Source organism: Maricaulis sp. (assembly GCF_048268525.1).
Taxonomy (GTDB): Bacteria; Pseudomonadota; Alphaproteobacteria; order Caulobacterales; family Maricaulaceae; genus Maricaulis.
Genome location: NZ_JBLWVH010000005.1, coordinates 1 through 54,773, shown reverse-complemented (window position 1 = coordinate 54,773; position 54,773 = coordinate 1). Strand labels below are relative to the sequence as shown.

51 protein-coding genes (1 of these 51 running past the window's edge) are annotated in these 54,773 nt (G+C 63.7%); 24 read left to right on the top strand and 27 right to left on the bottom strand.

Annotated features, from left to right (window positions below; all coding sequences use genetic code 11):
* A protein-coding gene (locus tag ACN0X9_RS04165; RefSeq protein WP_417486376.1) for a dihydroorotase crosses the window boundary here: on the bottom strand, window positions 1–1,023 show its 5' portion. The gene continues 255 nt to the left of window position 1, outside the view; only the first 1,023 of its 1,278 coding nucleotides appear in the window; the start codon lies at window positions 1,021–1,023; its stop codon lies beyond the left edge, outside the window.
* The gene (locus ACN0X9_RS04160; protein WP_417486375.1) at window positions 1,020–1,982 is read right to left on the bottom strand and encodes an aspartate carbamoyltransferase catalytic subunit; all 963 of its coding nucleotides are present in this window, start codon (window positions 1,980–1,982) and stop codon (window positions 1,020–1,022) included. Before ACN0X9_RS04160 ends, ACN0X9_RS04165 begins: the two co-directional genes overlap by 4 nt.
* 142 nt (window positions 1,983–2,124) lie before the next feature.
* On the opposite strand from ACN0X9_RS04160, the gene ACN0X9_RS04155 reads away from it, so the two are divergent.
* The 4 genes from ACN0X9_RS04155 to ACN0X9_RS04140 are packed head-to-tail and all read left to right on the top strand — an operon-like array spanning window position 2,125 to window position 4,720.
* Window positions 2,125–2,637, top strand: a complete 513-nt coding sequence (locus ACN0X9_RS04155) for a GNAT family N-acetyltransferase (RefSeq protein ID WP_417486374.1) — start codon at window positions 2,125–2,127, stop codon at window positions 2,635–2,637.
* Entirely contained in the window at window positions 2,637–3,080 is a 444-nt protein-coding gene (locus ACN0X9_RS04150; RefSeq protein WP_417486373.1) for a hypothetical protein, read from the top strand. The genes ACN0X9_RS04155 and ACN0X9_RS04150 overlap by 1 nt, the downstream gene beginning before the upstream one ends.
* A 39-nt stretch (window positions 3,081–3,119) precedes the next feature.
* Window positions 3,120–4,085, top strand: a complete 966-nt coding sequence (locus tag ACN0X9_RS04145) for an MBL fold metallo-hydrolase (protein ID WP_417486372.1) — start codon at window positions 3,120–3,122, stop codon at window positions 4,083–4,085.
* A gap of 14 nt (window positions 4,086–4,099) precedes the next feature.
* Complete coding sequence (locus ACN0X9_RS04140; RefSeq protein WP_417486456.1) at window positions 4,100–4,720, top strand: YdeI/OmpD-associated family protein; 621 nt, start codon at window positions 4,100–4,102, stop codon at window positions 4,718–4,720.
* 231 nt (window positions 4,721–4,951) lie between these two features.
* On the opposite strand, the gene ACN0X9_RS04135 is transcribed toward ACN0X9_RS04140, so the two are convergent.
* The 3 genes from ACN0X9_RS04135 to ruvX form a co-directional block, all read right to left on the bottom strand.
* A complete protein-coding gene (locus ACN0X9_RS04135) occupies window positions 4,952–5,458 on the bottom strand; it encodes a hypothetical protein (RefSeq protein ID WP_417486371.1) in 507 nt (168 codons plus the stop codon).
* Between the two features lie 117 nt (window positions 5,459–5,575).
* Window positions 5,576–6,490, bottom strand: coding sequence for an AEC family transporter (locus ACN0X9_RS04130; RefSeq protein WP_417486370.1), 915 nt, complete (start codon window positions 6,488–6,490; stop codon window positions 5,576–5,578).
* On the bottom strand, window positions 6,487–6,942 hold the full coding sequence (gene ruvX, locus ACN0X9_RS04125) for a Holliday junction resolvase RuvX (protein ID WP_417486369.1): 456 nt from the start codon (window positions 6,940–6,942) through the stop codon (window positions 6,487–6,489). Before ruvX ends, ACN0X9_RS04130 begins: the two co-directional genes overlap by 4 nt.
* Window positions 6,943–7,042: 100 nt before the next feature.
* Here ruvX and gatC point away from each other — a divergent pair, with 100 nt between their 5' ends.
* From gatC to ACN0X9_RS04095, 6 genes are read left to right on the top strand one after another with little or no spacing between them, the layout of a single operon-like run.
* A complete protein-coding gene (gatC, locus tag ACN0X9_RS04120) occupies window positions 7,043–7,330 on the top strand; it encodes an Asp-tRNA(Asn)/Glu-tRNA(Gln) amidotransferase subunit GatC (RefSeq protein WP_417486368.1) in 288 nt (95 codons plus the stop codon).
* Between the two features lie 3 nt (window positions 7,331–7,333).
* Window positions 7,334–8,809: an Asp-tRNA(Asn)/Glu-tRNA(Gln) amidotransferase subunit GatA gene (gatA, locus tag ACN0X9_RS04115; protein ID WP_417486367.1), complete on the top strand. Its 1,476-nt coding sequence runs from the start codon at window positions 7,334–7,336 to the stop codon at window positions 8,807–8,809.
* Complete coding sequence (locus ACN0X9_RS04110) at window positions 8,809–9,093, top strand: hypothetical protein (protein WP_417486366.1); 285 nt, start codon at window positions 8,809–8,811, stop codon at window positions 9,091–9,093. The genes gatA and ACN0X9_RS04110 overlap by 1 nt, the downstream gene beginning before the upstream one ends.
* Window positions 9,080–9,358, top strand: a complete 279-nt coding sequence (locus ACN0X9_RS04105; RefSeq protein ID WP_417486365.1) for a hypothetical protein — start codon at window positions 9,080–9,082, stop codon at window positions 9,356–9,358. Before ACN0X9_RS04110 ends, ACN0X9_RS04105 begins: the two co-directional genes overlap by 14 nt.
* Window positions 9,351–10,844, top strand: coding sequence for an Asp-tRNA(Asn)/Glu-tRNA(Gln) amidotransferase subunit GatB (gene gatB / locus ACN0X9_RS04100; RefSeq protein ID WP_417486364.1), 1,494 nt, complete (start codon window positions 9,351–9,353; stop codon window positions 10,842–10,844). Before ACN0X9_RS04105 ends, gatB begins: the two co-directional genes overlap by 8 nt.
* A 5-nt stretch (window positions 10,845–10,849) precedes the next feature.
* The gene (locus tag ACN0X9_RS04095; RefSeq protein ID WP_417486363.1) at window positions 10,850–11,302 is read left to right on the top strand and encodes a hypothetical protein; all 453 of its coding nucleotides are present in this window, start codon (window positions 10,850–10,852) and stop codon (window positions 11,300–11,302) included.
* A gap of 113 nt (window positions 11,303–11,415) precedes the next feature.
* On the opposite strand, the gene ACN0X9_RS04090 is transcribed toward ACN0X9_RS04095, so the two are convergent.
* On the bottom strand, window positions 11,416–12,048 hold the full coding sequence (locus tag ACN0X9_RS04090) for a hypothetical protein (protein ID WP_417486362.1): 633 nt from the start codon (window positions 12,046–12,048) through the stop codon (window positions 11,416–11,418).
* A 113-nt stretch (window positions 12,049–12,161) separates the two neighbouring features.
* Here ACN0X9_RS04090 and ACN0X9_RS04085 point away from each other — a divergent pair, with 113 nt between their 5' ends.
* Complete coding sequence (locus ACN0X9_RS04085; protein WP_417486361.1) at window positions 12,162–13,532, top strand: mechanosensitive ion channel family protein; 1,371 nt, start codon at window positions 12,162–12,164, stop codon at window positions 13,530–13,532.
* A 230-nt stretch (window positions 13,533–13,762) separates the two neighbouring features.
* On the opposite strand, the gene ACN0X9_RS04080 is transcribed toward ACN0X9_RS04085, so the two are convergent.
* A complete protein-coding gene (locus tag ACN0X9_RS04080; protein WP_417486360.1) occupies window positions 13,763–14,716 on the bottom strand; it encodes an isopenicillin N synthase family dioxygenase in 954 nt (317 codons plus the stop codon).
* A gap of 188 nt (window positions 14,717–14,904) precedes the next feature.
* Between ACN0X9_RS04080 and ACN0X9_RS04075 the strand changes: the two genes are divergently transcribed.
* Together ACN0X9_RS04075 and ACN0X9_RS04070 are read left to right on the top strand one after the other, a co-directional pair.
* Entirely contained in the window at window positions 14,905–16,476 is a 1,572-nt protein-coding gene (locus ACN0X9_RS04075; protein ID WP_417486359.1) for a hypothetical protein, read from the top strand.
* Window positions 16,477–16,640: 164 nt separating this feature from the next.
* The gene (locus tag ACN0X9_RS04070; protein WP_011643635.1) at window positions 16,641–16,913 is read left to right on the top strand and encodes a sel1 repeat family protein; all 273 of its coding nucleotides are present in this window, start codon (window positions 16,641–16,643) and stop codon (window positions 16,911–16,913) included.
* Between the two features lie 118 nt (window positions 16,914–17,031).
* On the opposite strand, the gene ACN0X9_RS04065 is transcribed toward ACN0X9_RS04070, so the two are convergent.
* Window positions 17,032–17,766 carry a polysaccharide biosynthesis/export family protein gene (locus ACN0X9_RS04065; protein ID WP_417486358.1) on the bottom strand — a complete coding sequence of 245 codons (735 nt, stop codon included), beginning with the start codon at window positions 17,764–17,766 and terminating at the stop codon, window positions 17,032–17,034.
* 169 nt (window positions 17,767–17,935) lie between these two features.
* On the opposite strand from ACN0X9_RS04065, the gene ACN0X9_RS04060 reads away from it, so the two are divergent.
* The 3 genes from ACN0X9_RS04060 to ACN0X9_RS04050 all read left to right on the top strand — a co-directional run bounded on the left by ACN0X9_RS04060 (window position 17,936) and on the right by ACN0X9_RS04050 (window position 21,355).
* Window positions 17,936–19,393: a GumC family protein gene (locus ACN0X9_RS04060; RefSeq protein WP_417486357.1), complete on the top strand. Its 1,458-nt coding sequence runs from the start codon at window positions 17,936–17,938 to the stop codon at window positions 19,391–19,393.
* Between the two features lie 67 nt (window positions 19,394–19,460).
* The gene (locus ACN0X9_RS04055) at window positions 19,461–20,096 is read left to right on the top strand and encodes a hypothetical protein (protein ID WP_417486356.1); all 636 of its coding nucleotides are present in this window, start codon (window positions 19,461–19,463) and stop codon (window positions 20,094–20,096) included.
* Window positions 20,093–21,355: an O-antigen ligase family protein gene (locus ACN0X9_RS04050; protein ID WP_417486355.1), complete on the top strand. Its 1,263-nt coding sequence runs from the start codon at window positions 20,093–20,095 to the stop codon at window positions 21,353–21,355. Before ACN0X9_RS04055 ends, ACN0X9_RS04050 begins: the two co-directional genes overlap by 4 nt.
* Window positions 21,356–21,378: 23 nt before the next feature.
* On the opposite strand, the gene ACN0X9_RS04045 is transcribed toward ACN0X9_RS04050, so the two are convergent.
* From ACN0X9_RS04045 to ACN0X9_RS04030, 4 genes are read right to left on the bottom strand one after another with little or no spacing between them, the layout of a single operon-like run.
* Window positions 21,379–22,299 carry a glycosyltransferase family 2 protein gene (locus ACN0X9_RS04045; protein ID WP_417486354.1) on the bottom strand — a complete coding sequence of 307 codons (921 nt, stop codon included), beginning with the start codon at window positions 22,297–22,299 and terminating at the stop codon, window positions 21,379–21,381.
* A complete protein-coding gene (locus ACN0X9_RS04040) occupies window positions 22,296–23,063 on the bottom strand; it encodes a polysaccharide deacetylase family protein (protein WP_417486353.1) in 768 nt (255 codons plus the stop codon). Before ACN0X9_RS04040 ends, ACN0X9_RS04045 begins: the two co-directional genes overlap by 4 nt.
* Window positions 23,063–24,010 (bottom strand): glycosyltransferase family 2 protein, encoded by a 948-nt coding sequence (locus tag ACN0X9_RS04035; protein ID WP_417486352.1) that lies wholly within the window; start codon window positions 24,008–24,010, stop codon window positions 23,063–23,065. Before ACN0X9_RS04035 ends, ACN0X9_RS04040 begins: the two co-directional genes overlap by 1 nt.
* A gap of 2 nt (window positions 24,011–24,012) precedes the next feature.
* Entirely contained in the window at window positions 24,013–25,464 is a 1,452-nt protein-coding gene (locus tag ACN0X9_RS04030; protein WP_417486351.1) for a polysaccharide biosynthesis C-terminal domain-containing protein, read from the bottom strand.
* Window positions 25,465–25,597: 133 nt separating this feature from the next.
* On the opposite strand from ACN0X9_RS04030, the gene ACN0X9_RS04025 reads away from it, so the two are divergent.
* Both ACN0X9_RS04025 and ACN0X9_RS04020 read left to right on the top strand, forming a co-directional pair.
* Complete coding sequence (locus ACN0X9_RS04025) at window positions 25,598–26,677, top strand: GNAT family N-acetyltransferase (protein WP_417486350.1); 1,080 nt, start codon at window positions 25,598–25,600, stop codon at window positions 26,675–26,677.
* Entirely contained in the window at window positions 26,674–27,873 is a 1,200-nt protein-coding gene (locus ACN0X9_RS04020) for a glycoside hydrolase family 5 protein (RefSeq protein ID WP_417486349.1), read from the top strand. Before ACN0X9_RS04025 ends, ACN0X9_RS04020 begins: the two co-directional genes overlap by 4 nt.
* Window positions 27,874–27,879: 6 nt before the next feature.
* Here the strand turns inward: ACN0X9_RS04020 and ACN0X9_RS04015 are convergent, their stop codons facing one another.
* Window positions 27,880–29,442, bottom strand: a complete 1,563-nt coding sequence (locus ACN0X9_RS04015; protein WP_417486348.1) for an exopolysaccharide biosynthesis polyprenyl glycosylphosphotransferase — start codon at window positions 29,440–29,442, stop codon at window positions 27,880–27,882.
* Between the two features lie 237 nt (window positions 29,443–29,679).
* On the opposite strand from ACN0X9_RS04015, the gene ACN0X9_RS04010 reads away from it, so the two are divergent.
* Complete coding sequence (locus tag ACN0X9_RS04010) at window positions 29,680–32,868, top strand: amidohydrolase family protein (protein ID WP_417486347.1); 3,189 nt, start codon at window positions 29,680–29,682, stop codon at window positions 32,866–32,868.
* A gap of 185 nt (window positions 32,869–33,053) precedes the next feature.
* On the opposite strand, the gene ACN0X9_RS04005 is transcribed toward ACN0X9_RS04010, so the two are convergent.
* The 6 genes from ACN0X9_RS04005 to ACN0X9_RS03980 all read right to left on the bottom strand — a co-directional run bounded on the left by ACN0X9_RS04005 (window position 33,054) and on the right by ACN0X9_RS03980 (window position 40,319).
* A complete protein-coding gene (locus ACN0X9_RS04005) occupies window positions 33,054–35,282 on the bottom strand; it encodes a TonB-dependent receptor (protein ID WP_417486346.1) in 2,229 nt (742 codons plus the stop codon).
* 193 nt (window positions 35,283–35,475) lie between these two features.
* The gene (locus ACN0X9_RS04000; RefSeq protein ID WP_417486345.1) at window positions 35,476–36,096 is read right to left on the bottom strand and encodes a glutathione S-transferase; all 621 of its coding nucleotides are present in this window, start codon (window positions 36,094–36,096) and stop codon (window positions 35,476–35,478) included.
* On the bottom strand, window positions 36,093–37,028 hold the full coding sequence (locus tag ACN0X9_RS03995; protein ID WP_417486344.1) for a rhodanese-related sulfurtransferase: 936 nt from the start codon (window positions 37,026–37,028) through the stop codon (window positions 36,093–36,095). Before ACN0X9_RS03995 ends, ACN0X9_RS04000 begins: the two co-directional genes overlap by 4 nt.
* Window positions 37,029–37,123: 95 nt before the next feature.
* Complete coding sequence (locus ACN0X9_RS03990) at window positions 37,124–38,827, bottom strand: sensor histidine kinase (protein ID WP_417486343.1); 1,704 nt, start codon at window positions 38,825–38,827, stop codon at window positions 37,124–37,126.
* Between the two features lie 2 nt (window positions 38,828–38,829).
* Window positions 38,830–39,225 carry a hypothetical protein gene (locus ACN0X9_RS03985; RefSeq protein WP_417486342.1) on the bottom strand — a complete coding sequence of 132 codons (396 nt, stop codon included), beginning with the start codon at window positions 39,223–39,225 and terminating at the stop codon, window positions 38,830–38,832.
* 239 nt (window positions 39,226–39,464) lie between these two features.
* Window positions 39,465–40,319: a hypothetical protein gene (locus ACN0X9_RS03980; RefSeq protein ID WP_417486341.1), complete on the bottom strand. Its 855-nt coding sequence runs from the start codon at window positions 40,317–40,319 to the stop codon at window positions 39,465–39,467.
* 93 nt (window positions 40,320–40,412) lie between these two features.
* Here ACN0X9_RS03980 and ACN0X9_RS03975 point away from each other — a divergent pair, with 93 nt between their 5' ends.
* Window positions 40,413–41,072, top strand: a complete 660-nt coding sequence (locus ACN0X9_RS03975) for a Fe2+-dependent dioxygenase (RefSeq protein WP_417486340.1) — start codon at window positions 40,413–40,415, stop codon at window positions 41,070–41,072.
* Window positions 41,073–41,102: 30 nt separating this feature from the next.
* On the opposite strand, the gene ACN0X9_RS03970 is transcribed toward ACN0X9_RS03975, so the two are convergent.
* Entirely contained in the window at window positions 41,103–41,912 is an 810-nt protein-coding gene (locus ACN0X9_RS03970) for a crotonase/enoyl-CoA hydratase family protein (protein WP_417486339.1), read from the bottom strand.
* Window positions 41,913–41,958: 46 nt separating this feature from the next.
* Window positions 41,959–42,849, bottom strand: coding sequence for an alpha/beta fold hydrolase (locus ACN0X9_RS03965; protein WP_417486338.1), 891 nt, complete (start codon window positions 42,847–42,849; stop codon window positions 41,959–41,961).
* A gap of 200 nt (window positions 42,850–43,049) precedes the next feature.
* Between ACN0X9_RS03965 and ACN0X9_RS03960 the strand changes: the two genes are divergently transcribed.
* Complete coding sequence (locus tag ACN0X9_RS03960; protein WP_417486337.1) at window positions 43,050–43,490, top strand: D-Ala-D-Ala carboxypeptidase family metallohydrolase; 441 nt, start codon at window positions 43,050–43,052, stop codon at window positions 43,488–43,490.
* Here ACN0X9_RS03960 and ACN0X9_RS03955 read toward each other — a convergent pair.
* Both ACN0X9_RS03955 and ACN0X9_RS03950 read right to left on the bottom strand, forming a co-directional pair.
* Window positions 43,487–44,560, bottom strand: a complete 1,074-nt coding sequence (locus ACN0X9_RS03955; protein ID WP_417486336.1) for an SMP-30/gluconolactonase/LRE family protein — start codon at window positions 44,558–44,560, stop codon at window positions 43,487–43,489. The genes ACN0X9_RS03960 and ACN0X9_RS03955 overlap by 4 nt on opposite strands.
* A 77-nt stretch (window positions 44,561–44,637) precedes the next feature.
* The gene (locus ACN0X9_RS03950; RefSeq protein ID WP_417486335.1) at window positions 44,638–46,008 is read right to left on the bottom strand and encodes a cytochrome P450; all 1,371 of its coding nucleotides are present in this window, start codon (window positions 46,006–46,008) and stop codon (window positions 44,638–44,640) included.
* Between the two features lie 224 nt (window positions 46,009–46,232).
* On the opposite strand from ACN0X9_RS03950, the gene ACN0X9_RS03945 reads away from it, so the two are divergent.
* Window positions 46,233–47,210, top strand: coding sequence for an oxidoreductase (locus ACN0X9_RS03945; protein WP_417486334.1), 978 nt, complete (start codon window positions 46,233–46,235; stop codon window positions 47,208–47,210).
* Between the two features lie 12 nt (window positions 47,211–47,222).
* Here ACN0X9_RS03945 and ACN0X9_RS03940 read toward each other — a convergent pair whose 3' ends face one another.
* Window positions 47,223–47,489 carry a hypothetical protein gene (locus ACN0X9_RS03940; RefSeq protein ID WP_417486333.1) on the bottom strand — a complete coding sequence of 89 codons (267 nt, stop codon included), beginning with the start codon at window positions 47,487–47,489 and terminating at the stop codon, window positions 47,223–47,225.
* A 207-nt stretch (window positions 47,490–47,696) separates the two neighbouring features.
* Here ACN0X9_RS03940 and ppk2 point away from each other — a divergent pair, with 207 nt between their 5' ends.
* Window positions 47,697–48,452 carry a polyphosphate kinase 2 gene (gene ppk2 / locus ACN0X9_RS03935; RefSeq protein ID WP_417486332.1) on the top strand — a complete coding sequence of 252 codons (756 nt, stop codon included), beginning with the start codon at window positions 47,697–47,699 and terminating at the stop codon, window positions 48,450–48,452.
* A 33-nt stretch (window positions 48,453–48,485) separates the two neighbouring features.
* Here the strand turns inward: ppk2 and ACN0X9_RS03930 are convergent, their stop codons facing one another.
* Together ACN0X9_RS03930 and ACN0X9_RS03925 are read right to left on the bottom strand one after the other, a co-directional pair.
* The gene (locus tag ACN0X9_RS03930) at window positions 48,486–49,553 is read right to left on the bottom strand and encodes an NAD-dependent epimerase/dehydratase family protein (RefSeq protein ID WP_417486331.1); all 1,068 of its coding nucleotides are present in this window, start codon (window positions 49,551–49,553) and stop codon (window positions 48,486–48,488) included.
* A 171-nt stretch (window positions 49,554–49,724) separates the two neighbouring features.
* Complete coding sequence (locus tag ACN0X9_RS03925; RefSeq protein ID WP_417486330.1) at window positions 49,725–52,997, bottom strand: VPS10 domain-containing protein; 3,273 nt, start codon at window positions 52,995–52,997, stop codon at window positions 49,725–49,727.
* Between the two features lie 143 nt (window positions 52,998–53,140).
* Here ACN0X9_RS03925 and ACN0X9_RS03920 point away from each other — a divergent pair, with 143 nt between their 5' ends.
* The gene (locus ACN0X9_RS03920) at window positions 53,141–53,692 is read left to right on the top strand and encodes a PepSY domain-containing protein (protein WP_417486329.1); all 552 of its coding nucleotides are present in this window, start codon (window positions 53,141–53,143) and stop codon (window positions 53,690–53,692) included.
* Window positions 53,693–53,889: 197 nt separating this feature from the next.
* Here ACN0X9_RS03920 and ACN0X9_RS03915 read toward each other — a convergent pair whose 3' ends face one another.
* Window positions 53,890–54,351, bottom strand: coding sequence for a pseudoazurin (locus ACN0X9_RS03915; RefSeq protein WP_417486328.1), 462 nt, complete (start codon window positions 54,349–54,351; stop codon window positions 53,890–53,892).
* Window positions 54,352–54,773: the final 422 nt, after the last annotated feature.

The following is a 54,773-nucleotide window of genomic DNA, read 5'->3' as shown; positions in this document are numbered from 1 at the left end:
AACCAGGCCCAGCATCGCGCCCAGCATGGTCTCTAGGCTCAACGTGCCAGCCATGGCAAGGGCGAACGGGTCGGCCTTGTCGTCGAACGGGGTGGGACGGTGATCGGAGACAACCGCATCGATCTCGCCCGCTACCACAGCGTCGACCAGCGCCAGGCGGTCCGCTTCGCCGCGCAGTGGCGGGTCCATGCGGAAAGCGCTGTCGAGGGCGCCGGCGTCGACCTCGTTGAGGGTCAGATGGGCGACCGCGACCGTCGCCGCGATTTCGAGGTCGCGGCTGCGCACATGGCGCAGGGCGTCGAGACCGGCGGCGGTCGACAGGCGGTCGATCATCAACTTGCCGCCGGACAGTTCCGCCAGCGCGGCGTCGCGCTCGATGGCGATCCGTTCGGACACGGCCGGCTCGGACGGCAGACCCATGCGGGCCGACCAGTCGCTTTCCATCACTACGCTGCCGCTGGACAGGTCCGGGTCCGCCGGACGGCAGGCCAGCCAGATATCAAACTGGCTGGTATAGGAGAGGAGGCGGCGCATCAGGCGGGTGTCGGCAATCGGTCGGTCGCCCTGGCCGGCATAGACAGCCCCGCCGCGCACCATCAGGCCGATCTCGGCCATTTGCTCGCCGGCCAGGCCCTGGGTCGCGCCGCAAGCCGAGAGGATGCGGACGCTGCGTTGGTCCAGCCCCCGCGACATGCCGGCAAAGCCGTCTGCCTTGTCCAGTGGCGAGCGGGCATTGGGCGCCAGCACGATGGTGCCGAAGCCGCCGCTCATGGCGGCCGCACACAGCGTGTCGATTGTTTCCCCATCGGGGGTGAGCGCCGGTTCCTTGGCGCAGCGCAGGTCGATCAGGGCCGGGGCGAGGATGCGGCCCTTGGCATCGATGACCTCGTCAGCGGCATCAAGGTCCAGCTCATTGCCCATCTGGGCGATCACGCCATCCTCGATCAGCACGCCGCCGGGGCCGTCATGACCGGAGGCCGGGTCGACGAGGCGGGCATTGGTGATGGCCAGGCTCGTACTCATGCCAAGGCCTCCTTGCGGATATTGGCGCCGATCAGTTCCAGGATCGCCATGCGCACGGCGACACCGCTTTCCACCTGTTGCAGGATCACGCTGCGCTCGGGGTCATCGGCCAGCTTGGTATGGATTTCGACGCCGCGATTCATTGGTCCGGGGTGCATGACCAGCACGTCCGGCGAGGCCGCTTCAAGGCGCTCATGGGTGAGGCCGAACAAGTGGAAGAATTCGCGCTCCGACGGCACAAAGCCGCCGGACATGCGCTCGCGCTGCTGGCGCAATGCCATCACCGCGTCACAGCCCTTCAGGGCTTCGTCGAGATCATGGAAGACATCACAGCCCCACTGGTCGACATCGGAGGGCAGCAGGGTCGGCGGCGCACACAGGCGGATCTCGGCTCCGAGAATGTTCAGCAGGCCGATATTCGAGCGGGCCACGCGCGAGTGCAGTATGTCGCCGACAATCAGGATGCGGCGGCCACCGACCGAGCCCCAGTGTTGCGACAGGGTGAAGCTGTCGAGTAGGGCCTGGGTCGGGTGTTCATGCATGCCGTCGCCGGCATTGACCACAGCCAGGCCGGTGTGATCGGCGAGGAATTGCGGCGCGCCGGTTGCCGAGTGACGCACGACCATGATGTCGGGCTTCATGGCCGCGAGGGTCCGCGCCGTGTCCGACAGGCTCTCGCCCTTGGAGGCGGAAGAATGGGCCACGGCAAAGTTGACCACATCAGCGCCCAGTCGCTTGCCCGCCATCTCGAATGAGCCTTGCGTTCGCGTCGAGGCCTCGAAGAAGAGATTGAGCACGGTCATGCCGCGCAGCACGTCAGAGCGCTTGTCCGGCGTCCGGTTGGTCGCCTGATGATGCGCGGCGCGCTCGAAAATGATCTGGATATCAACGGGGTTGAGATCGGCCACCGAAACAAGGTGGCGGTGGGGGAAGTCGTAGGAAAATTCCGCGCGGCTCATCCCGTCTCCTGGGTCGCCAAGGGCACACAGATACGTTGTGCGGCGGTATAGGGGGAGTTGGAAGCGGGAGCAAGGGAGGGTGTTGACCTGTGGAGGGGCTTGCGGCCTGCTGGGCGAAACCCCGCTCGCAATCGGAGCCAGCATGACCACCCTGCGCACAATGACACCCGCCGACGCGCCTGACGTCCTCGCCATTTATGCCGAGGGCATTGCCACCGGTCATGCGACCTTCGAGAGCGCGGCGCCGGACTGGGTCCATTTCGACGATGGCAAGCTTGCCGCACCGCGTCTTGTCGCGGTGGATGGGGATGGCGTGGTCACCGGCTGGGCGGCGCTCAGCCCGGTGTCTTCGCGCTGTGTCTATGGCGGGGTGGGTGAGGTCTCGGTCTATGTCGCGGAAGCCGCGCGTGGCCAGGGGCTCGGGCGGACGCTGCTGGAGGCCTTGATCGAGGCCTCCGAGGCCGAAGGCCTGTGGACACTCACCGCCGGCATCTTTGCCGAAAACACCGCCTCCATTCGCTTGCACGGGCAATGCGGCTTCGGGCGCCTCGGTGTCCGGCGCGGGCTTGGCAAGATGGGCCATGGTCCCATGGCCGGGCAATGGCGCGATGTGGTGCAGATGGAACGGCGCAGCACGGTGGTGGGGGTGGATTGATGGCCGGGTTGAGGTTCTGCTCCAAGCGCTTCGGTTTCTCGTTCGAGCTCTATCAGGACGTGGCGTTGGTGTGTCTGGGAGAGATTCAGGAGACGTGGTCTACCCGCGATCTCGCGAGTAGTGGGAACCCCCAGATCATCTCGGACGCAAAGTTTGAGGCGCTTGTGTTTGGAAGGCGAGTGGTACTCGCCACCAGCGAAGCCATTTGGGTGGTCCATGGTGATTTTCCCATTTGGGGCGCGGCGAGTGCCAATGGGAGCATCCTGGTCGTCGAGGAGTTGGGGTTACGTACATTCTCCTATGAGGGTGCCGAATTGGCGTCGGCGATGCCGGGTGACATTCCAAATAATTGGTCGGTAACGCCTGAAGGCTTGAGGTATGAGGATTTTGACGGAAACACGTCGCTGTGGTCCTTGCCCGATCTGAAGTTATTGAAACGATGAATGCTTGACGTGTGCGCCCAGCTCTCGTTTCGTTTGGTCATGAAAACATGCAGCTTGGCGCTCGGCGCCCTGATTCTCGCCGCGGCCCCAGCCGCTGCCCAATCCGTTTCTGAAACCGAAGCCTGCACGCTCGAACTCATTGTCCTCGGTGTCGGCCAGGATGGCGGTGCACCGCAGCTGGGCAACAGCATGGACCCTGCCTGGACCGATCCGTCCCTGCGACGGTTGGCGACATCGATCGCGGTGGTCGATCATCAGCTGGACGAGCGCTACCTGTTCGAGGCAACGCCGGACATTCGCGAACAGCTCTACCGCCTCGACCAGATTGCGCCGACCGGGCGGCGTCCCGGGCTGGACGGTATCTTCCTCACCCATGGCCATATGGGCCATTACACCGGACTGATGTTCCTCGGGCATGAGAGCATGGGGGCACAAGGCGTGCCGGTCTTCGCCATGCCGCGAATGGCCGACTATCTGACGAGCAACGGGCCCTGGAGCCAGCTGGTCCGCTATGGGAATATTGCGCTTCAACCCATGCGCGATGGTGTTGCGGTCGAGGCTGGACGCCTGTCTGTGACACCGATCGCCGTTCCGCACCGGCAGGAATTCACCGAGGTTGTCGGCTATCGCATCGACACGCCGGGCCGGAGCGCCTTTTTCCTGCCCGACATCGACAGCTGGGAGGAATGGGAGGCTTGGGAGGACGGCACCGCCATGCGCATCGAGGACGTCATCGCCAGTGTCGATGTCGCCTATCTTGATGCCACCTTCTTCGCCAATGGCGAGATCCCCGGCCGTGACATGTCCGGCTTCCCGCATCCCTTCATCACTCATTCCATGGAACGTTTCGCCGATCTGCCCGCCAGCGAGCGGGCCAAGGTCCGCTTTATCCATTTCAATCACACCAATCCGGTGCGCTATCCCGATGCGCCGGAGCGGGATGTGGTGATCGAGGCCGGTTTCAACCTGGCTGACGAGGGCGAGCGGGTCTGTCTCGATGGATAGGGGGGGCGCGGATGATGATCACCGATATCGAGGATTATTTCACCAAGGGCTGTGGTCGGTGCGCCCGCTTTGCGATGCCGGATTGCTCGATCCAGCCGTGGAAGGATGGGCTGGTGCAGCTGCGCCGTATCTGTCGCGATATGGGCCTGACCGAGACCGTGAAATGGGGGCATCCCTGTTACATGCATGGCAGCCGCAATATTGCCGGCCTGGGCGCCTTCCGGGGCAAGTTCCTCATCTGGTTCTTTAATCCGGCGCTGATGACCGATCCGGAACAAGTGCTCGAACGCCAAGGCCCCAATACGCGCCATCCCGACATGATAGGGTTCACCGACACGGGACGGGTCGCCACGCTGGAACCGGTCATCCGGGCCTATCTGGCCGAGGCCATCGGCTATGCCGAGGCGGGCATCAAGCCGGTCGTCGAGCCTCGCGAGGTGGAATGGCCGGAAGAGTTGGTCGAGGCGCTGGAGGCTGACCCCGAGCTTGGTGAGGCCTTCCACGCCCTCACGCCCGGTCGCCAGAAGAGCTATGCCTTCAATCTCAACGCGGCGAAGAAGCCGGAAACGCGTATCGCCCGTATTGCCAAATTTCGGGACAAGATATTGGCTGGCAAGGGCGCGCTGGATCGATAGGGAGGCGGGGGCGTCGCCCGCATTCGCGCCTGACCCGTCAATATTGTCTTGACGGCCAGCCGACTGAGGCTTGGTCCCGGCATGACATCAAAGGACAGGTTTGCGCCAGCGCGCGGTCGATGCACCGGCGCTACCCCCGCAACGACGGCCAATCCGGATTAGCCTGACAGCACCGAGTGATGCCGAGGATGGCGGTGAAGTTGAGTCCGGCGCCGACGGCTAGCAGGCGGCTTAGTTGGGGGGCCGCCTGGTCCGGTTCAGGGTTGGATCCGGGAGTTCGGCTTTGACCGGGCCGTCCGGCTGAGTCGGGCGCTGGGCTGCCGGTCCGCGTCCTCGACCGGCCGGGTCTGCCGTTGCCCCGCTGTCGGTGTCGGTATAGCCGGATGCGCCCGTGCCGGCGCTCGCGCCCCGGCCACGTCCTGCCGGATCTGCCGTTGCACCACTGTCCTGGTCGGAAAAGCCCTGTGCGCCGGTGCCGCCTGATCCACGGCCATTCCCGGCCGGATCTGCAGCGCTGCCGCTGTCACTATCGGTCAAGCCGGAGCTGCCTGCGCGCGCGCCGCCGCTGCGTCCATACCCGGCCCGGTCCGCATAGACCCCGCCATCCGAGTCCGATACGCCGGTATAGGTTTGTGCGGTCGCGCCACCGCAGACCAGTGCGCCGGCACCCGCCGCCAAAGCGGTACCGGTCACCTGCAACAGAAACGAGCGGCGAGAGCGTGCGCCCTTGTAAGCCATGATAGTCCCCCCGGACGACAAGATACGGCTCGCCGGGGCCAGCCTGGTCCTTATTCGTAATTCGATCGGGCGAGACCGGCAAGCGGCGTCGATCCGGTCGCCTGGCGAAGTGCCTGCCTAGCCCAGCAACCACAGCCAGAACGGGATGGTCACGAAGCAGAACAGCGCGCTTGCCGTGATGTCGCCGGCGGAATAGGGCGCGTCACCGCCCAATTGCTGGGCCAGCACATAGGCCGACGCTGCGCCGGGCGAGGCACCGGTGAGCAGAAGGACGGTCAGGGGGATGCCGTCAATGCCGAAGGCGCGGCCGATGCCGTAGAAGACCAGCGGTCCGATCATCAGCTTGACGAAAACCGACAGGCCGAGCAGGCGTGGCCGGGCCCGCATGGCGGTGAAGTTCAGCCCGGCGCCAACTGCCAGCAGGATCAAAGGCAGGGCCGCCTGTCCGGTCAGCGCGATGGTGTCGGCCAGGATTGTCGGTATCGGAATGTTGGCCAGGTTGACCACACCGCCGGCAGCCGAGCCGAGGATCAGCGGATTGGTCAGAATGCGGTAGACGATGGAGCGCCACTGCGGTGCCGCGCCAGTGCCCCAGACCGACAGGACGGCGACGCATTCCATATTCACCAGCGGGATCGAGGCGACCATCACCAGGGCCACCAGAACCTCGCCCTCGGCCCCGAACAGGGCGATAGCGATGGCGAGGATCAGCAGGCCATTCCAGCGACTGGTCGCCTGGAACAGCGAGGTGAAGGTCGGGTCGGGAACGCGCAGCACCGGCTTCAATGCCAGCGTCAGCGCCGCCATGGCGACAAACCCCAGCATCGCCGCGGCGATGAAACCGCCGAGCTCTATCTCGGACAGGTCGGCAAAGGCGATCGAGGAAAACAGGAGGGCCGGGGACAGTCCGAGATAGGCCAGCCGCGAAATCGGCCCCCAGCTCGTTTCCGGCAACAGGTTGGAGCGTCGCAATACCCATCCGAGAAAGATCACGCCGAAGACGGGGACGAGGGCGGTGATGATGGGGGTCATGGGCGCAGCATCTCCAGCCGGTCGAGGGCGCTTTGCAATATATTGGCGGCGGCATGCGCGTCGATAATGTCCTTGCGCTTGTCTCGGCGGACACCGACGGCGATCAGCTTTTCCTCGGCCTCGAAGGTCGAGAGGCGTTCATCCTGGAAGACGATCGGCAGATCGCGCAGCCGCATCAGATTGCGGGCCATGGCGCGCACCGACTGCACGCGCGGGCCTTCCGACCCGTCCATATTGACCGGTAGGCCCATCACGATGGCGACGGCCTGGCGCTCGTCAAGTAGGGCGAAAACCCGTTCGGCATCGAGTGTGAACTTGGTCCGCTTGATGGTTTCCACCGGTGTCGAGAGACCACGCGAGGCACCGCAGGCGGCCACCCCGATGGTCTTGCTCCCCGGATCAAGAGCGATCAGGGGGCCATCGGGCAGGTCTTCCAGGGTCACAATCGGCATGATGGCGGGATGCGCTTTGCACGCGCCACCGTCAAGCTTTCTTGCACCTGCGAAAGGCGATTGCTACTCAAGCGGCGTCGACTATCCGGAGTGAAATTCCATGTCCGTCACCGCTGATGATGTGCGCCGCATCGCGCGCCTCGCCCGTATCGCCGAACCGACCGACCGCGTTGATACGCTGGTCGGCGAGCTCAATGGCATTCTGAGCTGGATCGAACAGCTCAATGAAGTGGATGTGGAGGGCGTCGAGCCGATGACCACCCCGGTGAAATTCCCGCTGCCGCAACGCGCCGACGAAGTCACCGACGGCAATTGCCGCGACAAGGTCCTGGCCAACGCGCCCAAGTCCGACGAAGGCTTCTTCGTCGTCCCGAAATCGGTGGAGTAGGTCATGAGCGAGCTTTTCAAACTCACCCTGTCCGACATCACCGCCAAGCTGAAGGCGCGTGAGGTCTCTGCGGTTGAACTGGCGACCGAGGGCCTGGCCCTGTGCGAGGCCGCGCAGCCCAAGCTGAACGCCTTCACGGCCTTTGACGCTGACAAGACGCTGGGGATGGCCAAGGCCTCCGATGAGAAACTCGCCAAGGGCGAGGGTGGTCTCATCGAGGGCGCTCCGCTGGCGATCAAGGATTTGTTCGCAGTCGAAGGCGTCGAGACGGCGGCCTCCTCGAACATCCTCAAGGGCTTCAAGCCGACCTATGAAAGCTCCGTCACCGCCAAGCTGTGGGAAAATGGCGGCGTATTCCTGTGCAAGACCTCGATGGACGAGTTCGCCATGGGCTCTTCGAACGAGACGGCGAATACCGGCCCGGTCAATAATCCCTGGAAGGGCCCCAACGGCGAAATGCTGACACCGGGCGGCTCGTCCGGTGGTTCCGCTGCAGCCGTGGCGGCTGATCTGTGTTTCGGCTCGACCGGCACCGATACCGGCGGATCGATCCGCCAGCCGGCGGCCTTTACCGGCACGGTCGGCGTGAAGGCGACTTATGGCCGGACCTCGCGCTGGGGCGCGGTGGCCTTTGCTTCCTCGCTCGACCATCCGGGTCCCTTCGCCAAGACGGTGAAGGATTCGGCGCTGATGCTGCAGGCCATGTCCGGGCACGACCCCAAGGATTCGACCTCGCTGCCGAACGAGGTCCCGGACTTCGTCGCCGCCGTCGGTCAGTCGGTGAAGGGTTTGCGCATCGGCGTTCCCAAGGAATACCGGGTCGACGGCATGCCGGCCGAGATCGATGAGGCTTGGCAAAAGGGCATTGACTGGCTCAAGGCGGCCGGCTGCGAGATCGTCGACATCTCCCTGCCGCACACCAAATACGCCCTGCCGGCCTATTATATCGTCGCGCCGGCGGAAGCCTCCTCCAATCTCGCCCGCTATGACGGCATGCGCTATGGCAATCGCGTCGAGGGGACAAATCTCAACGCGACCTATGAAAACACGCGCGGGGCCGGGTTCGGCCATGAGGTCCAGCGCCGTATCATGATCGGCACCTATGTGCTCTCGGCCGGCTATTACGACGCATATTACCTGCGCGCCCAGAAGGTGCGCACGCGTATCCTTCAGGACTTCGAACAGGCGTTCGAAAAGGTCGACGCCGTACTGACGCCGTCCGCGCCGTCGGCGGCTTTCGAGCTGGGTTCCAAGTCGGACGATCCGATTGCCATGTATCTCAATGACGTCTTCACCGTCACCGCCAACCTGGCCGGCCTGCCGGCCATGTCGGTCCCGGCCGGTGTCGACAAGGACGGCCTGCCGCTGGGGTTGCAGATCATCACCCCGGCGCTGGACGAGGAGACCATGTTCAAGGTCGGCGCGGCGATTGAGGATTCGGCGGGCTTTGTCGCCAAGCCGGAAAATTGGTGGAGCTGATGAGCACACCTGAAACACCGCAGCCCGGCGCGCAGCCGCCGGAGGGCCCCAAAAAGCCACAGCGCGGCTTCATGATCATGCTGGCCATGCTCGGCCTCGCCTTCGGTCTGCCGACGGTCTATTCCGGCGGTGTGATGGTGGGAGGCGCTTTTGGAGCCGGTGAATTCCCGGCCCTTGGTTTCATCGTTCAGCTGGCGTTCGGTCTGGTGCTGACCGGTTTCGGGCTTGCGGCGCTCTGGGCCGTGATCCTGACCTTCACGGAGCGCGGTGATGGCCAAGGCTGAACCGGCCCATCCGGCCATGAAGCTGGCGCGACCGAGCTTTCTGCTCGGTGCACTCTTCGTGCTGGCGGCGGTTGTGGTGTTTCGCGGCATTGTTGAACTGGAGCCGCGCAATCTGTGGGCCGTAATCCTGGTGACCCCGGGGATTGGTTTTTTGTTTTTCGGCCTGACCGTCGCCATGGCGGGGCGGGTCCTGGTTGCGGCGATGAACACGCCGGAAGACGAGCGTCCCGGTTGGGATGACGACGAGGAAGATCGAGATGAGTGATCACAGCTACATCCTGCCGGGCGCGACCGGTGACTGGGAAGTCGTCATGGGTCTGGAGATCCATGCCCAGGTAGTGTCGAACGCCAAGCTCTTCTCCGGCGCGGCGACGGCCTTTGGCGCGGCGCCCAACACCCAGGTCTCCTTGGTCGATGCGGCCATGCCGGGCATGCTGCCGGTGATCAATGAGCGCGTGGTCGAGCAGGCCGTGCGCACGGGTCTGGGTCTCAATGCCCAGATCAATCTCTGGTCCCGCTTTGACCGCAAGAATTACTTCTACCCGGATCTGCCGCAGGGCTATCAGATCAGCCAGTTCCAGTACCCGATCGTGGGTGAGGGCGAGATCGAGTGCGAACGCGATGACGGCTCGCGCTTTACCGTCGGTATCGAACGCCTGCACCTGGAACAGGACGCCGGCAAGTCGATCCACGATCTTGATCCCAATTCGACCTATGTCGATCTCAACCGCTCCGGCGTGGCGCTGATGGAGATCGTCTCGCGCCCGCATATCCGCTCGCCCGAGGAAGCCTCGGCCTATGTCGCCAAGCTGCGCACCATCGTGCGCTATCTGGGCACCTGCGGCGGCGATATGGAGAAGGGCCAGCTGCGCGCTGATGTGAATGTGTCGGTCTGCCGTCCCGGCCAGTATGAGAAATTCCGCGAGACCGGTGATTTCTCGCATCTGGGCACGCGCTGCGAGATCAAGAATGTCAACTCGCTGCGCTTCATCCGCCAGGCCATCGAGTATGAGGCCAAGCGCCAGATCGACATCATCGAGGAAGGCGGCAAGATCGACCAGGAAACCCGCCTGTTCGACGCCGGCACCGGCGTGACTCGCTCCATGCGCTCCAAGGAAGAAGCGCATGATTACCGCTACTTCCCCGATCCCGACCTGCTGCCGCTCGAGCTGCGGCAGTCTTTTGTCGACGAGATCAAGGCCGGCCTGCCCGAATTGCCCGACCAGAAGCGCGCCCGGCTCGTCTCCGAGCTCGGCCTGTCAGATTATGACGCTGCCGTCCTGTCGGCCGACAAGGATCGTGCCGATTACTATGAGATCGTCGCCGAGGGCCGGGACGCCAAGCTGGCCTCCTCCTGGGTCAATAACGAGCTCTATGGCCGCCTCAACAAGGAAGGCCTCGACATCACCGACAGCCCGGTCTCGGCCGAGCAGTTGGGTGGTCTGATCGCCCTCATCTCCGACGACACCATCTCCGGCAAGATCGCCAAGGACGTGTTCGAAATCCTGTGGAGTGAAGGCGGCGACCCGGCCAAGATTGTCGACGAGAAGGGCCTCAAACAGGTCACCGACACCGGCGCCATCGAAGCCGTCATCGACCAGCTCATCGCCGACAATCCCGACCAGGCCGCCCAAGTGAAAGAAAAGCCCAAGACCATGGGCTGGTTCGTCGGCCAGGTGATGAAAGCCATGCAGGGCAAGGCCAACCCGCAAGCCGTGAACGAGATTTTGCGGAAGAAGTTGCTGGGGTAGGAAAGGTGGATCCGCTTCTGGTCAAGCAATGGCGGGTGGCGAGCCTGATTGCCGCGACGCTGGCACTGCTTGTGGCGTATGTCGCGTTGCCGCTCGGGGTGGTCGGCATGACCCTGTTTGGACTCAATACGCTGTTTGGCCTGCTGTTCGCGTCTGACATGGTCTTGTCGATCTTCAACAAGGGTTGGCTCGGGCGCGTTCCAGGGCCCGGGTTTTTCATGCGTCGCGCTGTGGTGGGAGCGGTTGGTTGGATAGGTTTCGGCCTGAGCGGTGCATACTCATCTTCGATGACCAGCGATGTGATTTCGCTGGATGGCGCCGAGGTCATAATCGTGACTGTGATGTGCGGCGTGTTTGGGGCTTTCACCCAACCGCTATTCATCACGGTTTTCTCCAGCAGGCTGCCGCGGCAGAAGCGACTATTGCGTGCCCAGCTGGCGTGGCTCCGACGGCGATGACTCGCTTTTTTGGCTGAGCACGCCGCTGCCCCCCTCATCCGCCGCTTCGCGGCACCTTCTCCCAGGGGAGAAGGAAGGGGTGTCTCCTTTTCAATTATCAGCGTGCCAGTTCGCTATCGGGCGGTTTGGCGTTGTGAAGTTCCTGTTACCTGCCACTGACCGTCATTGCTGCGTTGGAGCCGCACATATTCGACGCCTGACGCTGGCCCATGGGCAAAAGACGGTTTGTCCACTGAGGCGATTTCCTGCCAGCTAACGGACATCATGGCCAATTGCTCGTCCACGGACACATAGACCGGTGACAATTGGAGCTCGCCGTGGCTGCCGGTGTATATGCTCAGGCGGGGCGCAGCAGGCGTGGCCAGTATCCATCCCTCAGGTTCAGGCTCACCGGCGATTGCTGCCCAGTTCGTGACCGAGTCGAAAGAACAGGAAATCCGATGCGTGTGTGGCAGCGGATCAAGCGCTTCGATGCTTAAATTGTCGACGGTCGGTGACTGATCTCCGTCGGCAGGATGCCAGTCTTCCCAGTCAGGGAACCGGACGACGTCATCGCCAATCTGGTTCATGATAATTATGGGTGCCAGCAGCAGTTCGGGATCATTCAGTCGTTCCACCGCATGATTCATGTAGGCCTCATAAACCGCGCAGTAACTAGGCTCAATTTGGATTGGCGCCGGTTCAGGCGAGCAACTGATGTTCCCGAGGGTGACGGCAAAGGCCAAAATGTTAGCTGAAAGTTTCATATCGATGATCTAGGAGCGTTGCCGACAGATTGGAAGGCGTGCCCGCCGCATGCCTCTGGCCCCCATCCCCCCATCAATGCTATCCCTCTGAAACTCAGGGGAGAGAGCGCCACATGACGACACCACAGGACGACAGCGCGCTGGGCGAACTTTTGCCGATGGAGGTGCTGGAGGGGCGCGCGCGGGAGGCTTGGGACTGGCTGCTGGCCAGCCTGCTCAATCTCGATGTCGCCATCCAGATGGGTCTGGTCCTGGCGGCCTTCATTCCGGCGCTGATTTTCGGGCCGCGCTTGCGTCATGTCGTCGAGGGACTGGCGGGCGCGCGGATCAAAACCGGGCTGGCGCGCCGTTTGCTGACGGCGGCCATCTCCCTGGCCACGCCGCTGGCGCTGGTCGCGGTTCTGGCCATCATCCGTATTGTCCTGGGGGCCATCGACCAGCCCTTCGCCCTGATCGACGCCGCCATGAGCCTGATGACCGCCTGGCTGGTCATTCGCGCCGTTACCCTGATCATCCGCTCGCGCTTCTGGTCCAAGGTTGCCTTCTATGTCGCCTGGCCGGTGGCGGCGCTGGACGTGTTCGGCCTGCTCGATGATGTCGTGATGCAATTGCAGGCCCTGGCCATCCCGTTGGGCGAAACCGAGGATGGCGAGCCGGTCGATCTGTCCCTGTTCGACGTCCTGCGCACGCTGATCTATTTCGGCGTGTTGTTCTGGCTCGCCTCATTGGCGGGACGCACCATCAATGGCCAGCTTCAGCGCGCGGACGAGATCTCGCCGGCCCTGCGGGCCCTGATCGCAAAAATCCTCGGTTTTGCCCTGCCCGTGGTGGCGCTGTTGATCGCGTTGCAGTTGACCGGTTTCAACCTGGCCACGCTGGCGATCTTCTCGGGCGCCGTCGGTATCGGTGTCGGTCTCGGCCTGCAAAAGACCGTCGCCAACTTTGCCGCCGGTTTCACCCTTCTGGCTGACAAGTCGATCAAGCCGGGCGATGCGCTGGAGGTCGACGGCCAATTCGGCTGGGTGACGGGGATGGAGTCGCGCTATGTCTCGCTGCGAACGCGCGATGGCACCGAGCACCTGATCCCGAACGAGCACTTCATCGCCAATGGTGTCATCAACTGGTCCAAATCGGACAAGGTGGTGCGTCAGCACGCCCCCTTCGGCGTCTCTTACGACATGCTCGATCTCGAGCGCGTGCAGAGGCTCGCGATCGAGGCAGCCAAGACGGTGGACCGTGTCGTGTCTGACAAGGACCCGGTTTGCAATCTGGTCGAATATGGCGACAGCTCGGTCAATTTTGACCTGCGCTTCTGGATTTGTGATCCGGAAAACGGCCTCTCCAATGTGCGCAGTGATGTCTATGTCGCGATCTGGAAAAGCTTCCACGAGCACGGTGTCGAATTCCCGTACCCGCAGATCGACATCCACGTCCGCGACATGCCGGCCGGGATGAAGAAGCCGGGCGCGGCGAAGGCGGACTGATGCGGCCCGGCCGAGGCGACCTGTGCGTGCATGCCCGGTATACTTTTTTGTCGGATTAAAAAGCGGCTATCTCTAAGGGCGCTTAGGGTTTCGGTAATGCAACCTTTAGATGGTTGGTAGGCTGAAACGTTGGCGGGGCACAGACCGACCAACGACCGGCCCTACCAGACTTCAAGGGGGTCGCCATCATGGGGAAGGCGGCCCCTTTTTCTGTTTTGTCTCGGGAAATCCTATTTCAACAACCCGATCTCGCGAAGGCGCTGGTTGAGATAATCATTGGCGCGCATCGGCTCGGGATATTTGTCCGGATTGTCCGGCCCGGCACAGCCCGGCAGCGTCTCGATCATGTAGTCGGGACGATAGTGCAGGAAAAAGGGCAGGGAATAGCGCGAGAAGCCGGTGCGGGCGCCGGCCGGATTGATCACCCGGTGCTGGGTCGAGGGCAGGACATCATTGGTCGAGCGCGCCAGCATGTCGCCCATATTGACGACCAGACAGCCGGGCGGCGGGTTCATGTCGATCCACTCGCCGGTGCGGGTCTTGACTTGCAGGCCCGGCTCCTCGGCGCCCAGCAGCAATGTGATGGTGTTGATGTCGCCATGCGCCTCGGCCCGGATTGAGCCGCCCGGATCGCCGGTGACCGGCGGGTAGTGCAGCAGGCGCATCACCGAATTGCCGTCCTTCACCGTGTCGTCGAAGAAGGTCTCCTCAAGCCCGAGATCCAGCGCGATGGCGCGCAGGACCTGGACGCCGAGTTGGTCGAAAGCGTCGTAGAGCCCGTGCACGGTCTCGCGCCAGCCCTCGACTTCGGCCGGAACCAGATTGGGGGCCATGTCGGCCTCATACTTGTGACCGGCGGGCAGGTCGCGACCGACATGCCAGAATTCCTTCAGGTCGACATGCTTGGCGTCCTTGGCGATTTCCTTGCCGAACGGCGTATAGCCGCGGGCACCGCCGCCACCTTCGACGAGATAGCTCAGCTTTGTCTCTTCCGGCAGGGCGAAGAATTCAACGGCCTTGTCATAGGCCGCCTTTATAAGGGCCGGATCGAGGCCGTGGTCCGAAATGGCCGCAAAGCCGAACTCGCGGAAGCTGCGACCCAGCTCGGCCGCAAAACGGGCCTTGTCGGTGCGGGCTAGGGCCATCGAGACGGGCGGAAAGCGGGAAAGGGTATCGGACGGCATTGTGTGCGGGCTCCTGACGGCGGTGGGATGGAAATAAGCCGCACGACCGTCCCTGCCAACTCTCCATTCATTGTGGGAGGCTTGATCCGGTCGGGAGGTGGGGTGAAGGCTTTTCTCGCGCCTCACGCGCATTTGGTTGCAAGCACGCGCTTGCTCGGCATAACTGATGGCGGGAACAGGGGGGCATCATGACGGATACCGTCGATGCTGGTGACACGAACACGCCGGGCGCGGACGCCTGGCAGCGGGCCGGTTTGACCCGGCGCGAGGCCATACGGCGCGAGCGTGTCGATCGCTGGCGCGGCGAAACCCAGTCGCCCTGGGAGGCAGGACCTGTCGGTCTCACCGTCTGGCTGTTGTGGCGGGCCGTGTTCAAGGGCTTCCAGCCAAGCTGGCTGATCGGGTCCTTGCTCGTGGCTGGCTGGTTTGCGGTACAATGGCTGGTGCAGACCGGGGGGATTGCCGGGCATGTCTCGCCGCAGCCGGGCGAAGGCGAACGGCTGGCCGCCCTGGTGCGCGAGGCTGTTCCGGCCAACCGCGATGCACGCGACATCTGGCTCGACCGTCTTGAAAATTCGCTGCGCGGCGACCGGCGTCGACGGGCCGACATGGACCGTTTCCGCAGCTGGGCATCGCTCGGACCGGACCTGATCGGTCGCGACCGGCTGGCGCTCGACCTGCTGGCCGGCGCGGCCGGGCCATTGGCGCTTGACGCCGAGCTCCGGGCCGGACCGACCTGGCAGCGACGGGCCATTCTCGATACGGCTTTCGAGCGGGAGCTGGCACGCGGCGCCGCGATCGGGCTTTCGCCTCCAGAGCTGGTTTTTGCGCCGCAGGATCTGCAAAGCCGGCAGGCCGAGCGGCAATTCGCCTGGGCCGTCGCCAATACCAGTGCCGACGGATTTTTCAGGGGCGCCTATCGCGGTCAGTTCGAAATGCGGTCGGTTCCCGCCCTCGTCGGGGCCGGCGCCGGCGATACACGCCTTTACGGTGGGGTGCGGCATCTGGTGATCCAGCTGTGTGCCGATCCGCGGATCCGCATGGCCAGCTGTGACAGTGCGATCATTCCACCGGCGCCAGCCGGTGAGCTGGCCTTGGCGCTCGCTGCGATCGAAGCCGGAATGGTGGATCTGCCAGGTCGCGACCGGGCCATGTCCTCCGGCGCTGAAATCCTGACGGCGGCGCGGCGGGCCGGGCGATTGCACCCGCAACTGGAAGACTGGCTGGCGACCGAGCTGGTCACCCTGCTGCCGGCCAGTCAGGTGGGCGATGCCTTCGCGAGTGCGATGGTCCGACCGGACATCGCCTTCGCAGCCCCATCTCGGGCCGCGCCGATGATCGAGGCCCGCATCGATGCCAGTTCTGCGCCTGGCGCCGTCAGGCTCGCGACCGTGTTTCAGTCGGTCGCCCGATTGCGACGGCAGACATCGAGCTTCGAGGTCATCCGCCTGATGGCTGTCGCGGCATCACCGGACCAACTGACCGACTTGCAGCGAATAGCCGAACTGTCCGGATCGGCAACGCTGGCGGTGATCGAATGGCTGGGTGAGGGCGCGTATGAGGCCTTCCAGCCGCTGCCGCCCAGACCGGCGGTCGAGCCGCGCATCCGGCAGGGGATGTGGCTGGGCCTGGCATCCGCCGGGATGGTCTTGTTGCTCACGCTGATCCGGCTGATGACACCCGACCGATTGCGTCGCGCCAGCCGGACAAGTCTTACCGATGCGTGGATATCGCGTTTACTACTCGGTAGGAAAATCTAATTGATTTAAAGACTTAAGGCGTATTTTTTCTGTCAGGCCTTAACCTTAATGCAAGCCTCTTTGCTCAGGATCACATCTGTTCGAAGGCATTCGGACTGGATGGTGGTCGCGGGTCACAGGTCAAAACGACAGGACCCGCCAGTGTAGAGTAAGGGGAAAGACCCATGGCGTTCACGGACGTAGAAACGGCCCAAGCGCATCAAGCGGCATTTGCTGACCCGACGGGTGAGGATCTGTGCAAGCTTGGTATCTTGTATTCAACCGGCCAGGGTGGCGAGATCGACTATGTCGAAGCGCACAAATGGTTCAATCTGGCAGCCCTGATGGGCTCGGAACCGGCAAAATACTACCGCGCCGAGATTTCCGACCAGATGTCGACCCTCGAAGTGGCCAGCGCCCAGCGCGCCGCCCGCGAATGGCTGTCGACGCGCCACTAGGCGAATCCGACAGACATGACGAAAGCCGGCGGATGGGGGCATCTGCCGGCTCCAATACCAACACGCCCGCCAATCCGGATGGATGGCGGGCGCGTTTGTGTTTGGGACGCTGCGAGGGTCAGTTCGTGATGGCGTCGGCGATGGCGTAGGAGAAAGCCTGGTCCAGTGGCAGGATGCCGGAAACATATTGTTCCATGAACACGCTCAGCTCGGCGACCGTGGAGCGCGGTACGAAGATGATGTCGTGACGGCAGATCTGGATATTGTCGGCACCGGAGCGCCCGCGCAGGGCGTCGTGCAGGTTGACGGTCCGCATCATCAGGCCGCCGCCGGGCTGGCGGCGCAGGACGACGACATCGCCCCGGGCGGCGGTATTCTGGAAGCCGCCGGCCATCATGACGGCTTCCAGCGCGCCGACGGGGCCGGTCAGTTCGATCAGGCCCGGCGAATTCACTTCGCCGCCGACAATGATGTTTTGCGGACCGAGCGCGGCCCGACGGACCTCGATGATGGGCGAGACAAGCACATCGCGGGCATAGGCGTCGGCGAGTGTGTTGGCGATCTCGTAATCTGTTTTCGCGGCGACCATCACATTGCCCAGCAGGGGCAGGGAAACGCGGCCGTCCGGGCCGATCAGGGCGGTTCGCGACAATTCGGGCGCCGAGTGGACGGTCACATCGATACTGTCACCCGGGTAAAAGCGGTAGGCCGGGTCGCTGTCCTGCCAGGCGGCAAAACGCGGCTGTCCCCAGTCCGCTGCGGCCGGCTCGGACGCCGTGCTGGCGCAGGCGCCGAGGGCGAGGGGGGCCAGGGCGAGGGCGGCGGTGCAAAGCCCGTGTCGGATCGCGCGCATGAATTATCTTTCCGGTCGACTGCTCGGCGTCATTCTCAACGCTGCATGGATAACAAATTTTTAAGCGCGCGCGGGGTCTTATTGGCGAATGACGCGCGCATATCATGATGCAGGCCCCGCTCACCCGGCGGCCACCCGACAGGCTGGCGCCCCGAGAGGGGAGCTGGACTTGTTCGATGTGATCGCGCTGGCGTGGTCTCAAAAAGGCTTTATCGCGTTGATTTTCGCCCTCATTTTTGCTGTCGGCGTGGGCGTGTCACTGACCTTGCTGAAGCCGAGTTACACCTCCGATACGCGCCTTCTGGTGCTGCTTGATTCGAATCCCACACCGACCGCGGCTGGCGTGGGCGATGCCTTCATGCTCGACCAGGTCATGCAGTCGGAAAGCGAGTTGCTCAGTTCCGAGGCCGTGCGACGCCTGGCACTGGAGACACTCGGCGCCGATGTCGTGCTGGGCGAGCAAGCCGGTCTCAATGCCGACGGGCTGGCGCTGCGGGAGTTGCGGTCCAATTTCAGCCTGTCGCGGGAACCGAATTCCTCGGCCATCAATGCCAGTTTCAAGTCACCGTCGGCGGAACGCTCGGCACTGATCCTGAACGCCATCGTGGACGCCTATCTGGCCTATCGCGAACAGGTCCTGTTCGAGACCGGCATCAGCGGTCTGGAAGTCCGGCGTGCCCAGGCCAACGAGGCGGTTGCTGCGGCGCGGGCGGAATTGAACACCTTCCTGCAAGCCAATGATCTCGCCAATTTCGAGGCCGAACGCCTGACCGCCGACAATCTGGTCGGCAATCTCTCCGAGCGCGCGGCCCAGGCCCGGGCCGAACGGGATTCGGCGATGGCCGGTGCCGTGGCCCTGCGCGAGCGCCTGTCGCAAATCCCCGAGAGTATCGAGCTCTATGTCGAGAACGGTGTGTCCGGCGTGCTTCTCGACCGTCGTGCCGAGCGGGCCAGTCTGCTGGCGCGCTATCAGCCTGCTGCGCCGGCCGTGCAGGCCGTCGAGCGTGAGATCGAAGCCATCGAGGAGTTCATCCAGTCCGGCGCCACCGAAGGCGAGGGGCAGCGACGAACCGGCGCCAACCCGGTCCGGCAAGCGCTGGAATCAGAGCTGGCGACCCGTGAGGCCAATGCCCAGGCCCAGGCCTCGCTAGCGACGGCCCTGGAAGGTCAAGCGCGCGACAATCGTGCGCTGGTCTCCCGCCTGCGACAGCTGGAACCGGAATATACCCGGCTGGCCCAGAACATTACCGCCGCCGAAGAGGCCGCGGGTGCTGTCGCGGCGCTTGAGGCGACGGCCTCGGCCCGCCGCTCTCCGAGCCTGGGGGCTGCCGATGCCGTGCGTCTGATTGATCGGGCTGCGGCGCCGATGGAAGGCAGTTCGATGAAGAAGCTCGGCCTGATCGGGTCCTTTGTCGCAGCCGCCGGAATCGCGCTCTTCCTGGGCCTGTTGCGCGGCTATTGGCTGACCTATGTGCGCGCTGTTGCCCTGCCACGCTCACGCCCGCTGGCACCGGTCGATACGGCCCCTCCGGCCGAACCGGTTCGGGATATCCGCCAGCCGGTCGCCGCGAACGATCCGTTTGACGGGCTGCCGATCCTCGCTCATGTGGCGGACCGGTCAGTGTAAGCGGGGCGTTAACCTCGTTTCTTGCATCTTCAGGACAGTCTCGAATCATATTGGCTGAACCTGCCCCATGAACCTCACTGCTGACCTCTCCCAGCTGATCGACGAACTCGAACCGATCGCCCGTCCGGGCGGTCAGGGTCGGGTACTGATGGTCATGGGCGCGAGCCGCGGTGCCGGGGCCTCAACAGTGGCAAGAGAGCTGGCCCGTCTGGCTGCCCGCCGTTCGACGCGCGGGGTCTGGCTGTTTGATCTGGACTTCAACAAGAATGCCCAGGCCGAGGCGGCGCGTGTCCAGGGGCAGGCCTTCGACGCCGGCTTCGGTCGCGACCCGTTTTGGTCGCTGGCGACGCAGGATGGCGAGCACGCCCGGATCATCGCCCGACAGTCCGTCGTGCCCAATCTCTACGTCACACAAATGCAGGCCCGACCCGGTGCCGTGCGTCAGGCCGGATTGCGCGCTGCGCCGGACTATTGGTCCGCGGTGCGCGGCTCCATCGATCTGGCCATCATCGACGCGCCCGGCGATTCGCGGGCCCCGCTGTCTCTGGCCGCTGATGCAGACGGCGTCATTCTTGTCGCTGATTCCCGCCTTAGCCGTGTCGACGGTATCCAGGCCCGGCGCTCGGCCATCGAGGCGCGCGGCGGTGTGGTCGCCGGCCTGATCCTGAACCGTATGCGGGGCCATAGCCGGAGCGCAGCATGAGCCTCGCCGCGCATCATGACCCGGCTTTCCTCGCGGCCTGGCGCCGCGCGCCGGCCTTGCCATTTACCGGATTGATCGAGGGCGGGCTGACCCTGCTCTGCCTGTTTTTGTTCTCGCAAGGCCTGATCGGCCCGCTCTTCGCGGACCCGGCGGATCCTGACAGCTCGGTGGTGCTGCGGCTGATCTGGCTGCCCGTCTACGCCATCACGCTGGTGCTCGCCGTGACAAGGCCGGGCGCCGTGATGCGGACCCTGACAGGCAACTGGTTGATGGTGGCGCTGGTCATGTTGACGGCGGTCTCCGTCATCTGGTCGATCGCGCCCGACACCAGCCTGCGCCGCGCCTTTGCCCTGATCATGACGACCCTGTTCGGCTTCTGGATGGCGGCGCGCTGGTCCTGGCGCGGCCTGATCCTGCTGACCGCGACAACCTTTGTCGGCCTCGCTGTCCTGTCGACCTTGATGGCTCTGGCCATGCCGTCCCTGGGTGTCGATCACGAAGTCCATGCCGGCGCCTGGAAGGGCGTCTGGTGGGAGAAGAATACGCTCGGCGCCATGATGGCCTGGGGCGCGGTGGCCTGTTTTGCGGCGCTGCATATCGATCCGCGCCGGCGCTGGATCTGGATGGGCGGGGCGATCCTGTGTTGTGCCCTGGTCCTGTTGTCGACTTCGAAAACGGCGCTCCTCGCGCTACTTCTGGGGACCGGGGGTGCCGTGGGTGTCGCGTTGTGCCGGCGAGGGTTCGGTTTTGCGAGCCTGATGCTGTTTCTCGGTCTGACCGGCGCGGCCGGTGGCGCCCTTGTCCTGTTGATCGCACCGGTGGAGTTTCTCGAGCTACTGGGACGCGATGCCACCCTGACCGGCCGGACCGATATCTGGGCCATCCTCGCCCGCCAGGCCGCCGAGGTTCCCTGGACCGGCTATGGCTATATGGCGTTCTGGGCTGACGAAATGGGACCCGTCTATTGGGTCCGGCAGGGCACGGACTGGCCGGTGCCGACGGCCCATAATGGCTGGATCGAGACTGCCCTGGCGATCGGGTTGCCGGGTGTATTGTTGTTGGGACTGGTGTTTGGTCGGGCCCTGCTCCGGTCGCTGGGACGCCTGTTTCGCGGACCGGAAACCTATTGGACGCTGACCTTCCTGGCGATGCTGGGCCTGGTCAGCATCTCTGAATCCAATTTCCTGCAGCAGAACTCGATCAGCTGGGTTTTGCTGGTCGCGACCGCGGCCAAGCTGGCCGACCGTCGGGCTGACTGAGACCTTGTAATCCGGGTCGCGTCTTATTCGACCGGAGCGGCGACGCCATAGAAACGGGGTTCGAAGGCCTCGATCCAGAACAGTTTCCCCGCACCCTGAACAGCCCGGTCGAGCCAGCTGGCTGCCGCGTTGGAACCGGTCAGGCTTGTCGCCGCTGCCGCCACACCAAACACCACCAACTGGCCCAGGCCGACCGCCATCCAGAAGGCGATCCCGACGAGCCGGCGAGGGCGGGCATTGGCGGCGGCCTGTGTGGCGCCCTGTCCGAAGGCGAAACTGCGGGCCAGCAGATAGCGCCAGCTTGTGCGATTTGCGTCGACAGTCTCGACGGCGTGGGCCCGGGCGGCCCAGCCGAAAACCGCACCCTGACGGGCCAGCTCGGCAAAGAAGAGATCATCCTCGCCGCCGCTGACATTCATGCGGGGGTCAAACGGGGCGTTGGGCAGGTCAAAGGCCTCGCGGTCGACCAGCGAGTTGCCGCAGCCGAACGGAGCATCAAGGCGTTCGTCTTCCGAACTTCCGGGGCGGGAGTAGAGCCGGCGGGCCATGGCACCGCGCAGACCGGTCGCGTTATCCAAGGCTTCGCCACGCAAGGGGCCGAAAACAACATTTGCGCCGAGTGTGTCAGCACCGGCCATCAAGGCCTCCAGCCAGCCCGCCGACGCGATCTCGTCGTCATCAAGGAAGGCTATGTAGCGGCCCTTGGCGGTGGCCCAGCCGGCATTGCGGGCATTGGCGACGCCGGGGCGTTCGGCGTGGACATAGACGACCGGGCAACGGGCGACGGCCGCGGCATTGGCGACACCGGTGCGGGCCGACCCGTGGGGGTCATTGTCGACCACGATGATTTCGTCCGGCTGGCGGCTCTGGGCCATCAGGCTGGCCAGTGCCGCGCGCAAACCGTCAGGACGGCGAAAGGTCGGAAGAATGACAGACACGCTCATGTCCCGGTCTCCATCTGGCGGACTGCGTCGCGCATGGTGAGAACCTCCGCTCCGCTGTCGGCGATGGCCTGACAGACGCGTTCCAGCTGCTCCGGCGTGCAGCCCCACGGTGTCGGGTCATCCTGCACGTCATGGGCATAGAAGGTGAGCCAGCCGGTATGACGCGACAGGCTGGCGGCGGCCTCGATAGCGCGGTCTATCCCGGACTCGCCGCCATCGATCGGCACCGATTTGAGCAGGTTGCGATCCGCGCCGCCGCGGTTGATGTCGGCATGGACGCCGCGCAGATTGGTGAAGCGTTCCGACAAGGCCCGCTTGCTGGCGGGCGTGGCCTCGCCATAGGGAAAGGCGAAACTGTCGAGCTCGGTTTCCAGGCCCATGGCCCGCAGCGCCCGTTCATTGCGTTCGATATCGGCCAGCAATTCGCTCGTGCGGACCTGACTGGCATCGAGATGACTGTAGGTGTGACAGGCGATTTCGTGCCCGGCTGCGGCCAGGCGTTGCAGGTCGCCACAATCGAACATCGCGCCATGATGGGTGATCCCGCCCGCATAGCCGGCCGAGGCGTAATAGGTTCCGCGCCAGCCCTTCTGTTCCAGGATGCGGGCGCCGATACCGGCGGCAGATTTGGGGAAGTCGTCGAAAGTGATCGACACGATCGCGCGATCGGACGGCAGGTTCAGCGGCTGGCGGGCGGCAAAGCGCGCCCAGCGGCGACTGAGGCCGGCGATCAGACCGGATGAGGGTGTATATGGCGCGTTCATCAAATCACCTCTGAAGCCCAGCTGGCCCGCCAGAGCTTGAGCGCCAGCGCGCGGATCCGCAGCGGCAGGACCGGGCTGGTTGTCATGTGAGCCCAAAGGCCCCGCAACCGGTGTTGCCCCGGCAGGGCCTTCAGCAGCCGGGCGGCCCGGGCACCGGGCAAGTGCGCCAGCTCGGGATGGCGCGCCAACAGACGCTTGTAGTTGGCCGCGCCGGCCCGAAACTTCTCGAGCAGGACATCGGCGGTCTGCAAGCCGCCATGCCAGGCAGGATTGTCGATATGGACCAGTTTGAAATCGCGCGCCGCGCTGACGGCCCAGTCAACGTCCTCCCATCCCCAACCGGTGAACTGGTCATCATAGGGGCAGGCCTGCATGACACTCGCGCGGACCAGCAGGTTCGACGAGCAGAAGGCGGTTGGTCCGGTTTCGTTACGGGTCGCGGCGTCGTGCTGGTCGCTGCTGCGTGACAGCTCGGCGTGCAGGAGCAGTCCTGGCTCGGTCGGCCACTCGGTTTCATAGCCACAGAAAACCGCGTCGCAGGCATCCGCCGTCATCGTCTCGCGGTAGCGCGTGAGGAAGTGCCGGTCGGGCGGGGTCATGTCGGCGTCGAGATAGAGCAGCCAGCTCCCGTGCGCCTGTTTCGCCAGCAGGTTGCGTCCTGCGGCCCGGCCGCGATTGCGAACACTGGTAAGCAGGCGGACCGGAACGTCCAGCGTGTCGATGCAGGCGCAGACCTGCCGGTTCAGGTCGGCATCCGGTTCGCCGTCATCATAGAGGACCAGCTCCACATCATCGAAGGACCGCATCAAGGGTGACAGTCCTTCAAGCAGGCCGGTGGGGTCGTCCCGGTAGAAGGGAACCAATACCGAAAGCGCAGCCGTTGCCGGGCGGGCTTTCGCCGCCGGGTTCGCGTGTTCGCGGATCGGGATTTCCGTCATTGCATTCATCGTCACGCCCCCGCCGGCCGGAACAGGAGGCGCGCATCGCGCAGCCAGCTCCGACATCCGGCAATATCCAGGCAATAGGCTGAAATCACGTAAACAAGGCCGCCGATTCCGGCCTGCAGGATCAGATCGAGCCAGCTGGTGCCGCTCGCTGGCAGGGCGAAGACGGCTGCCGCCATGATCGCGGTTGCTGCGCCGGCCTTGATCCAGTCGGACCAGGGCAGGGGCAGGGTGAAGTATCGACGACCGAGCATGGCGCAGGCAGCGAGGGCCAAGGCATAGGCGATCACGGTTGCCATGGCCGCCCCGGCGATCCCGAAGATGGGGATGAGTACAAGGTTGAGGGCGAGATTGAGGCCCGCCGAAGCGGCCATCACCAGGGCCATCACGCCGGTGCGCCGCATCAGGGTGAAGGCCTCGTGGAAATAATAGGTCATCATGCCCTTCATCAGGCCGGACAGGGCTATCCAGGGCAGGATGGAGGCGGCTTCGTCACGGACAGACTCGCCGATGATCAGGGTCGTCAGCGGACCGGCGACGAGGGCCAGCCCGGCGGCTGCGGGAAAGCAGATCAGGCCCATCAGGGCAGCGGCCTTGCCGGCCATGGCCTGGGCCGCGGCGGCACCGTCTTTTTCGAAGGCCTTGATGGTCAGCGGCCAGACGGCGGCGCCGAACCAGATGAAAATGACGTCCAGAAGCCGGTCAGCCAGTCCATAACCGGCGGCATACATGCCGACCGCGCCCTGGCTGATCAGGGCGGCGATCAGGAAACGGTCGCCAACCGAAAGCAAATGCTCGAAAATCAGCGACATCGAGACGGGTGCGCCATAACGGGCAAAGCTGGCGGCCCGGACCTTTTGGCGGCGTCCCTTGGCAGCGCGGCGCAACATGACCGGCAGGTCGAAAACCAGCATGATGAGAGCGGCAACAGCGGTGCCGATGAAGACGCCCGCAGCACCCAGATCGGTGGCCAGGATGACGCCGATGCCGACCATGAAGCCGATCATCAGATAGCTGGCTTCCAGCGCCGAATAGCGACCGACATCGCCGCCGGCTCGGTGTGTTTCCATCCCGATCTGGAGCAGGGCACGCAGCAGCAGCGAGATCACCGCGAAGCCGAGGGCCGCCTGAAGCTTCGGGTCGAGGGGCAATATGTTCACACCCAGGACAAGCAGGGCTCCCGCGCCAGCTGCGATGACCAGATAGAGACCATAGGCGGTGGCGAGGTGGTCACGCAGGCGTCCGCGCTGTTCAGCCCTCGCGTGGAAGCGCGCGACGGCCGCCTCGAGCCAGGTGAACGTCACAATATGGATCAGGGAAAGCGACGCGATGGCAATAGCATACCGACCATATTCGTCAGCCGGCATGATGCGCGTGAACACGGCGACACCGCCAAATCCGACCAGCACCTGTGCCAGTTGTACGGGCAGATAACCCAAAAGGTGTCGTCCAAGCATGAAACGCTCCGTTCGCCTGACAGGGGAAGCTTGCAAGAGCGGTGCCGCTTTGCAGGCGAGGGCTGTTTCGTAAACGGCCTGCTAAGGCGTTGGGCCTAATCTGGGATTCCTGACGGGGGAAGCGGTCCGGACGATGCAGGTCGATCTTCGCAAACCAAGTGAACTGACAGACACCGAACGCGGCGCCTGGCGGGCTTTTCTGGCCGCCGAGCCGACGCTCGCAAGTCCCTATTTTGCGCTGGAATTTGCCGAGTGTTGCGAAGAAGCGCGCGACGATACACGGGTGCTTGTGGTTCGCGAATCCGGTGCGATTACCGGCTTCCTGCCGTTTCAGGCCGGAAAACTGGGTTTTGCGCGGCCCCTGGCCGGGCCGCTGGGTGATGTCCAGGGCGTGATCGCGCCGCGGAGCAGCACAGCCGATCCGGCCCGCTGGTTGGCGCAGGCACGGGTGCCGGTGTTCGAGTTTCACAATGCGCTGGCCAGTCAGGCGGGGTTCGCGCGCGCTGGCGGCGTCCCGGATGGCTCCTGGATCATCGATGTCGAGGATGGATTCGACGCGTGGCGGGCGACCCGGAAATCGATCAACTCCAAGGCCATGCGCAATATTGCGACCCGGTTGCGCCGCCTGGAAGAGGTGGATGGTGGCTACTCCTTCAAGATGGCCGACTATCGTCCCGAAATCTTCGAAACGATGGTCCGTCTCAAGCGCGACCAGTATCGCCGGACCGGCGTGTTCGACGTGTTCTCGGTCGACTGGACGGGCAAGTTGCTGAAGGCGATCCTGCGCCGCCAGAGCGACCAGTTCTCGGGTGTCTGTTCCAGCCTTTCGGTGGGTGGCCAGATTGTCGCCGTCCATGTCGGAATGGCCAGCGACCGGATGTGCCATTACTGGTTCCCGGCCTATGAACCCGATCATAGCCGTCTCAGCCCGGGCGTCCTGCTTCTGGTGGAAATGGCCCGGACGGCCTGTGCCTTCGGGCATCTGGGCGTGGAACTCGGAACCGGTGACTACGGCTTCAAGAAGGATCTCGCGACCAGCCAGACAGGATTGGTGAGCGGCCGGTTCACGACGGACGGGCTGCGCGGCAACCTGGTTCGGGCAGCCCAGGGGCTGTCCCGGGCCTGTCACGAGGCGCCAATCGGCCCGGCCCGGGACTGGCCGGAAAAAGGGTTGCGCAAATTGGGCCGGGTGACCGGGTTCATGGCAATATGACGGGCCTTACCCGCAGGCAGGGCTTGCTCGCGGCGGGCGCCGGCCTGTTGGGCGCAGGTGCGGCGGGTGCCCAGCCAGCGCGTCGCGAATTGTGGGACAATTCAGCCGGCGTGCGACTGCGCGGCGCGGTCATCGCCCAGCGTCGGGTCTATCCGGAGATCGACGGTCCGCAATTCCTTGGCCCGGGGCCGGTCGGTGCGCCGGTGACTGACGCGTCGCTGGCCCGGCTGTCGGCATCGGGTGCCAATCTGGTCGTCCTTTCGGTTCCCGCACCGGCCCGTGAAGAGCCCCCCTTCGCCGTTGATCATGACATCGAGCAACATTTGCACGGCCTCGTCCGCCAATGCGGGCGTCATGGCCTGTTCGTCGTCATCGGATTTCGAAGCGGTCCGGGACGCAGCGAATTCACCTTCCATCGCGACCAGGCTGGCAGCTGGTTTCCGGCCGACTATATCGACGAAAGTGTCTGGCAGTCGCGCGAGGCGCAAGATGGCTGGCAAGCCATGTGGCGCCGGACCGCTGCTCGTTTTCGCCGCTATCCCAATCTGGCCGGCTATCTCCTGATGGTTGAACCCAATGCCAATCTCGTCGCGCGGGGACCGGACGGGAATGATCTTGACATATGGGATGCCGACCGTCTGGCCGGGCAAGTCTCGGGAACGCCGGCCGACTGGTCTGCGCTGGCCTCGCGACTGGCCCGGGCAGTGCGGGAGGAGGACCCGGATACACCGATCCTGGTCAGCCCGGATGGTTATGCTGCGACAGGCTTTGCCGGCCTGCTCGACATGAATGCCACAACCGGGCTGGTCCTTGCGGTACATGATTACGCACCGCGAGCCTATACCCATCAAAACCGGGGCGCCGGTGTCGGATTCAATCCACTCCTGGCCGATTTTGCCCAGCCTGCGACCGGGCCGTGGATGCTGGGTGAGTTCGGGGTCTCACGCTGGGCACCCGATGCCGACCTGTTTCTCGAGAGCCGTATCGCGGCCGCAGAGGCAGCGGGTGCCGCTTGGTCCGTGTTCCGCTGGGATAGTGGCTGGCGGGTCTATGAAAATGCCGAAAACCGGTTCAACCCGCTTTACGGTGATGATCCGCACGCGGCGCTGCCGGATGTCGATTCCCGCCTCATGGGGAGCCTGTCGCGGGCCTGGTCGGCGAACATCCTGCGACCGGCGCCCTTGCTCAGGCGATAGACCGGATCAGCGAATATTGGCCTTGTCACCAAGCAGGGCAGGCAGGGTCCGCAGCATGATCCACAGATCGAACCAGAAACCGGCCTTGGCGATATAGGCGACATCGAGCGCCACACGTTCGCGGGCGGCCTCGGGTGAGTGCAGCGGGCCGCGCGACCCGTTGATCTGTGCCCAGCCGGTGATGCCCGGCTTGACGCGATGGCGATGAGCATATTCGGCCACCAGCTTGGCGGTTTCGGTGCCGCCGGTCCGCATGCCGGGCGCGTGCGGCCGCGGGCCGACCAGCGACATCTCGCCGGTCAGGACATTCCACAATTGCGGCAGCTCATCGAGGCTCGTCTTGCGCAGGAAGCCGCCGATGCGGGTCACGCGCGGATCATCAAGTTCGACCTGGCGCATCGGCTTGGCCGCCGAACCGGGGTCATGGCGCATAGTCCGGAATTTCAGCACCTTGATCGGCCGCCCGTTGAACCCTTCCCGCACCTGACGGAACAGGATCGGTCCCGGGCTTCCAAGGCGCACGGCCAAAGCGATCAAGGCCATGACCGGCAGGGCGGCGAGACTCAATCCGAGGGCCAGGACGATATCCTGGGTCCGCTTGGCGAGATCATGGCCGAAGCGTTCCTCGACGCCGCTCATTCGTGCCGCCTGGACGCCGACAATATCGTCGAGCGTGGTTGCAGCCGGATCGAAGCTGTCGAGGTCAAGCAGGAGGCAGACCGTGTGCGGCAGGGCACGCAGCTTGCCCAGCAGCAGGCGGACGCGGTCCTCGGCCTTCGGTGTAACCGTCAGGATGATGCGATCGACTTCGTGCAGTAGCGACCAGCTCAAAAGATCGTCGGTGGTACCCAGATAGGGCGCGCCGGCGAGTGCTTGTGGGCTGCGGGCGGCGCGGTCGTCGAAAATGCCCACGACATTGACTGTCCCCGACCCGGCATTGGCCTTGATCAGTTTGCTGGCATTGGCCGTCGCTCCGACGAGAACAACATTGCGGGCCAGCCGACCCGAGCGGGCCCAATGCTGGATGAAGCCGGCATAGATGACATGCAGGAGGGTCAGTGCGCCCACCGCTGTGAGGGCGAATGTGGCGATCTGCGGAGCCATGTCAGGCGCTGTGACGAGGGACAGCGCAGTAATCGCGCTACCGGTCAGCGCGGTCGCGATGACGGCGCGCAACGTGCGAAAGGTGGCGCTTTCCCGCGCTTCCACCTTGTACAATCCCATCAACAGCGTGAAAGCCGGACAAAAGGCCGCGAAGGCGAAAAGGGGTAGCAACTCCCCGGCGGCAACGGCGGTGACATCACCGCCCGACAGGGCGTAGGCGCCGGTTGCCGTCAGAAGCAGCACCACGAATATGTCGATACTCTGCCAGATATGGCCGAGCGCCTTGCGGTTGACCCGGTTGCGGGGTGCGCGTGCGTCTGCTTTCAGATGCGCGCGCGTCAGGCTGGCCGTGTCCGGATTGGCCGGGCGCAGCGCGTCAGACGTGTCATTGGCCGGCCCCGACGCCTTGCGGGGCGCGTGCTCGGTCTGGCTCGGCAGGTTGGAATAATCCACGGCAGTCCCCATCGGTCTCGCCGACATTGAACCAGCCTGAACGAAAGATTTCGTTGAGAAGCGTGGTTAGCGAAGCGTTACATCGGGCCGCCAGCCAAGGGGCGCTTCCACCATGGTGACCCGGCCACCTTGAACAAGCCCCGGGCATGCCTGCGTGCCCGAATTCGCGAATGTTACAAACTGGTCAGTTTGTGGTGGCGCAGATTGCGCCCTAGTGTCTGCTCCAAGAATTCAAACTTGGGGAAACACATGACCAGATTTGCCGCCGTATTGGCTGCCACCACAATGCTCGCCGGAGCACCGGCCATCGCTGCACAGGACGCAGAATCGGAAGGTTGGGATGTCGCCAATCCGCCGCTCGAGACGCGTCCGATCGATATCAATGTGACCGAAGGGACCTGGATGTCACTCGATGTCAGTCCGGACGGCCAGACCATCGCCTTCGACATGCTCGGCGATATCTACACCGTTCCGGTCACCGGTGGTGCCGCGACGAATGTCTCGTCAGGCCTGCCATGGGAAATCCAGCCGCGCTTTTCGCCTGATGGCAGCCAGATCGCCTTTACCTCGGACCGCGCCGGTGGCGACAATATCTGGGTCATGGATGTGGATGGCAGCAATGCACGCCAGCTGACCGAAGAGAGCTTCCGCCTGCTCAACAACGCCGCCTGGCACCCGTCCGGCCGCTATATCGCGGCCCGCAAGCATTTCACGACCACGCGGTCGGCCGGCACCGGTGAAATCTGGCTCTATCACGTACTTGGCGGTGGCGGTGTGCAGCTGGTCGAGCGGCCCAACGAGAACTTCCAGAAGGAGCTGGGCGAGCCGGTCTTTTCGCCGGATGGACGTTATCTCTACTACACGATGAATGTGACATCCGGGAATACCTTTATCTACGCCCAGGATTCCAACACCAACCTGTTCGACATTCGTCGCTACGACATGGAGACCGGTGAAACCGACACGGCGGTCTCCGGAGCGGGCGGGGCCGTGCGCCCGGCACCGTCACCCGATGGCCGCTACATGGCTTTCATCCGTCGCGACCGCATCCGCTCCGGCCTGTGGATCAAGGATCTTGAAACCGGTGAAGAGCGTCGCCTGGTCGAGACCGTTGATCAGGACATGCAGGAAACCTGGGGCGTCACCGGCATGTATCCGAACATGGACTGGATGCCCGACAGCGGCTCACTGGTCTACTGGGCCGATGGTGGGATCCAGCGTGTCGATATCGAGACGGGCGAGGTCACCAATATCCCGTTCAGCGTCTCCGACACCCGTGACGTCATTGATCCGCCGCGCCCGTCTGTCGAGGTCGCACCGGACACATTCCAGACCCGTATGCCGCGCTTTGCGACAGCTTCGCCGGACGGCAGCCAGATTGTCTACGAGACGCTCGGGCAATTGTGGGTGCGGGCGGCCGATGGCGGTGAGCCGCGCCGACTGACCCGTGATGACGGCACGCGCCGCGAAATGATGCCGACCTGGTCGGCGGATGGCCGCACGATCGCCTTCGCCACATGGGATGACGACGCGCTCGGCTCGATCCGGACCATTTCGGCCCGTGGCGGGCGCGAGCGTGTCCTGACCAGCGAACCAGGCCATTACCGCAATCCACGCTTCTCTCCGGACGGCGAAACCGTCGTCTTCGAGAAGGGTTCGGGCGGTTATCTGACGGCACCGGAGTACTCGGAGAATGAGGGCGTCTACCGTGTGCCGGCGGATGGCGGCGACATGGTGCGGGTCACAGACAGTGGTTCTGACCCGCATTTCGCGGCCTCCAATGACCGCATTTACGTGACCCAGGGCGGTGGCGGCGCACGTCTTGTCTCGATGGACCTGGATGGCAATCAGGAACGCACCCATGTGACGGGCGAGCTGGTGACCGGCTATCAGGTGTCGCCGGACGGCTCGCACGTCGCATTCCGCCAGAATTACGACGTCTTCGTCCAGCCGCTCCTGCCCGGACCGCAATCGGTTTCCGGTGGGCGCGGCAGTTCCGCCCTGCCGACGGTCGAGATCTCCGGCAATGGCGGAAGCTATTTCCACTGGAGCGGGACCGGCGACGCTGTGCATTGGTCGATGGGGCCAACCTTCTTCACGGCGACGGTCGACGAGTTCCGCCCGGACCCGAGCGGCGAGCGCGAGTACACGCCGCCGACGACCGGTGTCGACCTGTCGATGACGGCAACCGCGGATCGCCCGAGCGGCGTGGTCGCCCTGACCAATGCCCGCATCATCACCATGGCCGGCGAGGATGGCGGCGTGATCGAGAGCGGCACCATTGTCATTGACGGCAATCGCATCGCCGCCATCGGCGCCGATGTGGCGGTCCCGGAAGGTGCCCGCACGGTCGACATGTCCGGCCGGACGATTACGCCGGGCTTCATCGATGCCCACGCGCACGGACCGCAGGGCACGGGCGATATCATCCCCGAGCAGAACTGGTCTGTCATCGCCCACCTGGCGCTTGGTGTGACCACCATTCATGACCCGTCGAGCCGGGCCAGCATGATCTTCCCGGCTTCCGAGTACCAGCGTGCCGGCCATCTTCTGGCGCCGCGCATCTACTCGACCGGCGAGATCGTCTATGGCGCCCGGGCAGCGTCAGTCTATGCCCAGATCGACAATTACGAGGATGCGCAGGAGCACGTCTTCCGCCTGGCCTCGCAGGGCGCCCACTCGATCAAGAACTACAACCAGCCGCGGCGCGAACAGCGCCAGCAAGTGGTGGCGGCGGCTATTGAGGCCGGTGTCGAAGTGGTCGCGGAGGGTGGCTCCAACTATCATATGGACATGGCCATGGTGGCCGACGGCAATACCTCGATCGAGCACAACCTGCCGCTCTCTGCCATCTATGAGGACGTCCTCCAGATGTATGAGCAGACCGAGGTCGCCTACACGCCCACCCTGGTGGTGACCTATGGCGGATTGGCCGGTGATCCCTATTGGCGCCAGGCGACCGATGTCTGGCTGCACCCGATCCTGTCCCGGCATGCGCCGCCGCGCATACTCCAGGCTGGCTCAGTGCGGCGGACTACGGCGCCGGAGGAGGACTTTGTCGATGATGACAGCGCTCGTACCGCCCTCCAGCTGCGCGATCGCGGTGTCGAGGTATCGATCGGTGCGCATGGTCAGCAGGAAGGCCTCGCCGCCCATTGGGAGATGTGGTCTTTCGTGCGCGGCGGCTTCACGCCGCTCCAGGCCCTGGAGACAGCGACTATTGCTCCGGCCCGCCATCTCGGCTTTGACAGCGACCTTGGTTCGCTGGAAGTCGGCAAGCTCGCGGACCTGGTGGTCATGACCGCCAATCCGCTCGACGATATCGGCAACACTGACGAGATCGAATACGTCATGTTGAACGGGCGTCTTTATGAGGCTGGGACGATGAATGAAACGGTCACCGGTGACCGGCAGCGCCAGCCCTACTTCTGGGAATAGGTGAGTGGCTGTGGCCGCAACCCCTACCAGGAACGAAAAAGAGGGCGCCCCGTCGGGGCGCCCTCAGTCTTTCGGGGGGATCAGTTGTCACCTTGATGCCCGAATGCGCCGACAAATGCAGTGAATAAAAAAAGCCCCGGGCCGATGCCCGGGGCTTTTCAAGTGTTAACCTTTGTCGTGTCGGCCTAGTTCAGGCTGGCACGGAAGGAGGCGCCAACAATGCGCGGCTCGTTGACGAAGCCGGTATTGTTGTTGAAGTCGATGCCGCCAACGAGGTTTTCCTCGTCGGTGATGTTGCGGGCGAACAGGGCGATCTCGTAGTCCTGTCCACCGGACAGCTCACCGGCATAACCGACGCGCAGACCGCCTTCGAAATTGCCGTCCGAGTAGAACTCTTCCGACTCGTAGAGGAAGAGGTTGGTGCGGCCCTGGTAGTACCAGTCGGTGAAGGCAAACCATTCGCCACCATTGCCAGCCGGGATCGAGTAGCGGGCGGTGAGGGACAGGATGTAGTCCGGAGCCTGCGGGAACGGGTTGCCGTCGACTTCATGGAAGCCGTCAATGTCGGCATCCGGGTCCAGGACGGTGCACTGGGCGCACACGCCGACTTCCAGATCATTGTCCTGCAGCTCGGTCTCGTTCCAGGAGAAGCCGGCGGTGACGAACAGGTTGTCGGTGACGAAGATTTCGCTATCGATCTCGAAGCCATAGCCGACACCGCGGTCGGCATTGACCAGCTGGACGAGGTTGCCGGCACCGCCAACTGCGGACAGCTGCAGATCGTCCACCTGGTAGTAGAAGGCGGTGGCATTGAAGCGCGCGCGGCCATCCAGCGGCTCGGACTTGTAGCCGACTTCAAACGAGGTCGAGGTCTCGCTGTCGGCGACTGAAGGCTGGCTGAAGAAGGCGACATCGCGAGCCTGGATCGACGGGCCCCGGAAGCCGCGGGCGAGGCGAGCGAACACGGCCTGACGGTCATCGAGATCGTAGTAGGCCGACAGGTCCCAGCTCAACTGCTCATCGGAGGCCGACACCGGCGCTACCGGGATCGAGGTCACGACACCGACCAGGTCCTTGGAGTCGCTTGTGAAGCGCACGCCGCCGGACAGTTCCAGATTGTCGCTCACCTGGTGGCTGACCTGGCCAAAGGCCGACCACAACGTGTTGCCATGACGGACGGTTGTCGACGGCGGGAAACCGCCATTCGGGCCAACCGTTGTGATGTCAAACTCGCTCTCGAAATAATAGGCGCCGACCTGCCAGCTGGTGGCCTGGCTGTCGTCGGATGCCAGCCGGAGTTCCTGGGTGAATTGTTCCAGCGTGTCGATGCCGTCCTGGGTCTCGGACGGGAAGGGAATGAAGCCCGGGCCGGTGACCAGATTGCCGCCGTCGATGTCGCCGAGGCTGTAGCCCTCAGCTGATTCATAGGCGGAGATCGAGGTCAGGGTGAGGCCGCTATCGATGTAGAAGTTCAACGTCGCCGAGCTGCCCCAATTGTCATAGGCCTGCGGGTTGTTGAACGTGCTGTCGTAGTAGACTTCGTCGCGCACGAAATTGCCGTTGAGCGAATTGCTGCCCGGCGTCAGGATATTGGCGCGGAACACGGCCGAGGTGCCGGTCAGCGAACGGGCATGCACATTCAGCAGGGCATCGAAGCTGTCATTCGGGGTAAAGAAGAGCTGGGCGCGGCCGGCCATTTCATCGTGGCCGCCCAGCGCGTTGTCCTCGCCGGTGAAGCCATTGTCGATCCAGTCATCGCGGTGCTGCGACAGCAGCGACAGGCGGGCGCTGAGGACGTCCTCGATGACGGCGCCGCCCATGGCGGCTTCCAGATTCATGGTGCCGTAGGAGCCGGCGGTGACGCTGACATAGCCATCCGTTTCCTGGCTCGGGCGGACACTGTCGAACTTGATCGTGCCGGCCGTGGTGTTGCGACCGAACAGCGTGCCTTGCGGGCCGCGGGCGATCTCGACCTGAGCTACGTCAAACAGCGGGAAAGACTTCAGGATGACGTTTTCCATCACCACATTGTCCATGATCACGGACACCGGTTGGGAGGCGGCAAGGTCAAAATCGGTATTGCCGAGGCCGCGGATGTAGAAGCGCGGGGCAACGCGACCATTGGAGCTTTCCGCGTAGACCGACGGGATGCGGGCACCGAGACTGAGGATGTCTGCGCCGCCTTCGGTGAACGGTGCGAGGGCTTCGCCCGATGCGGCGGTCACGGAGTTGGCGATGTCCTGGATATTCTCTTCCCGGCGAGTGGTCGTCACGATGATGGTTTCGACCGTTGCGCTGGTCGGCGCCGCGTCCTGGGCCATCGCAGTGGTCGGGGCGATACAGGCGGCCGAGAGCGCAATCGCGCTGGCGCCGGCGAGCTGGAGATGCTTGCGGGTGGAGAGTGTCTTGATCATGGGGTGTCTTTCGAGCCAAGCAAAAGTGGCTGCGATGCGCGAAACGGCGGTCATTCCGCGCTGGTGCAGCAAGAATGGACGTTCTGATAACGGATGTTTCGTTTCTGTGACAGGGACGTGCTGCGGTGCAGCAATGAATGGCCCGGCAGTGTGGACTTACGGCATCACCCGGAGTGCCCATTCGCGGTGCCTGTCATCTGGCGCCCGTCCAGAGCGGATGCTTGACCATGACCCTGTCGAAGCGGTCCGATCCGAGATGCCGGTCGAGCCAGGACTTCAGAGCGGCCCATGATTGCGCATCAAACCAGTCGCGGTCGGTATTGGCGAACTGGCGGACGAACGGGAAAATGCCGAAATCCGCCAGGCGGTCGGTATCGCCGGTCAGGGAGCGACAAGGCTGGAGGCGCCTGTCGAGCAGGGTGAGGAATTCGCTGGCGGCGGTGCGATGCTCCAGCGGGTCGGCATCTTCGTACCGGGTTGCGTATTTGTACCGGTCGAGATGAGGCTTGAACTCGCCGTCACAGGCGGCGATGAGATCCAGCGAGATCTCGCGCCCCTCCAGCCAGTGCCCGGGGTCATTTTGCTCCAGCGCCCACATCATGACGTCCAGGCTTTCCTCGATGACGCGGCCGTCATCGAGCACCAGGACCGGCACAGTGCCTTTCGGTGAGACGTCCAGCATGGCTTGCGGCTTGTCTCGGAGAAGGATCTCCCTGTGCTCGACCTCGATGCCGCTGGCATCCAGGGCGAGGCGGGCCCGCATGGCATAGGGACAGCGCCGGAATGAGTACAGGATGGGCAGGGGCGCGCTCATCCGTCGGTCTCGCGCGCGGCTCCCGGTTGGCCCAGATGCCATTCACCCCGGGCCCGGGCCATCTCCTCCTGGCGGTGCCGCTCGGCATAGCGCTCCCGCTGTTCGGGCGTGCGGATCTCGACACAATGAGGGCAGGACACACCGACCACATGATCAGGCGATCGCAGGTCTTCGGGACCCAGCGGCTCGCGGCAGGCGTGACACAAGGTATGTGAGCCTGGCTCCAGGCCGTGCTTCACGGCAACCCGGCGGTCAAAAACGAAGCACTCGCCGCGCCACCGGCTCTCGGCCTCAGGGACATTTTCGAGGTATTTCAGGATCCCGCCCTTGAGGTGGAAAACGTCATCGACGCCTTCCATGCGGGCAAAGGCTGTCGCCTTTTCGCAGCGGATGCCACCGGTGCAATACATGGCGATGCGGGCATTGGGGCGGGTCTCCCGGAATTGCCGGAACCAGTCCGGAAACTCGCGGAAAGACACGGTATGCGGGTTGATCGCGCCTTCGAACTGACCGATGCGGACTTCGTAGTCGTTGCGGGTGTCGATCGTGACAACATCCGGTGCGGTGATGAGGTCGTTCCAGTCCTCCGGTTCGACATAGGTGCCGACATCCTCGACCGGATCAATGTCGGTCACGCCCATTGTCACGATCTCCCGCTTGAGCCGGACCTTCATCCGCAGGAAGGGCTGGTCGTCGGCATGACTTTCCTTGTGCTCGAGCGTGGCAAAACCGGGAAGCGCGCGCAGTTTCGCCAGCGTCGCATGCACGCCGTGCGCCGGCCCGGCGATTGTCCCGTTGATCCCTTCCGGAGCCAGCAGAATGGTACCGAACACGTTGTACTGGTCGCAACACGCCTTGAGGTCCGCCTGCAGGGCAGAGTCGGCGGCTAGCGGGGCAAATTTGTAAAGGGCGGCAACCAGAAAGCGGGGCATGTGGATCCGTTGTCGATCAAAGGTCAGGCCTATAGCAGCCTATCCGGGCTGCTGTCAGGTCAGGCGGCTGCTGCGTGATGAGAACGTTGCAGGCACTAGCGGTCGTTGGAAACGGCTTGATCCGGTACGGCATCATCCTGTGCAGCGGCGACCCGGCTGGCGGGCGCGAGCGGCAGCAGGACTGTGAAGCACGAGCCTTCTCCCGGTGTCGAGGTGACGCTGATACTGCCGCCATGCAGATTGGCGGCCCGTTGGCACAAGGCCAATCCAATGCCTGTTCCCTCATAGGTGTCGCCAGCGTGAAGTCGCTCGAACACTTCGAATATCCGCTTGAAATGTCTGTCCTCGATACCGATTCCATTGTCAGTCACGCGCAGGCAGACCCGGTCCGCCACGCGCCGGGCATCGATACGGACATGCGGGGATTCTTCACGACGATACTTGATGGCGTTGGAAATCAGGTTTTGCAGGATACGTCCAAGCAGGAAGGGGTCGGCGTGAATGGGGGTATTCAGCGACCATTCCAGCTTTGCCTCTGACTCGATGATCACCGCAGCCAGCAATTCTTCGATTTCCGATATCAGCCTGTCCGGATCGATGAGCTCGATATGGGCTTGCTGCCGGTCCGCCCGGGTGTAGGTCAGCAGGTCCTGCACCAGTCGCTGGGCTCGGTCCGCGCCCCGATTGATCCGCTCCAGCATTTCGCGGGACCGGTCATCCAGATCCAGCTTGCGTTCCACCAGCAAGGACGAGATTCCCTTCATGGCTCGCAGCGGCGCCTGCAGGTCGTGTGAGGCATGGGACGCGAACCGGTCCAGTTCGGCGTTCTTTGCCGCGATGATGGCATTGGACCGGCTGAGGGCTTCGGTCTTGCGAGCGACCTCGCGGCGAACTTCATCAGTACGGCGTGCGTCTTTTAGCGAAATTGCGCCGATTGTCAGGGTGGCAAACAATGCCGACACAAGGACGACCCAGGGAAGTGGCCCGGTCTGCATGAGGAAGCTTCGCCTGGGCAGGAGCGTCGCCCTGATCGCCGAGAAGGGTTCGGCGGCCACCCAGCGAACCGTGAAGGGTGCGCTCTCCAGCGCCGACTGCATACTGATGTTGCCGGGCGAAGAGGGACGGAGGTCGTGGTCATTTGCGAGGGCGAATGATGGCGCTCGGTCAGCGACGCTCACAACCACCCAAAGCGGGTCGACGGGACCGATAGGGGGGGCAAGGATGAGGTCGAACTCAGACACGACATAGGCCCAGGCGCCGGGGTGCCCCTCAAGCGGTCGAACCAGGCCGAAACGGGTGTTGCGTCCATTGTCGTCCAGCAAAGGCACGACAGTGGTCGTGACGTTATCCGGTCGCCTGGCCAGCATGGTGACAATATCCGGCACGGCCTGCGCGCCGAGCTCGGGATCGAGCGAGGCGATGAGCTGCCCGTCCCGCACAATTCCCATGTCGCGGATGGCGGCGGTTTCTCGGCTGCCCTCGGCGGACCGGAATATGCCAAGCGCCTCTGTCGGGGACAGGCCATTGCTGACCGCCCGGGTGAGCTGATTCAGCTCGACATCCAGAGTGGCCATCGCTCCGTCGAGCTCGGCGATCCGGGCGAGCGAATAGCCACGAAAATCACGGGCCTTGTCACGCGATTGCCCGACGAGGGTGGCGAAAAACAGGATGAGGGACACCATGATGCCGAACAGGATTATCGCAACCGGCGACCTGTAGGCATGCAGCAATCCCGCCAGCGTTTCATACTCCGACGACGGAACGGGAGCGGGAGGTGTCGGGGCGGATGGGCTGGGCAAGCTCAGTATTGTCCTTCCGAGTCTGCCAGGCGGCTGAAACGGTCCAGAAGCACCGGTACCAGCGGAAGCATCAACACTGCCGTCGCGACCGATGCGGCCGCGGTGAACAGTTTGAGTACGGCTTCGACATAGTAGAGCGGATACCAAAGAACGATGATGTTCATCATATGGTTGATGCCGCAGAACAGGATGAAGATCCCGAACATGATGAACGCCCAGCGGAAGGGCAGCGGTCGGTTGATGCGCCGCAGGAAGATCATGATGGTGACGGGAATCGAGAAATAGGCCAGGGCGATGGCGAGGTCCGCGATGACATGCATGCCTATCAGTTCAGGGCGCCACAGGAAGCACATGCCGTGCGGCATGAAGTTGTTGATGTCGAAATAGCCCATCGTCATCGCTCCTAGTCTGTTGTCGGCAGCCCGCTATCACCTGTGTGGCAGTCAGGTTCCAAAGGTTGGTCGATTCGGAATCTGCCCGTTGCCTAAATTTATTCAGCGCGGGACGACGCGCCGACAGCCCCGGGGCGCATCCCCGCAATCACCACGATCTGGCAGCCTCACACCTGTTTGACGCGGTGCGAAATCCGAGGTTGTCAAACCTTCGCGGCGGCGTCTGTGTCGACCGTCACGGAGGGTCAGTCCAGGGCATCGCTTCCCTGTTGCAGTTGAGCCGCCAGTGCCAGCATTGCAGCGCTGTCGCCGTCCAGGTGTTGCGGACGTGTCGCTGACGGGAAAGCGCGCTCCAGGGTGGTGACGGCCTGTCCGAACAGAAGCGCCAGATCAGGGTCAACCTGGGCGACCCGTTCCAGGTGATTGCCGGCATAGCGACGGGCTGCCCGGCTGAAGCCATATCCGTCCAGATAGGGTTCATGCGCGTCCGGGTTCGTTGCCAGCACTTCGTACTGCAGGGCCGCCCTCTCTACCAAGTCTACCAAGACCCGGGCATGGACGCCCGCCGGTGACATGCCGCCTTCTGGCGCGTAGGCGGATGCCGTATCGATTGCGGCCACCACATCGGCGACATGCGCCGCGATCACCTCATCGCTTTCACCGCTATAAGGGGCCACGGACGCGTCGGTCATGGTGTCGCCGAAGAGTGGGGCGCCCCGGGCTTCGAGGACCGGTTCGAAATCTATGTAGATCTCCGAAATCGGGTGAGCGAACATCTCTGCGCCAGCGGTGCGGTCACCCGCCTCAAACGCGTCGATTCCCGCCAGATAGTGGGCCCGCATGACTTCCAGCGCGATCAGGAACACGACCGGATCGCGACCGGCTTCGGCCGGGTCAATACCGAACTCGCCGCCGGATCCTGCGCTCTCGCCTTCACCTTCGCCCTCGCTGAAGGCGGGCACCGCCGGATTGACCACGGATTCCTGGTGGGTTTCCGGTCCGGTCGGGGCTTCCGACGGCCCACTGCAACCCGCCAGGCCGCCCAGCAAGGCCGCGGTACCAGCGGAGGTCCAGATGCGGGTGTGACGCGTGATACCCATTGTGTGTCCTTTCACGGATGGCATTCGCCCGGTTCGGTGGCATAAACGGGTATCGGCTTTTCGAGCACATGACAATCAGTCGCAGGGTTTCTCATGCTCATCCATCTGCAAGAAGTTTGTTCACCGGCCCAGGTCGGGGTCCTGCGCGATCTGATCGACCAGGGCGCATTCGTTGACGGCGAGGCAACTGCCGGGCGTGTGGCTCGCGAAGTAAAGTCCAACGAACAACTCGAAACGGGCGCTCGGGTGGACACGGTCCGCACTGAAGTCCGCAAGGCCTTGATGGGCCATTCCGGCTTCGTCAGCTTCGCCCGACCCAAAACGCTGTCTCGTATCCTCGTGTCACGCTATCGCGAAGGGATGGCCTACGGTCCGCACATTGACGACGCCCTCATGGGCGGTCGTCGGGCCGATCTGTCGTTCACCCTCTTTCTCAGTGACCCGGGCAGCTATGAGGGTGGCGAACTGGTCATGGACGGACCGGAAGGCTCGACCGAAATCAAGCTGGCCGCTGGCGATGCAGTCGTTTACGCCACATCGGCGATCCATCAGGTCGCCCCGGTGACCCGCGGGGAACGCATCGCCGTGGTGGGATGGGTCCGCAGCTTGGTCCGACGGCCTGACCAGCGTGAAATCCTGTTCGATCTCGACCAGGTATCGACCCGCCTGTTCGAGCGTGACGGCAAGACCCCCGAGCTGGACCTCATCTTGAAGACCAAGGCCAACCTGCTGAGGCAGTGGGCCGAGGACTGAGAGCGGCTTGGCTCAGTCGAAAACCTTGGCTCAATCGAAAACAGGGTCACGCTTTTCCATGTGGGCCATCACGGTTTCAATCTGGTGGGCCTTGCCCACAAGCGCCGCTTGCTCCCGGGATTCCGTCAACAGGACCGTCGCGGGGTCGGCGCTTGCGGCGATATTGAGCAGGCGTTTGGCGCCGCGGATGGCAGACGGGCTTCTGGCGGCAATTCCGGCCGCCATGGCCAGCGCTTCGGCGACCGGGTCATCACTCGTCTGAGTCGCCAGCCCGAGATTGACTGCCTCCGTCCCGGTGACATCGCGACCGCTATAGGTGAGTTCCCGGATCTGGTCGTCGCGCATCAGGCCCGGCAAAACGACACATCCGCCCATGTCAGGCACCAATCCCCACCGGATTTCGGCGATCGATAGACGGGCGTCCGGGGTCACGAGGCGAATATCGGCACCCAGCGCGATCTGCAGGCCACCACCGAGAGCTCCGCCCTGGATCGCCGCGATCACCGGTACCGGCAGGTCGCGCCATTGCAGGCAGGCTTGCTGCGGCTTGTTGGCCAGTCCATGTGTCCGTTTTTCCAGCGGATCGAGCGTCGCCGTGTCGCCAGCCATGGCGGCGAAGCTGCCAAAATCCAGCCCGGCGCAAAACATCCGCCCGCGTCCGCTCAGCACCACCGCGCGGATGTTGGAGCATCCGGAGACATGGTCCGCGGCCTCCAGCAAGCCATCAAACATGGCGGGATCGATCGCGTTCAGTTTGCCGGGTCGGTCCAGCTCGACATGCGCGATTCGGTCCTTGACGGTTACTGACACGCGGTCTGCAAATCGAACATCCTGGGTCATGCCGGTCTCCCTGGTGGGTATGTGTCTGGGTGTTCTGCGTGGGCCATCAATCGGCGCTCCCGGTAGCCAATCGGCCCGCGATCCACTCGGCAACCGGCCCGGGAGCCTCCATCGGTGCCAGATGTCCGGCGCCGGCCAGCAGGTCGATGCCGATGCCGCGGCTGGTCAGGGCACGGCGATTGATGATGGTCGAGGCGTGTTCGGCCTTCAAGACGTGGACGGGCGCCGACACCTGCCCCAATGCCGTGCCGATATCATGGCCCTGGGCCTCGTAATTCGCGGCTTCCCACATTGGGTTGCAGGCCAGGCGCACGCCGTCACCGCCATCCGCTACCAAACCGTCTTCCAGATAGTCATCGAGCACGCCGTCGGCCCAGTTGCGGAAGGTCTTGTGCCGGGCATAGCGCCAGGCGGCGTCACCGCGTTCGGACCAGCCGTCGAAGCGTTTGCGGGCAGCATTGGCGATCCTTATCCGGCCGCGCATGAGGCCACGAAGCGGGCTGCGGGCGGTCAAGTAGAGCAGCGACGGCATGACGACCGGTTCGACCAGCGCCAGTGGCGTCCGGCGATCCAGCCGCGCTGCGCTCAACAGGGCCACGATGGCGCCCATCGAATGGCCGGCGAGCGCATCGGCGGGACGATCCAGTGTTTCCAGCCAAGCATACACATCGCGGGCGTAGATGTTCCAGCTCCGGTGGCGGTCGGGGTCGGTCGGCAATTCGGTTGTGCCGTGTCCGCGCAGGTCGGGTGCAAGGATGTCGAAATCGGCGGCCAGCCGGGACAGGACCGCGCGGTAGGCACTGGCGCAAAAGCCATTGGCGTGAATGAAGACCAGCCTCGGCTTGCCAGGAGAAGGCCAGGCCAGGCCGGACAAATGCCCGTCGGGCATCGCGTGCCGGAAACGCACAGGTGCCAGCCCTGTCTGCTCTTCGCTCATCGTGACGCGTCCTTCCTGGCGACTGCGCCCGACGCTAATGCGCAGCGAGGTCGCGTACGAGAGCGGATTGCAGACGTCGTCGCATGCCCGGCATTCGGGCATGGGCGGGCACGGGGCGGGGCCGACCGGCAAAATACAGCTTCTGCGCGCGGAGCATTGCGGTACACTGACGGTATGATCCAACCAGGCTGGAGACCGACATGTTGAGCCGTAATTTCAAGCTGGCTGAGTTCACGCGTTCTGACACCGCCGACAGGCTCGGCGATCCCAACACGCCCGATGAGACTCATTTGCGCGCGCTGCATGGCCTTGCCTGCGGCATGGAGCAGGTCCGTCGCATACTCGGCGACCGGGCGATCACCATCACATCCGGCTACCGCAATCCCGTCGTCAACAAGGCGGTCGGCGGTGTTTCCAATTCGGCGCACGCCCTGGGCTATGCTGCCGACTTCTCGGTCAAGGGCATGGAACCGGTCGATGTTGCCCGGGCGCTCGATGCGTCGACCCTGGCCTTTGACCAACTGATTTACGAGGCCTCGCGCAATATCAATCATATCAGTTTCGATCCGCGCATGCGGCGCGAGGTGAAGACCCAAAAGGGTGGTGCGGGCACGACTGTCGTTTGGGGTATTGTCGACTAGTTGCCGACGCCCGCACGGGTGGTTTCGGGAGCTTCGAAAACGGTGATGCCGTCGCGGGCGAGGCCGGCGGTCCATAGCTCGCCCCGCCAGACCAGGGCGGTGGTGGTGCCTTCGGCGCCGTCCGACGGGCCGGTCAGCCCAAATACTGGTTGGCCGTCTGTATCGACGGCAATCGCCATTGCCGGGGTTTCGGGCAGGGGCGGAAGACCTGCGACCTGCAGCCAGCGCCAAGCCAGTCGCTTGACCAGAGGGCGGCTATGCAGGGCCTCAAGATCGGCGGCCCGGGGCGAGGGCATGGCGACCCAGATAAGCCCGGTGTCGCTGTCAAACTCCAGATTGTCGGGATAGCCGGGCAGGCCTTCCATCAGGATATCGATATCACCGGTGTCGGGATCAAGTTGCCAGATCCGCGCCGTCCAGGTCTCGTTGATATAGACGAGACCGGTCATCGGGTCGTGATCGACCCCGTTTATGAAGGCCAGTCCGCCGACCAGCTCGGTCATTTCGCCCGGGCCGGTGACCAACAGGATGCGACCGGTCTGCTCCCCTTCCAGAAACGAGGTCAGATGCGCGCCGTAACCGTGGCGCAGTGAGGCGTCGGTGAGGATGATACGGCCATCGGCCAGCACGGTGAGGTCATCGGCGAAAACCAGCTCGCCGCCATCCTGCGCCGAGGCGATCCAGACCTCCCAGCCGTCCGCTGTCAGATGCAGCAGGCCCCGCAGGGCATCGGCGACAAACAAGCTGCCATCCGGTCCGAAGCTGAGACCCAGTGGTCGGCCTTCCGTGTTAGCGATCTGCGTCCAGGCGCCATCGGCGTCGCGCGCCATGATGCGACCATCGGCCAGCGAGGCATACAGACGACCGTCCGGACCGGGCTCGAGATCCTCGGCACCGTGAAAGTGCGGGCTTTCGGTTCGGCTCACCGGCTGACTGGCCTCGAAGAGGGCGTCCAGTTGCGGATTGGCCGGAGGGACGTCCATTCGCATTGCGTCAAGCGAGCCAGGGCCGTAGGCGGCCAAGCCTGCCGCGACCATAAGGCCCGCGAGGACCAACAAGACAATTCGCATTCCACCCTCCTGCAGCAGCCTGTCACCTAAACCCATCCTGGCCGTCAGGCCCAGCGATATCGGTCCGCTCCGGTTCGTTATCGCGGCTGGCCTACAGGCACGGGCCGCGGGCGTTCGCCGTCGCGACCATACAGGTTGATCTCCAGCGAGGAGATCGCGTGGACCAGCGTGTTCGGCGCAATAGTCTGCTTGCCGGTCCAGGCGATTTTCGGGAAGCGTTCGAATATCTTCCGGAACGCCGATTGCAATTGCATCTGGGCGATGCGGCTGCCGAGACATTTGTGGGCGCCATGACCGAAGGCCAGATGCTTGTCACCATTGTCCCGGGACAGGTCAAACCGGTCCGGGTCGGGAAATACGGACGGGTCCCGATTGGCGGCCGGGTACCACATCACGACTTTCTCGTCCTTGGCGATGCGTTGCCCGTTTAGCTCGGTATCCGCCATCGCCGTGCGGCGCATGTGCTGCACCGGCGAGATCATGCGCAGGGCCTCCTGTGTCATGGCCGGGATCAGGGACGGATCGGCAAGGATCATCTCGCGCTGGTCCTCGAACTGGGTCATCAGGCGGATGGTTCCCGACAGCGAGTTTCGCGAGGTGTCATTGCCGGCGAAGATGATCAGCAACCAGGAGCCGTCCAGATATTCCTGGGGCAGCGGCTTGCCGGCCATTTCGGTATTGGCGATCGCGGTCATCAGGTCGCGGCGGGGATTGGCCCGGCGCTCGGCCATGACCCGCTCGCCATAGGCGAACATCGCGTTGACGTGATGATAGAATTTGATCGGGAACCAGGGACGTCGAGAGAGCAGGGACCAGGGATTGACGAAATACTGGTTGGCCAGCTCCAGATAGTGCATCCATTCAATGATCTTCGGCCGGTCAGCCTCGTCGACACCGAGCATTTCGCACAGGGTGAAAAGCGGCAGCTCCTGCGAGAACAATTTGACGAAATCGACAACCGGACCGCGGCGCTCCATCTCGTCCAGCAAGCTGTCGATCTTCGCATCCACACGGTCTTGCAGTTCGGCCACAAAGCGCGGGATGAAGAAGTCCTTCTGCTGGATCCGCATCTGCATGTGGTGCGGCTGGTCCAGATTGATGATCGAATTGAATGCGGCAGGGATCAGCTTTTTCGGCTTCCATTCCTTCCGCGGCATCACGAACATGTTGATGCTGCCACGCTCGGAGGAATAGATCTCGGGTGCCAGTTCCACCGTCTTGATGTCGTCATAGCGAGTCACGGACCAGTAGCCGGCTTTCGACTTGTCGGCGCTCTGCCACATCACCGGCGCCTGTTCGCGCATCTTCTTGAAGAAGTCGTGCGGATGCCCTGATGTCCAGGCCGCCGGGTCCCAGAGCTTGAAGTCTTCAAAGGCGGGATAGGTCGCACCGAAACGGGGCTCGGTCTGCGGCCGGTCCTCCAGAATAACATCGCTGACGAGTTGCATCGGGTCCAAGCTTTCCTGCGATCAAGTGAACGTTGTTCGTTTTTTCAGGCTAGGGCGGTGCGACCGATCTTGGCAAGCGGGAAAGGGTCTGACCCGAGCAGGCTTTTGGACGGCACATGCCCGAAAGGAGGCCGGGATCCACTTGTCAGGTGGCTGAAACGGCCACACCGTGGCGCCATCCGGATTGCATTCGCCGCAACTCGACCCGTTCCAAGGAGGCCGACATGGCTGTTTCCGATCAAATCCCGACTGGTTCCGGTTTCGATGCCAAGAGCACCGGGGACGATGTCCTCGCCGACATCGATCTGGCCGGCAAGACCGCGGTTGTGACCGGTGGCTATAGCGGGATCGGTCTTGAAACCGTGCGTAGCCTCGCCGCGAAGGGTGCCTCGGTGATTGTCCCGGTGCGATCACCTGAGAAGGCCGCGCCAGCGCTGGACGGCATCAAGGGCGACGTCTCGTCGGCGCCGATGGACCTGGCGGACCTGGCCTCGGTTCGCGGGTTTACCGACAGCGTCGCGGACCGGCTCGGCCAGCTGGACCTGTTGATCAATAATGCGGGGATCATGGCCTGCCCGGAAGCTCGCGTCGGACCTGGCTGGGAGTCGCAGTTCGGGGTCAATCACCTGGGCCATTTCGCGTTGACCCAGGCGCTGATGCCCCTGCTCGGGAAGAGTCGCGGGGCTCGCGTCGTGGCGCTGTCGTCCACCGCCCACAAACTGTCCGATATCCGTTGGGATGATATCCAGTATCGCAACACGCCCTATGACAAGTGGCAGGCATATGGCCAAGCCAAGACCGCCAATGCCCTCTTCGCGAATGCGCTCGCGCGACGTTTGCGGGACAGCGGCGGGCTTGCCTTTTCGGTCCACCCGGGGGGCATTTTCACGCCGCTGCAACGCCACCTGCCCAAGGAGGAGATGATCGCGCTTGGATGGCTGGGCGAGGATGGTGAGCCGTCGGAACTGGCGCGCAAAGGGTTCAAGACCCCCGAACAGGGGTGCTCGACCACGCTCTGGGCTGCGACGGCTCCCGGTCTGGCTGGCAAGCCGGGTGTCTATTGCGAGAACGCGGACATTGCCGCTCCGACCGACACCGCCAGCCCGATGGCCCGCTATGGCGGCGTCGACGCCCATGCCTGCAGCGACGAGTCCGCCGAACGCCTGTGGAGTGTCAGCGAGGCTTTGCTGGCGCAGGCCTGACTGCCCAGCCGGTCAAAGCGGATAGTCACGCTCGGGATCAATGCCTGCCGTTTCGAGAAATTTGCGGACGGCGCGAACTTCGTCCTTGGGCAGGCTGTGCTGGGCGTGATGGAAGCCTGCCGTATGCCCGTTCAGGGTGACGGAGAATTTGGCGCCGCTGCGCTCGTGCAGCTCTCCACCCAGATCCGAGAGGACATGTTCGACATCGGCCGGCGCCAGATTGGCCGGCTCCGGATGGGCGAACAGGCTGTGCAGGGTCTTGCGGTGTTTGTGGTTCATGGAACTCTCCTTGTTTCCGCCTTCACGCTAGGCCGATGGTCGAGTTCGGGCGATGCGACGAAACGGCCTGCGACGCTGCGCCTCAGGGGGACGGAGCCAGCTTCTCGTCACAATCGCCGGGACCGGAACTGGCAAGCGTGCCGCCGGAGCTACCTTTTGTGGTCCAGTTGGCTCAAGCTGGGCGCGCGCATCACAGGACACCAGACGATGGACAAGAGGCTCTACCGCCAGCAATTGCTCGATGCCCAGATCAACCTGGTTGATCTGCAGCGTCATATCATCGCCAGGGACCTGCGCCTGTTGGTCCTTTTCGAGGGCCGCGACAGTTCCGGCAAGGATGGCGTGATCAAGCGCATCTCGGAGCATCAAAGCCCGCGTGAAACGCGCGTCGTGGCGCTTGGCAAACCCAGTGAACGCGACCGCAGTTCCTGGTATTTCCAGCGCTGGACGTCCTACCTTCCGGCCCAGGGTGAGACGGCCCTGTTCAACCGCTCCTGGTACAATCGGGCCGGTGTCGAGAAGGTGATGGGTTTCTGCTCTGACGCCCAGTATGAGAGCTTCCTCGCGGATGTCGGCGCGTTCGAGAAAATCCTGGTCGATGACGGGCTGATCCTGCTCAAATACTATCTCGACATCTCCAAGGACGAGCAGGTCGCCCGCCTCGAGGACCGGCGCCAGAACCCGCTCAAGACCTGGAAGATCAGCCCGATCGATGCCGTCGCCGTCGAAAAATGGGATGACTACTCCCAGGCCAGAAACCGCATGTTGATGGAGACCTGCCAGCCCCTGCCGTGGCGGGTGGTGAAGGCGGATGACAAACGTGTCGCAAGGCTGGCTGTCATCAATGACATTTTGCGAACGATAGATTGCGGCGGCTATTCCCGGCCGGTCCCGGTACATGACAATGAGACACTGCAGTATTGGGGCAAGCCGGATGTGAGCGGCACATTCCTGGCGCCTTGAGCAGTCCCGTGGTGTCGACGTGACGCGGGTTGGTCACGGCTTTGGCGTGACCCGTCCGGCATCGATCAATTGCTGGAAATGCTCGGTCAGCGTGGCTTCCAGCGGACGATAGTCCGCGTCCAGCGCTGCGCGGCTCTTGGCATTGTCAGCAATGAAGGGAATACCGACATTGCGGCTGACCATCCTGCGGGTCAGCGCCGGATTGATCATCGGTCCGGCCAGCCAGACCAGGAATTTCGGCAGGATGGATTTACCGAATTTATAGTCCGACCCGAAATGGTCGCGCAGGACCGCACTCATTTCGACAAATCCCGTATTGTGGCCGGACAGGATGTGACGGCCTTCTGCCTGCGGCGTGAAGCCGGCCTTGATATGGGCCGCCGCGACATCGCGGACATCAACCGCTCCAATGCGGAAATCAGGAATGCCCGAGGCCATGGTTCCGTCCCCGATCTGCGTGATCAGGGCATAGCTCTCGCCGGAGGTCATCGGATCAATGCCGGGGCCGAGGATGAGCGACGGGTTGATGGCCACCAGATCCCAGCCGGACTGGGCGCCGGCGATCTCCCAGGCGGCTTTCTCGGCGAGGGTCTTCGACAGGGAATAGGCCTGGTGATCGAGCGACGAGCTGGTGTTCCACACGGCTTCGGTCAGCTTGCGCTCCGGCATGGACGCGATGTCGGCATTGTCGCCGTAAATGGCGGCGCAGCTGGAGGTCAGGACGACGCGTTTGACGCTTTCGGTGGCGTTCGCAGCCGCCAGAACATTGCGTGTCCCCTCAACCGCCGGGTCAACCAGATCGCGCTGCGGATCGGCGACATGGGCGATGAAGGGCGAGGCGGTGTGGATCACCAGCTCGCATCCCGCCATCGCCGGGGCAAAGGCCTCGGGATCACGCAGATCAGCGCGGAAATAGCGGATCGAGCCGGGTGAGGACGCCGCCAGCGCGTCCAGCGAGGCTAGCCTGTCCCGCCTGTCCGGGTCGCGGACGGTAGCGTGCACGGTGTGCCCCGCGTCGAGCAATTGCGCGATGATCACCCCGGCCAGATAACCGGTCCCGCCGGTCACCAGGATCGGGGCATCAGGATTGATGGATGTCATGGCGAAGCTCCGGGCAATGGGGGACGAAGCATTCGTCCGAGGGTGCAATGCGCAAAAGATCGGCTGGCAGGCGAAAACCGCCTGCCAAACCCGTCGATCTTGATGCTACCTGGCGACAAGGCGACCTGAACGGCCAGTCGCTGGGTCTCGCAGCGACTGGCCCTTTCGGCCTTACCAGGGTGGCAGCGGCGTGTCCGGCGTCCAGGGCGCGTCAGCCGCGGCGAGATCGGCCTCGAAAGCGGGGATCGCCTCTTCGGTCAGATTGGCCAGGCGTTCCCGAATGCCGGCCATTTCCTCTTCCGCCATCCGCAATTGTGCGTCATGAGCCGGCGACGGTCCGTAGGTCGAATTCCCGGTTCCAAGTTGCGCGAAGGACAGTCGGGACTCGACGGTCGACGGTTCCGCGCCGTGGCGCCCGTTCATGGTCTGATTGCCGCCCAGGGCTTCTTCAATGGCAAACAACTCCTGCCGCAGGGCCTCGTATCGCTCGTCGAGCGGACCCGGCGCGGTGCGCGTGCGATAGAGCGCTGATTGCAGGCGCGCAATGCGGGCATGGGTCAACTCGATGGACGCCGAAGCCGCTGACACCTGGCGCTGCATCGAGGCCAGGCGTTCCCAGAATGCGACGACTTCATCCTCCGGAGAGCCAGGCAGGGCACCCTCGGTGAGACGTTCGACCTCGATCGTCTGGGCATCCCCCACCACGACTGTCTCACCGCCGCTCTGGCGCACCAGTTCGACGGAGTAACGGCCCGGCGCGACGAGATAGCCCGATGTGTTGGAATCCTCCGTGTCCGGAGAGGTCACCGCGTCGGCGCTCGGATAAGTGAGATCCCAGGTGACCCGGTGGAAGCCCGCGGAAACCGGCCCGGGCAGTCTGCGAACCACGTCGCCAGCGCTGTCGCGAATGACCAGCCAGAAGCGCGGCGGCGCTTCACGCCGTTCCGATTCGATCACGTCGAAGCCGGGGAAAGGTGTGTCGTCTCCCGCTTCGACCAAGGCGGATTCCGATTCCTGACGCGCTTCCTCGGACGTCTGCAGGCCCTCACTGACATAATAGGTGATGAGCGCGCCGAAGGCCGGGTTCTCGGCCTGGAAATAGCCGTCGCCCTGCGACGCTCGGAAGCCAAAGCCAAGCTCGTGTTGCTCCTGGTACCACCAGGCCCGGCGCACCGGGAAAAGCCGCGTGTCGCTCTCTAGCGAGTCGACCGTGACGTCGCGCAGGGGCGCAATATCGTCGAGGACGTAGATGGAGCGTCCGAACGTGCCGACAACGAGATCGTCCTCGCGCTCATGGATCAGAAGATCGCGCGCGGGGATGGGCGGCATGCCGGCGGTCAGCTGGGTCCAGTTGTCGCCGCCATCGAGGGTGAAATAGACACCGAATTCCGTACCGATGAAGAGCAGGTCCGGATTCTCGTGGTCCTGGACGATGCGCCACACCGGGCCATTGTCCGGCAGGCCGTCGGTGATCATGCGCCAGCTGCGGCCCTGATTGTCCGAGCGCAGGAGATAGGGCGTGAAATCACCGTATTTGTGATTGTCGAGCGCCATATAGACCCTGTTGGCGTCAAAGCGGGATGGCTCGAAATCATTGATATAGGCGAGGTCGGGAACGCCGGGCAGGTCGCCAGCTTCGGTTTCCGTCCAGTTTTCTCCGCCATCGACGGTGATCTGGACCAGACCATCATCGGTGCCCGCATAGATCACATTCTCGTCGACAGGAGATTCCGCCAGCGCGCTGATCGTGTTGTAGACGGACATCGCATAGATATCCCAGCCGGCATCCCAGGACCATTGCCGTCCCATGATCGGCAGCAACATGCGGTCCTGGTCACGGGTCAGGTCACCGGAAATGGGTGTCCAGCTGTCGCCGCGATCATTCGAGCGCCAGACGCGTTGCGAGGCGTGATAGAGCCGGGTCGGCTGATGCGAGGACACCACCAGCGGGGCATCCCAGTTGAAGCGCTCGGCCGGCTCGCCCGGCTGGGGCTGGGCGCGAACATAGACCAGCTCGCCTGTGGTGCGATCAAAGCGGACCAGATTGCCCTGCTGCCAGCTGGAATAGGCAATGTCCGGATTGCCCGGCTCGACATCGGGTTCATGACCATCACCAAACAGGGTCACGACCCAATCGGAATTGCGGATGCCATGGCGACTATCCGTGCGCGTCGGTCCCATCTGCGAGTTGTTGTCCTGGGTGCCGCCATAGACATTGTAGAACGGCTCGGCGTCATCCAGGGCAATGTCGTAGAATTGTGTGATCGGCAGGTTGGAGATGAAGCGCCAGGTCGCATCGCCATCCCAGCTCTCATAGAGGCCGCCGTCCGAACCGACGAGCAGATAGTCCGGATTGGTTGGGTGGAAACCGATGGCGTGGTCATCGACATGCTTGGTCTCATTGTTCAGGCCGCGGAAGGTCGCGCCGCCATCGTCGGAGATCTGGGTGGTGTTGGAGAGCAGGATGATGCGATCGAAATGATGCGGGTGGGCATAGAGCTCCTGATAATAGTGCGGGCCCGTACCGCCGGAGACCGTGTCGGACATCCGCGTCCAGCTCTCGCCTCGATTGCTGGAGCGATAAATGCCGCCCGTGCGGCGGTCCTGTTCGATCGCCGCATAGAGCACGTCAGGGTTTTGCGGCGAGATGGCCAGGCCGATCTTGCCCATATTGCCGCTCGGTAGTCCGGCGGTGACTTCGCGCCAGGTGTCGCCGCCATCGTCAGACACGTGCAGCCCGCTCTCCGGACCGGCGCCCATATAGGCGGCCACCGTCCGGTGGCGCTGCCAGGTCGCCGCGACCAGACGGTCGGGATTGCGGGGGTCCATGACGATGTCGGTCACGCCGGTCCATTCGCCCGCCGACAGCACCAGTGTCCAGGTCTCGCCGCCATCGGTCGATTTGAAGAGGCCGCGCTCGCCGCCCGGCGACCAAAGCGGCCCCTGCGAGGCGACCCAGATTGTATCGGGGTCTTCCGGGTGGATCAGGATCTCCGAAATGTGCTCGGAAGATTCAAGCCCCAGATGGGTCCAGCTGTCGCCGCCATCGCGGGAGCGATAGACGCCATTGCCATAGCCGAGATGCCGGCCGCCGTGATTCTCTCCGGTGCCGACCCAGATGGTGTGGGGGTTGGACGGGTCTACCGTGACCGTGCCGATGGAGTAGACGCCTTCATCATCGAACAATGGCGACCAGGTCGTGCCGGCATTGTCCGTGCGCCAGACACCGCCTGAACCGACGCCGACAATCCAGGTCGACGGATCGTCCGGCATGATTTCGATATCGGCGATGCGACCCGACATGAAGGCGGGCCCGATACTGCGGAACTCGAATCCAGTGAAGTTACCGGAGGTCAACGGACCCGTTTCGGTTTCGGCCTCTGGTTGCGCGCACGCGGTTTGCGGCAGCGCCAGGACCAGGACGGCACAGATGAGACTACGCATGAATTCTCCCCCGGGAATTGAATTGGGCCGACCTTAACAACCTCAAGCCAAAAGAGAAGCCTGCCCCGACAAGAACCGTCGGCTTGCCGGATCGGCCAGCATCATGACTTGACCGGCGCCCGTGCATGGCAAGGATGCGACGCATGAAAATCGGCAAGCTTATCCGCGACATCCACCACTGGGCTTCGCCCATTGTCATGCTCCCGCTCGGCATCATGATCGTTGCCGGAATATTTTTGATGCTGAAGAAAGACATCGAGTGGATCCAGCCGGCCACGCAACGCAGTGAGCTGGCCTCGGCGCAGGTGCCCGACACGTCCCTGGCAGAGCTTTATGCTGCCGCGGTGGCCATTGAGGAGCTGGAGATCACGAGCTGGGACCAGTTCGACCGGATCGATATCCGTTCGGACCGCGGCATCGCCAAATTCATCGCCCCCAATCGCTGGGAAGCGCAGATCGACCTGGTCACACTGGACGTATTGTCGCTGGAATACCGCCGCTCCGACCTGTTCGAACAGATCCATGACGGCTCATTCTTCGCCGACTGGATCAAGACATTCGTCTTCCTGCCCGTCGGCGTGATCCTGCTGGTTCTCTGGGCCACCGGAATATGGCTGTTCGTGGAGCCCTATCTCAAGCGCTGGCAACGCAAGAAGCGACGGGCGGGGCGGGCCGGTATTGCGGACAGGAAATAGGTTTCACACTGGCTGTGCTGTCAGATGAATGCGCACCGGGAAACAGTGGTTCCGGGCACCATTGAGTCCCGCAGCGACTAAGGCCGACTTCGCGTTTGTTTTGAGCGCCGCCCCCAAGTCAAAGGACGGGACCGGGCGGCCCTGAAAGACCGCCCGGCCGGGCCTGAAACCGCTCCGGGGGTGAAGCCGGCAAGCGTTTATGAGCCGACGTCCGGGTCGGCCGCGGCCTGCTCCAGCAGATCGGCCATGCGGATGCGCGCCCGGCCCGGATGGCGCACGGAGGCGGCCGTTTCCAGATTTGGCGCTTCGCCATCGCCCACCTTGATCAGGGCGACCATGCCCATGCCGTAGTGCGGCATGCACTTGATGCCGTACAGGCCTTCCTCGGAGGCGGTAAAGGAGATGTCGCTATTCATGTCGCCGACGAAGCCCTCAACCCCTTCTGGCAACATGCCGTCAATTGTCTGGGCGTTGTGAACGCCCATGGCGTTGACAAAGGTGACGGTGTCGCCGGGCTCGACTTCGAGATAAGCGGGCTCAAACACCATGGATTGGCGATCGGAACCCATATTGCGCATTTCGATCACATGCTCCTCGGCGAAGGCCGCCGGGGCCATCACCATGGCGCCAAGCGCCGCGCAGAGAATGAGTTTTTTCATGTTGTTTCTCCTATCAGCTGGCGGACGCGTAACAGGGAGGATGCGTCCGACCATGACGGAGAAACTAGGCGGGCGCGGCGCCATTTCGCTGCGTCAAAATGGCTGAGACAGGCTGTCGCAGAGGGCGGTCTCGAGCGAGCGAGTTATGGTGGGATTGTCGCCGGTGGCGCAGACGATTTGCGGCGCCTTGGTGCCTGTCGCGGTTTTTCAACGCCCGATAACGGTGTGTGTCCCCATTATTCTTATCTCTCGGTTGTCATCCCGGACGGGGGCCCCGCTGGAGCGGGGCGGAGATCCGGGACCTGTACGCCCGGGGCCGGCAGCATTCGCGTTTTTGGGTCCCGGATCTGCAACCTGCTTTCGCAGGTTTTCGTCCGGGGTGGCAACGCGCAACTCCAGGGGGGGGCCCCTGCTCGCCTCCG

What these genes read in the sequence shown, in the direction of transcription:
- ACN0X9_RS04085 (WP_417486361.1), top strand. Translation starts at nt 12,162, where the DNA reads ATGACGACACCACAGGACGACAGCGCGCTGGGCGAACTTTTGCCGATG.
- ACN0X9_RS04065 (WP_417486358.1), bottom strand. Translation starts at nt 17,766, where the DNA reads ATGCGCGCGATCCGACACGGGCTTTGCACCGCCGCCCTCGCCCTGGCC.
- ACN0X9_RS04010 (WP_417486347.1), top strand. Translation starts at nt 29,680, where the DNA reads ATGACCAGATTTGCCGCCGTATTGGCTGCCACCACAATGCTCGCCGGA.
- ACN0X9_RS03985 (WP_417486342.1), bottom strand. Translation starts at nt 39,225, where the DNA reads ATGACGATGGGCTATTTCGACATCAACAACTTCATGCCGCACGGCATG.
- ACN0X9_RS03965 (WP_417486338.1), bottom strand. Translation starts at nt 42,849, where the DNA reads ATGAGCGAAGAGCAGACAGGGCTGGCACCTGTGCGTTTCCGGCACGCG.
- gatA (WP_417486367.1), top strand. Translation starts at nt 7,334, where the DNA reads ATGAGCGAGCTTTTCAAACTCACCCTGTCCGACATCACCGCCAAGCTG.
- ACN0X9_RS04155 (WP_417486374.1), top strand. Translation starts at nt 2,125, where the DNA reads ATGACCACCCTGCGCACAATGACACCCGCCGACGCGCCTGACGTCCTC.
- gatB (WP_417486364.1), top strand. Translation starts at nt 9,351, where the DNA reads ATGAGTGATCACAGCTACATCCTGCCGGGCGCGACCGGTGACTGGGAA.
- ACN0X9_RS04135 (WP_417486371.1), bottom strand. Translation starts at nt 5,458, where the DNA reads ATGGCTTACAAGGGCGCACGCTCTCGCCGCTCGTTTCTGTTGCAGGTG.
- ACN0X9_RS03950 (WP_417486335.1), bottom strand. Translation starts at nt 46,008, where the DNA reads ATGCAACTCGTCAGCGATGTTATTCTGGAGGACCGGCCGCAGACCGAG.
- ACN0X9_RS03925 (WP_417486330.1), bottom strand. Translation starts at nt 52,997, where the DNA reads ATGCGTAGTCTCATCTGTGCCGTCCTGGTCCTGGCGCTGCCGCAAACC.
- ACN0X9_RS03915 (WP_417486328.1), bottom strand. Translation starts at nt 54,351, where the DNA reads ATGAAAAAACTCATTCTCTGCGCGGCGCTTGGCGCCATGGTGATGGCC.
- ppk2 (WP_417486332.1), top strand. Translation starts at nt 47,697, where the DNA reads ATGGACAAGAGGCTCTACCGCCAGCAATTGCTCGATGCCCAGATCAAC.
- ruvX (WP_417486369.1), bottom strand. Translation starts at nt 6,942, where the DNA reads ATGCCGATTGTGACCCTGGAAGACCTGCCCGATGGCCCCCTGATCGCT.
- ACN0X9_RS04020 (WP_417486349.1), top strand. Translation starts at nt 26,674, where the DNA reads ATGACGGGCCTTACCCGCAGGCAGGGCTTGCTCGCGGCGGGCGCCGGC.
- ACN0X9_RS03920 (WP_417486329.1), top strand. Translation starts at nt 53,141, where the DNA reads ATGAAAATCGGCAAGCTTATCCGCGACATCCACCACTGGGCTTCGCCC.
- ACN0X9_RS04005 (WP_417486346.1), bottom strand. Translation starts at nt 35,282, where the DNA reads ATGATCAAGACACTCTCCACCCGCAAGCATCTCCAGCTCGCCGGCGCC.
- ACN0X9_RS04160 (WP_417486375.1), bottom strand. Translation starts at nt 1,982, where the DNA reads ATGAGCCGCGCGGAATTTTCCTACGACTTCCCCCACCGCCACCTTGTT.
- ACN0X9_RS03975 (WP_417486340.1), top strand. Translation starts at nt 40,413, where the DNA reads ATGCTCATCCATCTGCAAGAAGTTTGTTCACCGGCCCAGGTCGGGGTC.
- ACN0X9_RS03955 (WP_417486336.1), bottom strand. Translation starts at nt 44,560, where the DNA reads ATGCGAATTGTCTTGTTGGTCCTCGCGGGCCTTATGGTCGCGGCAGGC.
- ACN0X9_RS03980 (WP_417486341.1), bottom strand. Translation starts at nt 40,319, where the DNA reads ATGGGTATCACGCGTCACACCCGCATCTGGACCTCCGCTGGTACCGCG.
- ACN0X9_RS04040 (WP_417486353.1), bottom strand. Translation starts at nt 23,063, where the DNA reads ATGAACGCGCCATATACACCCTCATCCGGTCTGATCGCCGGCCTCAGT.
- ACN0X9_RS04000 (WP_417486345.1), bottom strand. Translation starts at nt 36,096, where the DNA reads ATGAGCGCGCCCCTGCCCATCCTGTACTCATTCCGGCGCTGTCCCTAT.
- gatC (WP_417486368.1), top strand. Translation starts at nt 7,043, where the DNA reads ATGTCCGTCACCGCTGATGATGTGCGCCGCATCGCGCGCCTCGCCCGT.
- ACN0X9_RS04070 (WP_011643635.1), top strand. Translation starts at nt 16,641, where the DNA reads ATGGCGTTCACGGACGTAGAAACGGCCCAAGCGCATCAAGCGGCATTT.
- ACN0X9_RS03970 (WP_417486339.1), bottom strand. Translation starts at nt 41,912, where the DNA reads ATGACCCAGGATGTTCGATTTGCAGACCGCGTGTCAGTAACCGTCAAG.
- ACN0X9_RS04025 (WP_417486350.1), top strand. Translation starts at nt 25,598, where the DNA reads ATGCAGGTCGATCTTCGCAAACCAAGTGAACTGACAGACACCGAACGC.
- ACN0X9_RS04045 (WP_417486354.1), bottom strand. Translation starts at nt 22,299, where the DNA reads ATGAGCGTGTCTGTCATTCTTCCGACCTTTCGCCGTCCTGACGGTTTG.
- ACN0X9_RS04090 (WP_417486362.1), bottom strand. Translation starts at nt 12,048, where the DNA reads ATGAAACTTTCAGCTAACATTTTGGCCTTTGCCGTCACCCTCGGGAAC.
- ACN0X9_RS04035 (WP_417486352.1), bottom strand. Translation starts at nt 24,010, where the DNA reads ATGAATGCAATGACGGAAATCCCGATCCGCGAACACGCGAACCCGGCG.
- ACN0X9_RS04080 (WP_417486360.1), bottom strand. Translation starts at nt 14,716, where the DNA reads ATGCCGTCCGATACCCTTTCCCGCTTTCCGCCCGTCTCGATGGCCCTA.
- ACN0X9_RS04145 (WP_417486372.1), top strand. Translation starts at nt 3,120, where the DNA reads ATGAAAACATGCAGCTTGGCGCTCGGCGCCCTGATTCTCGCCGCGGCC.
- ACN0X9_RS04110 (WP_417486366.1), top strand. Translation starts at nt 8,809, where the DNA reads ATGAGCACACCTGAAACACCGCAGCCCGGCGCGCAGCCGCCGGAGGGC.
- ACN0X9_RS04055 (WP_417486356.1), top strand. Translation starts at nt 19,461, where the DNA reads ATGAACCTCACTGCTGACCTCTCCCAGCTGATCGACGAACTCGAACCG.
- ACN0X9_RS03995 (WP_417486344.1), bottom strand. Translation starts at nt 37,028, where the DNA reads ATGCCCCGCTTTCTGGTTGCCGCCCTTTACAAATTTGCCCCGCTAGCC.
- ACN0X9_RS03960 (WP_417486337.1), top strand. Translation starts at nt 43,050, where the DNA reads ATGTTGAGCCGTAATTTCAAGCTGGCTGAGTTCACGCGTTCTGACACC.
- ACN0X9_RS03940 (WP_417486333.1), bottom strand. Translation starts at nt 47,489, where the DNA reads ATGAACCACAAACACCGCAAGACCCTGCACAGCCTGTTCGCCCATCCG.
- ACN0X9_RS04030 (WP_417486351.1), bottom strand. Translation starts at nt 25,464, where the DNA reads ATGCTTGGACGACACCTTTTGGGTTATCTGCCCGTACAACTGGCACAG.
- ACN0X9_RS03930 (WP_417486331.1), bottom strand. Translation starts at nt 49,553, where the DNA reads ATGACATCCATCAATCCTGATGCCCCGATCCTGGTGACCGGCGGGACC.
- ACN0X9_RS04140 (WP_417486456.1), top strand. Translation starts at nt 4,100, where the DNA reads ATGATCACCGATATCGAGGATTATTTCACCAAGGGCTGTGGTCGGTGC.
- ACN0X9_RS04050 (WP_417486355.1), top strand. Translation starts at nt 20,093, where the DNA reads ATGAGCCTCGCCGCGCATCATGACCCGGCTTTCCTCGCGGCCTGGCGC.
- ACN0X9_RS04150 (WP_417486373.1), top strand. Translation starts at nt 2,637, where the DNA reads ATGGCCGGGTTGAGGTTCTGCTCCAAGCGCTTCGGTTTCTCGTTCGAG.
- ACN0X9_RS04015 (WP_417486348.1), bottom strand. Translation starts at nt 29,442, where the DNA reads ATGGGGACTGCCGTGGATTATTCCAACCTGCCGAGCCAGACCGAGCAC.
- ACN0X9_RS04130 (WP_417486370.1), bottom strand. Translation starts at nt 6,490, where the DNA reads ATGACCCCCATCATCACCGCCCTCGTCCCCGTCTTCGGCGTGATCTTT.
- ACN0X9_RS04105 (WP_417486365.1), top strand. Translation starts at nt 9,080, where the DNA reads ATGGCCAAGGCTGAACCGGCCCATCCGGCCATGAAGCTGGCGCGACCG.
- ACN0X9_RS04075 (WP_417486359.1), top strand. Translation starts at nt 14,905, where the DNA reads ATGACGGATACCGTCGATGCTGGTGACACGAACACGCCGGGCGCGGAC.
- ACN0X9_RS03945 (WP_417486334.1), top strand. Translation starts at nt 46,233, where the DNA reads ATGGCTGTTTCCGATCAAATCCCGACTGGTTCCGGTTTCGATGCCAAG.